This is a genomic window from Paenibacillus sp. J22P165 (genome assembly GCF_059692015.1).
In genome coordinates this window covers 403,701-459,996 of the sequence record NZ_JCAUAP010000002.1, presented here as the reverse complement: position 1 = coordinate 459,996, position 56,296 = coordinate 403,701, and the positions used below count along the sequence as shown (strand labels likewise).

Here is a 56,296-nt window from a genome sequence, read left to right as displayed (position 1 = left end):
TCGTTAACTGCTGAATCGCCTACGGATATCATTATCCAGGAGCAAGCCAACCGCTTAAATACGGAACCGGTCGAGCAATATTGGGATAAGCTGATGAAGGAGTATGGAGGCTATTTTCCTGAAAATAAGCCGCCAACCTTCATGGAGCTGCTCATGGGGACCAAGGGCATTAGCATGAAAAGTATCTTCAAAGGCCTTCTGAGTTATGTGTTCCATGAAATTATTATCAATGGCAAATTACTAGCTTCCATTGTCGTCTTGACCGTATTCAGCATGATTCTTGAAACACTGCAAAGCTCCTTTGAACGAAATACGGTTAGTAAATTAGGTTACACGATTACCTATATGGTACTGATTATCATTGCCATCAACAGCTTCAGTGTTGCTATCGGATATGCGAAGACAGCAATCTCATCCATGATTCAGTTCATGTTCGCGATAATGCCTTTGCTACTGACTTTATTAGCCTCCATGGGGAATGTAACTTCGGTAGCCATCCTACATCCGCTGATCGTGTTCATGATCCACTCGGTGGGAACAGCCATTTATGTCTTTGTTTTCCCACTCTTGTTTTTCTCAACTGTGCTGCACATTGTAAGTTCACTCAGCGATAAGTTTAAGGTTACACAGTTGGCTAATCTGCTGCGTACCGTCAGTTTAAGCATGCTAGGCGTATTCGTAACCGTCTTCCTTGGCGTCATTTCCATTCAAGGCACGGCAGGAGCTGTAAGAGATGGGGTTGCGATTCGAACGGCTAAATACATTACCGGGAATTTCGTGCCGGTCGTGGGGCGACTTTTCTCAGATGCTTCAGAAACAGTAATCGGAGCTTCTTTATTAGTCAAAAATGCGATAGGACTTGTAGGAGTTGTCATCCTCGTTCTCCTATGCGCCTTTCCAGCTATTAAAATCTTAACTCTCGCCTTCATCTACAACTTATCAGCGGCACTCATGCAGCCCTTAGGTGATAGTCCGATCATAGCTTGTCTACAGACAATTGGTAAAAGCTTAATTTACGTTTTTGCTGCGTTAGCGGCGGTAAGTTTAATGTTTTTTCTTGCCCTGACCATCATGATCACGATTAGCAATGTCTCCGTCATGATGAGATGAAAGGAGCCAGGCGATGGATTGGTTAGCAGGATGGCTGAAAACCGTCATTATGGTCATTATGCTCGCGACGTTTGTTGATCTTCTGCTCCCAAGCAATACGATGCAGCGGTACGTGAAGACGGTTTTGAGTCTTTTTATTCTATTGACGCTGCTCACCCCAGTGCTTCAGCTGTTCCAGAAGGAATGGAACATGGATCAGCTGTTAAGCCAAGCAGAGAAAGCTCAGAATGAGAAAACGATGTTGGCTGGAGGCCTTGGAAATCAGACACAAATGAAGTCACTAGATGCCATTACAAAGGATGCTGCCAAGATTCAAGATGCTGAGCAGAAGAAAACACAGCAAGTGGTTCAGACCCAATTAGCTGTATTGATCAAAGAAGACGTCCAGAAACAAACGGAATGGCCAATCGAGAATGTACAAGTGCAAGTGCAGGTAGACAATAACGGGAAGCCCAGCATTTTGAGTGTGAAGGTGACCCTTGATGATATAGAAGCGAAGAAACAACCGGTAACCGGAAGTAAAAGCATTGCTGCCATGGAGCCTGTTAAGCCCGTAGATCCAATCAAAATCGGATCCGCCGCGACTGGGCAAGATCGCATGGCAAGTACACAGGGCGATACACAGGCAAGCTCAGCAGTAACGCCAAGTGAGCAAGAAAAGGATCGACTCAAGCAAGGAATTTCACGCAATTGGCTAGTTGATCCTGCCAAAATCGAGATCGCAGCAGCACAAAGCAAAGGATGGATGGCGAGGTGAATCGATGGGAACATTGCTGCAATGGATGGAGCACAAATTCGGCGGCGGACCAGGTGGGCCAAAACGTAAAAATACGTTACTTTGGATCATCATGGTAGGGCTTTTAGGAGCTGCGCTAATGATCATCAACGCATTTATACAAGTTAAAGATCTGGATCCCATCAACACAGGCAGGGCGTCTCCACCAGCAGAGAGTAAAGAAACATTTGTGGGGAGCTCATCAAAGGAAAACGCAAGCTTTCATGATTACGAACAAGCTTATGGAGACCAACTGAAAAGCATCCTACAAAAGATTGTGGGTGTCGGTGAGGTGGAAGTACTCGTTACCATTGAATCTACGGAGGAAATGACCGTTGACAAAAATTATAACGATAATCAAACCATGACGACAGAACGCGACAATGGCGGGGCAACACGCAACATATCCCAGGTAACGCGAAGCGGTGAAGTCGTTATTTATCAAGTATCAGGTGACCAGAAGCCGCTTGTGCTCAAATACATTAAACCCAAAATTAGAGGTGTTATCGTTGTTGCAAAAGGGGCAGAAAATCTCACGGTGAAGAAGATGATTATGGAAGCCGTTGAGCGAGGAATGGACGTTCAAGCGGGTAAAATTTCGATTTTACCACGCAAAACAGGGGAATAAGATCAGGAAATCATTCAACTATTCTAAGATTATGCTTACGATGCCAGTTTTTCTGGCGAAAAACTTTGAGGAGGAATAAACAATGAATGCAAAAAGACAAACAATTTGGCTCGTATCTATGCTTAGCTTGATGGTGGTACTCTCCGCGTATTATCTGTTCACTGAAGATGTTAACAAACTAGATCTGGCATCAACGGAGACGGTTTCGAAGTCACAAGAAGTAAAAATTGATATGACGCAAGTGGATCCGGTCACAGGTGCTAAAACAGATGTAAAAGCAACAACTGGCACAACGACACAATCCGACACGAAAGCGACAACGCCGCAAACTTCAACAAAAACAGATACGAAAGCGACAACGACACAAGACAGCTCCAAAACTACGACAAAAGACGCGACTAAAACAACGACTACAACATCCAAAACAGACGATCAAGTGTTAAAGCAAGTGGAAGAGCAAGCCAAAACAACATCGGCTAATGACTATTTCACGAATGAACAAGTAAAACAAAATAACTACTTCAGCAAAGTTTCGACAGATTTAATGACCATCATTTTGGATTCCAAGAAAACGCCTGAAGCCGTAGCAAAAGCAACGAACGATTTGTCAGCTCTAACAGATCTGCAAGAGAAAATCGAAAATCTGCAAGACCTGCTTATTCAAGACTTCCCACAAGCGGTTATTAATCAAGATGGAAGCAAATGGAAAGTAACGGTTCAAGCTGATAAATTGGAGAAAAGTCAAGGTGTTTCCATCGTGGATATGGTTGTGAAAGAACTAGGAGCAACGCCAGAAAACATCAAGATCCAATACGTTCGTCCGTAGGGATTCTAGTGAAGTTTTCGCTTCTCAAATTGCCACTGGAAAGGGTCCGGATAAACTGGACTCTTTCCATTTCGTGCGTTTATGGGTATAATACATACGTTGCGGCTATGAAAACGCATTTTTAAAGGATTCACCAACGTCTAAAGGAGTGACTTGAATGTTTAAATTGAGTGAAATCAAAGAGTTAATTAAACTCGTCGATCAATCCTCTTTACAAGAACTTGAAATTGAAAATGAAGGTGCACGCCTTTCTATTCGTAAGCCGAATAAAGCGGAGCCTCTGTATGTATCCGCCCCAGTTCAACACACATATGCACCGATTGGTCAACCTAACTATGCTAACCCGGCACCGGCAGCTGCTGCTCTTGAAGCACCAGTTCATGCGAACGGACAAGCCAAACAAGAAGATTCATCTTTACATAAGATCGTATCTCCGATGGTAGGGACTTTCTATCAATCCGCTTCACCAGGATCCGCGCCATTCGTAAGTGTCGGCTCCAAAGTAACGGATAAAAGTGTTGTATGTATCGTGGAAGCTATGAAATTAATGAACGAAATAGAAGCTGAAGTGAAAGGCGAGATCGTTGAAATTCTCGTTGAGAACGGACAGCTAGTTGAGTATGGACAACCTTTATTTTTGGTTAGACCGGAGTAGTTGCGTTTGCAAGCTTATGCTGACAGCGCAAGCTTTTCGCACGAAGAGCTCTTAGGAGGGCAAATCATGAAATTTCATAAAATTCTTATAGCGAACCGTGGAGAAATCGCAGTTCGTATTATCCGAGCATGCCGTGAACTTGGCATCTATACGGTAGCTGTATACTCAGAAGCAGATCGCGATGCCCTGCATGTTCGATTGGCGGATGAAGCTTATTGTATTGGGCCTACCGCATCCAAAGACAGCTATTTGAACTTCACTAACTTGATGAGCGTAGCAACGTTGACGGAATGTGATGCCATTCATCCAGGATATGGCTTCCTAGCTGAAAATGCGGACTTCGCAGAAATTTGTGAAAGCTGCAATATCACGTTTATTGGTCCATCACCAGATGCGATTTCTCGCATGGGGGATAAAGCGGTTGCCAAGCAAACGATGAAGGAAGCGAGAGTTCCGATTATACCGGGTTCCGATGGCTTAGTTGAGGATATTGAGGATGCTGTTGTCATCGCACGCGATATCGGTTATCCCATTATTATTAAAGCAACAGCTGGCGGCGGCGGTAAAGGTATCCGTATTGCGGAGAACGAAGAAACGCTTGTACAGCAAATTACAGCCGCTCAACAAGAAGCACAGAACGCATTCGGAAATGCAGGTATCTACTTGGAGAAGTATTTAACTGGCATGAAGCATGTTGAAATTCAAATTCTAGCTGATAAACACGGCAATGTCGTCCACTTAGGCGAACGTGATTGCTCCGTACAACGTCGTAGACAAAAGCTTGTTGAAGAAGCGCCTTGTCCGATTCTAACGGAGGAAACACGTAAAGCGATGGGGCAAGCAGCGGTACGTGCGGCGAAAGCTGTGAATTATTCCGGAGCGGGAACGCTGGAATTCTTGTTGAGTCCAGATGGTAATTTCTACTTCATGGAAATGAACACGCGGATTCAAGTTGAACACCCAGTAACCGAGATGATTACGGGAATCGATATTATCCAAGAAATGATTCGTGTGGCTGAAGGCAATCCGTTGTCATTCGCACAAGAAGACGTTCGCATTAATGGCTGGGCAATCGAATGCCGTGTCAATGCAGAAGATCCGAATCGGAACTTCATGCCATCTCCTGGCCAAGTGAAATTTTATTTGCCGCCTGGTGGATTCGGTGTCCGCGTGGATAGCGCGGTGTACCCGGGGTATACGATTCCGCCGCATTATGATTCCATGATCGCGAAGTTGATCGTTTGGGGAAGCACACGTGAAGAAGCCATTAACCGTATGAAAAGAGCGCTCAATGAGTTCGCGGTTGATGGTGTGAATACGACGATTCCATTCCATTTGAAATTGCTTGAGCATAAGAAATTTATCAGTGGCGATCACGATATCAAGTTCTTAGAAGAGCACGATGTGAACGATCCAGAATCGTAAGACAATCATTTGTCATATTTTTACCAAAATGTTATACTAATAAATTAAGATGGCTTATCCCATTTATTTCAAAGCCAGCATGAGCTGGCCCAAACTTTTTAGCTTATATAAGTAAATTTGCTCCACAAATTTTTAGGAGGTGCCACAATGAGCACAATCGCTCCGGATTACGTCAAGACAGACATGGGCAGCATCCAGATTGCCCCCGAGGTTATCGAAATCATTGCCGGATTGGCAACGGTGGAAGTGCAAGGTGTAGCGGGGATGAGTGGCGGATTAGCTGGCGGCATTGCTGAATTACTTGGGCGCAAGAATTTGTCCAAAGGCGTAAAGGTAGAGGTCGGACAACGTGAAGCTGCCATTGACGTCTCCATCATTATCGAGTATGGAAATCGTATTCCTGAAGTTGCGAGTGATATTCAGAATAATGTGAAAATGGCCATTGAATCAATGACGGGTCTTAATGTTGTTGAGGTTAACGTTCATATTCATGATGTGCATTTTAAGCAGGCGGATAAACCGGTTGACGAAGAACCAGCGGCTACCCATCGTGTAAAATAGGCGGTAAAGCTGAGCCATATGGATCAATTGAAACCCCCTACAGGTTGCAGGGGGTTTCCTCTAACTTAGGAAGGGGACAAGCGTAGTGGGTAAAATTGTGGACAGGCTCTTACTACTTTTCTATAGCCTGATTATTTTCGTCGCATCGATCTTTGTATTGTTCACAGCATCTAGCTGGATCCCACTTGATCAAGCAAGCAGTACGCTTAGCCATTTTTATTACGAGAAGAGCTATGCTTATCCGGGCATTATCATTAGTTTGATTATGCTGCTGATTTCTGTTCGTTTCCTAATCGTAACGCTTCGCCGCGGACGCTCACAGGCGCCATCAATTGATCAACGCACTGATTTCGGTGATATTCGTATTTCCATCGAGACGGTTGAAAACCTTTCATTGAAAGCAGCAGGTCGTACGAAAGGTGCGAAGGATCTGCGTGCACGTGTGAGAGTGAATCAATCCGGGTTAGAAATTACGATTAGAACTATTGTAGATGGAGAAAGCTCGATTCCGGAACTGACTGAAGACATGCAAGGTACAGTGAAAAGTTACATAGAAGATATTACCGGTATTCCTGTAGCTTCCGTAACCGTATTTGTAGCGAACATCGTGCAATCTGCCCCAACGTTTAAAAGCCGGGTCGAATAGAGGTGAATCCACATATGTGGAATGAACTATGGGAGTTCCATAGGGGCAAAGTAATCGGAGTGACAGCGGGTATATTCTTCGGTTTTATTTATTTGTTCTTCGGTTTTTGGGATATGCTGATCTTTGGATTTATTGTTCTTATTGGTTTTTACGTTGGAAATAAGCTGGATCGCAAGGAAAGTTTCGTCATGCTGGAAGACATTTGGCGCTATCTCACACAAAAATGGAGAATGTTTCGCTAAAATCCCTGGTTCAACCATGGATTTTTTTGTTTGGATTGGCTCTATTTTGACGTATACTAGGATAAAGAGTTTTTAGGAGAAGGTCGTTTTGCACGAGCGAGACGCTTAGGAGGAAAAGAATGAAACGCAGAATTGCACGTGAAATTGCTATACAAAGCTTATACCAAATCCAAATGAATGAGGCTACTCCTCAGGAGGCTGTTCAAATCGCGATTCATGAAGCTGAACATGATAATGAATCGGAGTTGGATTTCTCCGGAGATAAGATAGATCCGGTCTATATTGTTGAGCTTGTTGAAGGAACTTACAAGAATAAAGTAAGTATCGATGAGTTGTTGGAGGAGTACCTCAAAGGATGGGCAATGGACAGGCTGTCTCGGATTGATCGAGAAGTGCTGCGCCTTGGTGCTTATGAAATGTTGTATCGTGATGATGTGCCGCCAAAGGTCGTTGTCAATGAAGCGATTGATTTGGCTAAGCATTACGGCACGGATGAATCAGGGAAATTCGTTAACGGTGTGCTCGGGAAGATGCTGAAAGAAATTGATGAACTGAAAGAAAAAGTTTTGCGCACGCAGTGAGTTAATCGAAGCAAGTAGCACTTTACTTTCATATAGGTATGGCTTAAATGGCTAAGGGGGAAATAACATGTCAGCACAAGTTATTAATGGGAAAGAACTCGTGAGCTCTATTCGTGAAGAAATCAGATCTGATGCAGCGCAGCTTACAGCGCAGGGAAACCAACCAGGTCTTGTCGTTGTTATTGTTGGTGAAGACGCAGCCTCACAAGTCTATGTTAGAAACAAAGCGAAAGCTTGCGATGATGTCGGCATCTATTCCGAAGTACACCGCCTGCCTGAACAGACGACACAAGAAGAATTAATTGCACTCATCCATGGTTTTAACAACAATCCTCGAATTAACGGCATTCTTGTTCAATCACCATTGCCAAAGCATATCAATGAAGAAGCGGTTGTTGATGAAATTGATCCAGCGAAGGATGTGGATTGCTTCCATCCGATGAATGTGGGTAACCTCATGATCGGAAAAGACGGCATGAAGCCTTGTACGCCGCATGGAGTCATTGAAATCCTCAAGCGGACTGGTGTTGAAATCGCTGGTAAGCATGCTGTTGTTGTGGGTAGAAGTAATATCGTAGGGAAGCCGATGGCAATGTTGTTGCTTCGTGAGCATGCAACGGTATCTGTCGTACATTCCCGCACGCCTAACATGGAAGAGATCACCAAACAAGCGGATATTCTCGTTGTAGCGGTAGGTAAAGCGCATTTGATTAAAGCACATCATGTGAAACCGGGTGCTGTCGTAATTGATGTTGGTATGAATCGCCCTGCTGATGGTAAGTTAACGGGTGATGTTGATTTTGAAGCTGTGAAAGAGATTGCTAGTGCCATTACACCTGTTCCAGGTTGTGTGGGGCCAATGACGATTACGATGCTGCTTCGCAATACAGTTGATGCGGCTAGCCGTGCAGCTCGTGCGAATGTGAGCGTATAGTCAACTTATGGCTAGAAATGAGACGAAGATTTTATCCGTTAAGGACTTAAACCGTTACATTAAGCTATTGCTAGAAGGCGATTCACGTCTCCAGGATGTGTGGGTGCGAGGTGAAATATCTAACTTCACGCATCATTCTAGTGGTCATATGTATTTTACATTGAAGGATGCGGATGGCCGGCTCAAAAGCATCATGTTTGCTTCGCATAATCAGAAGTTGGGATTTATCCCGAAAGAGGGCACGAAAGTAATTGCTCGGGGGAACATTTCTGTCTATGAGCGAGATGGTGCTTATCAATTTTATGTGACGGCGATGCAACCAGATGGCATCGGCAGCTTGTATTTGGCTTTTGAACAGCTGAAGAAGAAGCTCGAAGGCGAGGGGCTGTTCGCGCCAGAGCGCAAGAAACCGATTCCTCGGTTTCCGCGTGCGATTGGCGTGATCACGTCTCCGACGGGCGCGGCCATTCGTGATGTCATCATCACGCTGCAGCGGCGGTTTCCGTCGATCCCGATCTTGCTGTACCCTGTCCTCGTACAGGGTACGCAGGCGGCGCCTTCGATCGTTAAAGCGATCGAAGCTATGAACCGGCTCGGTGAAGCCGACGTGCTCATCGTGGGCCGCGGCGGCGGCTCACTGGAAGAGCTGTGGGCCTTCAACGAGGAGATCGTGGCGCGGGCTATCGCAGCCTCCGCGATCCCGATCATCTCGGCCGTCGGCCACGAGACGGACTTCACGATCGCCGACTTCGTCGCCGATCTGAGGGCGCCGACGCCTACGGCGGCGGCAGAGCTCGCGGTGCCGCACCACCTCGAGCTGAAGCAGCAGCTATCGCAGCAGGCACAGCGCCTGCATTACGGGCTGCTGCAGCAGCTGCGCCGCAAGCAGGAACGACTGGAGCGCGCGAAGCGCTCGCCGTTCCTGACGAACCCCCGCAGGCAGCTGCTCATGCAGCCTGCGGAGCGACTCGACCGGCTGGCGGAGCAGCTCGGTTACCGTATGCGTCAGCGCCTCACGGAGCTGGCGCAGCGTCGATTGAGGCTGGAGCGTCGCTTATCCAGCTTCAACCCAACCGAGCAGGCCGTGATGGCAAGGCAGCGTTTGGATGTATCCAAACGCCAGATGCTCACGGCCATGCAGACCCTCCTGCGTTCGAAGAAGCAGGAGTGGCAGTCCAGCGTCCGACATCTGGACGCTCTCAGCCCGCTGAAGGTCATGCAGCGGGGCTACAGCCTTGCATATGACGAACAAGAGAAGCAACTCGTGAGATCGATAACGCAAGTGAAGATTGGGGATCGGTTATCTATACGTCTTAAGGACGGTAAAATACAATGTCAAGTTTCGGGGATGGAGGCGAACATTGATGTCAACAAGTGAAGCGGAAGTAAGTTTTGAAGTGGCAATCGAGCAACTAGAACGTATAGTAAGTCAGCTGGAAAGCGGCGACGTACCTTTAGAGAAAGCAATTGAATTGTATCAAGAAGGCGTAAGACTCTCCCATTTATGCGGCGTTAAGCTGGAGCAAGTGGAGAAGAAAATTGAGATGCTGGTTGAAGGGGAAGCTGGGGTAACAAGGAAGCCTTTCCAGCCTGTCTTGGAAGATAAGGGGAATTAGTTTGAATAACACGACGTCTAGTATTCATACATATATCGCTTCCCATGCTGAATTGGTTGAAGCCGCATTACGTCAATCCTTGCCTACTGCGTGGGAGGTGCCAAGCTCGCTGCGTGAGTCTATGGATTACTCCCTGATGGCAGGCGGCAAGCGACTGCGTCCTATTATGGTTTTAGCTGCTTCTGAGGCGCTTGGAGGCTCTCTTGAGGCTGCCATGCCTGTTGCTATGGCTATCGAGTGCGTTCATACCTATTCGCTGGTCCATGATGATCTGCCAGCAATGGATAATGATGATTATCGGCGAGGCAAATTAACGAATCACAAAGTATACGGCGAGGCTATGGCTATTCTAGCAGGCGACGCACTGCTTACGCACGCCTTTTTCTGCATTGCGCAATCCCACAAACGATTTGGTGTTCCTGCAGAGCGTGTGCTAGCAATTACGGAAGAACTTGCTGTGCTGGCAGGTGCTCGTGGGATGGTTGGCGGGCAAGCTGCGGATATGCTGGGAGAACAAGGCTTAACGAAATTGGAAGAGCTTACTTATATTCATACACACAAGACGAGCGATTTGATCGTTTTCTCCTTACGTGCTGGCGGACATATTGCTGGCGCGACAGAAGCGCAATTAGAAGCGCTTAGTGAATTTGGTCATGCCTTAGGACTTGCTTTTCAGATTCAAGATGATATTTTGGATATTATCGGCGATGAAGCGAAGCTAGGTAAGCCTGTGAAGAGCGATGAGAAGCAGCAGAAGGTAACGTTCCCTTATTTTATCGGCATGGAAGCTTCTGAACAGAAGGTGAAAGAATTGACGAACCAAGCAAAAGAAGCCTTAATCCGTTCTAATATTCCGAACCCAGAGCGGTTACTTCAGATCGCAGATTACCTAATGAAACGGGACCATTAAGCATATGTTTTAAAGAGACCGTCCTCATCGACAGGTAGTTTTACACGAAATACCCAATTATATGATATAATGGTGAAATCTTAGTATTTTCACATTGAAAGTGAGGAAACAAGCGTGCTGCTCGAACAAATCAATCGGCCTGCAGATTTGAAGCGGTTATCCTTGACGGAGCTTGAAGAACTGGCGGCAGAAATCCGTCAATTTCTTATTGAGAAGCTTTCCGTTACAGGTGGACATCTGGCCCCGAATTTAGGCGTGGTTGAACTCACAATTGCATTACACACCATGTTTCACAGCCCGTATGATAAATTTATTTTTGATGTGGGTCACCAGGCGTACGTGCACAAAATTTTGACTGGACGCAAAGACAAGTTCGATACTTTACGCAAGTACAAAGGGCTCTGCGGATTTATTAAGCGGTCTGAGAGCGAACATGATGTCTGGGAAGCGGGACATAGCAGTACTTCCCTGTCCGCTGCCATGGGTATGGCGATGGCGCGTGATCTGAAAGGCGAACATAATAAAGTTGTTGCCATTATTGGTGATGGTGCGCTGACAGGCGGCATGGCGTTAGAAGCTATGAATCATATTGGTCACGAGAAGAAGAATATTACGGTCATTCTGAATGACAATGAAATGTCTATTGCGCCCAATGTTGGGGCTCTTCATAATTATTTAAGCAAAATTCGTTCGGATCGTCATTATTTGAAAGCTAAAGAAGAAGTTGAATACTTACTGAAGAAAATTCCTGCCATCGGCGGAACGCTGGCCAAAACAGCGGAGAAGCTGAAGGATAGTCTTAAATATTTTGTATTGAATGGTGTTTGGTTTGAAGAATTAGGCTTTACTTATATTGGTCCTGTAGATGGACATAACCTGCAAGTGCTGATGGATACATTGAAACAGGCTGAGAAGGTTCAAGGGCCAGTCCTTATTCATATCGTTACGACCAAAGGTAAAGGCTATAAGCCAGCAGAGAATGACTCTCATACGTGGCATGGCTTAGGACCCTATAAGATGGAGTCGGGGCAAGTACTTAAGTCTTCGGGACCGCCTATGTATACACAAGTTTTCGGAGATACATTAATTGAACTTGGCGAAAAAGACTCCCGTCTTATTGCCGTAACACCAGCTATGCCAGGTGGCTCTGGACTGTTGAAATTTGCAAAACAATTCCCGAATCGGATGATCGACGTTGGTATTGCGGAGCAACATGCGGCTACGTTATGTGCAGGACTCGCGAGTGAAGGCTTGAAGCCGGTATTCGCTGTGTATTCAACGTTCTTACAGCGTGCGTATGATCAAGTGGTTCATGATATTTGTCGGCCAAAATTAAATGTTACCTTTGCGATCGACCGTGCAGGCTTTGTTGGCCCAGATGGCGAGACGCACCAAGGGGTTTATGATATTTCATTTTTGCGTACAATTCCTAACATGGTTTTGATGATGCCGAAGGATGAGAAAGAACTGCGTGATATGATGCAGACGGCCCTTGAATATAACGACGGCCCGATTGCTTATCGTTATCCGCGTATTAATGGTACTGGTGCTAACATTGATGAGGCACCCAAAGCGATTCCTATTGGTACTTGGGAAACTGTGCGTGAGGGAGATTACGCAGCTATTCTTGCAGTTGGACCTATGGTTCAAGTTGCGGAAGAGGCAGCAGCGTTGCTATCACAAGAAGGCATCGAGCTTCGCGTCGTGAATGCGCGATTCATCAAGCCGTTAGATGAAGCTTATCTGCTTCAATTAGCGAAAGAATCCATGCCAGTGATTACGATGGAAGAAGGATCCATTCAAGGTGGCTTCGGAAGTGCTGTCCTAGAGTTTTATGCGGAGAAACGTGTAGTTGGTTTACAAGTAGAATTGATGGGGATTCAAGATTACTTCGTTGAGCATGGCAGCGTGCCAGAGCAACGCGATGAGGTTGGCCTAACGGCCCAAAACCTAATTACGGAAGTGAAGAAACTAGTGCCTCGTAAGGTCCTGAGGGCTAAGGTCTAGTAACCGATTGGAATAGGAGCAACACAACATATATGTCATCGGATAAAGAACGATTAGACTTATTGCTACTAGAGCAAGGCTATTTTGAAAGCAGAGAAAAGGCAAAGGCCGCCATTATGGCAGGCCTTGTTTTTGCGGATGAAGAGCCAGTTGATAAAGCTGGAATGAAAATTAGTCGTAAAGCTGTACTCAAAGTAAAAGGAGCGCTGCATCCTTACGTGAGTCGTGGTGGACTAAAGCTTGAAAAAGCGTTAAAGCAATTCGAAATTGATTTACAAGGCGCGGTTATGTTGGACATTGGTGCTTCTACAGGAGGGTTTACGGACTGTGCGCTCCAAAATGGCGCTGCTTCTGTCTACGCTGTCGATGTTGGCTACAACCAATTGGATTGGTCACTTCGTAATGATGAACGTGTTCATGTGATGGAAAGAACGAATTTCCGTTACACGAAATTGGAGGATTTGAACGGTCCGAGACCAACCTTTGCAAGCATCGATGTATCGTTTATTTCCTTACGGATCATTTTGCCGCCACTGAAGGAAATTTTAGGTGATCAAGGGCATGTCGTCGCGCTTATTAAGCCGCAATTCGAAGCAGGTAGAGAGAAAGTTGGCAAGTCAGGGGTTGTACGAGACACAGATGTACACATTGACGTTCTGACAACGGTACTGTCATTTGCAGAGGAGCTGGGCTTCCGGTTGAAAGGATTGACTTATTCACCAATTACGGGTGGAGAAGGGAACATTGAATTCCTTGCCTACTGGTCGAGTAACGAGAGCGATGCGTCGCTTGCAGCACCAGATTCAATGAAAGCTCTAATCGCAGAGACTGCGCGAGGGTCTCAGAAATTGCATGGCAAATAAACTCATCTTTGTGAACGCCTTTTGCGGCCCTGAGATGGGTTTTTTCACATAACAGAAAGGATTTTCCTGCCGGATTCGCGAATACTATGGCGAGGTGAAGGACATGGAACAAGGCGATGTAAGAGTCATTTTGTTAATCCTGATCGTTGTTGTTTGTATTGTCATTTGGCGATTCCAAAGGTGGCTATCTGGTTCGAGTCGAGGGAGAGTTCGCATTCCAAGGCAGGCCAATATTCCTCAGGATGATGTCGTCGATCTGCTGGAGGCTGCTGGATTTGATGTTCTGGCTGGCAAGACCAAAATCCCTATAACCATGACCATTGGTGATAGAGATCAGCTGGAAAGTCGCTTGTTTATCGATTATTTTGTGCAAAAGGAAGACCAAATGTATCTTGTGAAAGTGGCCAAAGATCGTAAACCACTTGAGATGACAGGGAGCGCTGTGCGTGACATGCTGCTGCCGTACACCCTCATTTATCCTGAGGCACAGGGTATCCTTTACGTTGATATGAGCATAAGCAAAATCAAAAAAATCATTTTTCACATAGAGGTGTAAGGATGAAGGGTCAAAGGCATGTAAAAATTAGAGAAATTATTACAAATCATGAGATTGAAACACAAGATGAACTGGTTGAAGCGCTGCGCGCGGCAGGATTCCATGTAACACAAGCGACTGTTTCAAGAGATATCAAAGAACTCCATCTGATCAAGGTTCCGCTAGATGATGGCAGATACAAATACTCCATGCCGGCAGATCAGCGGTTTAATCCTATGCAGCGGCTTCGTCGTGCGTTAAGTGACCATTTTGTCAGCATCGATTATACCGACAATTTAGTTGTGATGAAGTGTTTACCAGGGACTGCAAATACGATTTGTGCCTTGATTGATAATTTGGAATGGAACGGTGTGATGGGAACCATTTGTGGTGATGATACAATTCTTGTTATTTGCCGCGGCAAAGAGAACAGTGTAACTTTTGTAAATGAAGTCATGTCCTTATTATCATAATTTCAGGAGGCGTTCATGCTTACAGAGCTTTCAATTCGTAATTTAGCTGTTATTGAACATGTACATATTCGGTTTAAGGCAGGTTTTCACGTTTTGACAGGGGAAACGGGTGCTGGGAAATCGATCATCATAGATGCGTTAACACTCATTGTCGGCGGTAGAGGTTCAGCAGAATTGGTGCGGTATGGTGCAGATAAAGCGGAGATCGAAGCCATGTTCGATTTACCAGCCTCACATCCCGTTTGGCATACGCTTACAGAGCTTGGAATTGAGGCCGATGCTTCCGAGCATCTCATCATTCGTCGGGAGATTACGGCTACAGGTAAAAGCTCAAGTCGCATTAACGGACAGCTAGTAAATATGACGATGCTGCGCAAGACAGGTGAGTGGCTCGTTAATATTCACGGTCAGCATGAGCATCAGTCTCTACTTCATGTGGACGAGCATATTCACTCGCTTGACCTATTTGGAAGTGCAGAAATAGAATTAGCGAAAGCGACGTATCAATCGAGCTACGACCAGTACATGAAGCTGCAAAAAGAGCTGAATGATCTACAGGAAACGAGTAAGCAAGCTTTGCAAATGTTAGATCTGTATCGGTTTCAGATTGACGAAATATCCGCTACCAAACTCAAGATTGGTGAAGATGAGTCCTTAGCTGAAGAGAAGCGGAAGCTGGCGAATGCAGAGAAGTTGTATCAAAACTCCTCCGAGGCTTATGATTTTCTTTATGCAACGAACCGGGGATTAGATGCGGCAGGGAAAGCCGTCTCACGTTTGCAGGATATTGTTCAGTTAGATCCGACTAATCTAAGTCCTCTTTTAGAACAGGCGCAATCGGCCTTTTATCAATTAGAAGATGCCGCTTATCAGATCAGAGATTATCGTGACGGCATTGAATTCAATTCCTCCCGGCTTGATTTTATTGAACAAAGATTAGATACCATCACGTCTCTTCGGCGAAAATATGGAGAGAATATTAAAGAGATCTTAGCTTATCTCGAGAAGATCAAGAATGAAGTCGATACGATCGAAAATAAAGATGAAATCATTCGTAAATTAGAAGATAAGCTTGCACTTGCTGAGAAACAAGTTGGCCTGCATGCTTTGGACTTATCCAACCTTCGTAAGGGGATTGCGAGCGATCTTTCCGCTCAAATTGAACATGAATTACGTGATCTACAAATGGAACGCACACAGTTCCGTGTGCAGATTGCCCATATTATCGATGATCGCGGTGTAGAGGTGGACGGCAATAAGGTTCGCTTTTCCAGACAAGGGATTGATCAGGTTGAGTTCTTGATGGCACCTAACCCAGGAGAACCTTTGCGTGGACTTAGTAAGATTGCTTCAGGTGGTGAGCTCTCTCGTATTATGCTCGCCATGAAAGCCATTTTTGCACGTATTGATCAAATTCCAGTACTCGTATTCGATGAGGTTGATACAGGGGTAAGTGGACGCGCGGCGCAAGCCATTGCTGAGAAAATGTCCGTTCTTTCGCAGAGCTGCCAAGTATTCTCCATTACGCATCTGCCGCAGGTTGCAAGTTTTGCTGATGTTCATTTCTACATTCGAAAAGAAGTGGATCATGAGCGTACGTTCACGCGGGTTCAAGATATGCCAGATGCTGGCCGGATTGAGGAGTTGGCGAGGATGCTTGGCGGTGTAGAAGTAACAGAAACAACGCTGCATCATGCGGGAGAAATGCTTACCATGGCAAAAAATAAGAAAGCAAGGGTATGAAAGTATAGATAGTCATCATTTACAGTTATAAAAGAGAGGGACTGGGGTTAACTTATAGGTACGCATTTGACGAGTTGTTCGTCAGGGCTCAAGGAATCTTGAAGGAGCGTGTTGATAGTGCAATCCAACAAAAGAAAAAGATTGTTCGGACTCTTGCTCGTCTTCTTCGTTTGCTTGGTCAGTGTGTCCCCGCCTTTTCAGAGCTTTGCCTCCTTCCCACAGGAACTCCGTTTATTTAGTGGACAAGGAAAGCAGCTTCAGCTAACGATGCCGGTCAGTGCCCAGGTTACGGTCAAGGATACGGATATTGTGAAGGTAAATGGCAACGCCAAGCACTCATTTCAAGTTAATTTGAACGAACCCATTTCTCTGCAATCCGATCATTCCGGACAAACGGAAATGAAGCTCAAGCTATTTGGAGCCATTCCAATCAAAACTGTCAAAGTGAATGTCGTACCTGACTTAAAAGTAATCCCAGGGGGACAGACGATCGGTGTTAAAATTAAGTCCGCGGGTATTCTGGTCGTTGGTCACCATCTCGTGACGGTTGCCTCCGAACAGAAAGTTTCACCTGGGGAAGAAGCAAAAATTCAAGTCGGCGATTTAATTACCAAAATTAATGGCAAGGATTCTAAGGATGTAAGCAAGGTCGCAGAGCTAGTGGCCAAATCGGGCGAAAGTAAGAATCCGCTTGTTCTGCAAATTTTACGAAATAATCAAGAACTTGTTGTCAAGCTGCAGCCGGTGTATGACGTTGTAGATAAGTCTTATCGCTTAGGATTGTACATTCGTGATTCCGCGGCAGGTGTTGGAACATTGACCTTCTATGCACCCGATCAAGGCGTCTATGGGGCTCTTGGACATGTTATAACAGATATGGATACCCAGACACCCATTATTGTAGGCGATGGTGACATAGTCTATTCGAATGTTACTTCGATTTCCAAGAGTCATAACGGAGATCCGGGTGAAAAGCATGCTACACTTTACAAAGACAGTAAAGTGATTGGGAACATTGAACGAAATACGGCTTTCGGCATTTTCGGGAAAATGTATGGTGCCCCGGATCATAGCTTAGATAAAGAAGCGATTCCTGTAGCTTTTGCTGAAGAAGTGAAGGAAGGGCCGGCGCAAATCTATACGGTGCTCGAAGGACAGAAGGTTGAGAAGTTTGATATCCAAGTGGTTCACGTATCCAAACAAGACGTACCAGGTACGAAAGGTATGGTTATTAAAATCACGGATCCTCGTCTCTTAGATAAAACAGGTGGTATTGTACAGGGGATGAGCGGAAGCCCAATTATCCAGAATGGCAAATTGATCGGGGCGGTCACACATGTGTTCGTGAATGATCCAACGAGCGGCTATGGATGCTTCATCGAATGGATGCTGCAGGACTCGGGCATTATCCTTCGTCCAACATCTGGAGAGATTAACAAAGAACTAAAGGTGAGCTAGTGGCCTTTAGTTCTTTATTTCTTTTTTACCAGATGCGACAGTGAAATAGCGAGTTTAGTGACTTCGTGTCGAAAAATGTTGGAATCAGAAGATAAATATTATATTATATAAGAAAGTCAAACAAAAGAAAAGAAAAATAATATTCGACAGAAGGATTTTAAAATGAGCTGTCGAATAGCTTACTTAAGAGAGAAAATACCAACTTGTTTAGTAGCTAAAGGAGGAAATTCAGTTGCAAAAAATTCAGGTGTTACTTGCAGACGATAACCGAGAATTCACCCATTTATTATCAGAGTTCATTGGTGAGCAAGAGGATATGGAAATTATGGGCGTTGCGTATAACGGTAACGAGGTCCTTCGGTTTCTGGAGCAACAGCGTGAGCTACCCGATGTTCTCATTTTAGATATTATTATGCCTCATCTAGATGGACTTGGTGTTCTGGAAAAAATGCGAGAAATGAATCTTCCTTCACAGCCCAAAATCATCATGCTAACAGCTTTTGGTCAAGAAAATATTACACAAAAAGCTGTGCAGCTGGGAGCTTCCTATTACATATTGAAACCATTTGATATGGAAACACTCACGAATCGTATTCGTCAGCTTGCAGGAAATTCAGCAACAACAACAACGACAAGCTCAACGCCGCGTGCGAATGTTGTGCATATGCCAAAAGGTAAAAATTTGGATGCCAATATTACAAGTATCATTCATGAAATTGGTGTACCTGCACATATTAAAGGTTACCAATATTTACGTGAAGCGATTACGATGGTTTACAACAATATTGAAATCCTAGGTGCAATCACGAAAACGCTCTATCCGGCTATTGCCGAAAAATATAAAACAACACCTAGCCGCGTTGAACGTGCGATCCGTCACGCGATTGAAGTCGCTTGGACGCGCGGCAACATCGACAGCATCTCCTTTATTTTTGGGTACACGATTAATATCTCGAAATCTAAGCCTACAAATAGCGAATTTATCGCGATGGTGGCAGATAAGCTCAGAATCGAGCATAAGGTGTCTTGAGACAGTTAGAATCAATGAAATATGTGTAACATATATGTGAGAAGGGACGCTCAACGCTGAGCGTTCTTTTTTCATTTGTTCATCAGCTGCGGGGGGCGCAGAGGGAAGCAGAAAGACTACCTAGAAGGTCTAGGTAGTCCTCCTGTATTGTTTTAGATTACCAAACAAACGCGCTAGTGATAATAACCAACAAGATGAAAAGTACCAACACAGCAGCTGCAGACGTTCCATAACCTACGCCAGTTCCACAACTCATTCGAATCAACCTCCAATAGATATTTGGTTTGTGTTTCGAGATAGCTTATGACTATTTCGGCGGAATGTTTGGGCGAAACGACTGATTGTGCTAATGTCCCTGTCCGCTGAAATAATTTTGGAGCCCATGAAGCGCATCCTGAAAAATTGGAACCAAGGGATAAGTTGTTACGTTATTACATCGTAGCTTATTCTTTCTTGGATGAGAATGTGTAAGCAGAACAGAGATTACATGGAGGCAACGAGGATGTTACTAACGGTAGGAATTATTGTGGCTTTGGTTGGTGTCTATTACTTATTTATGAATGTGTATCCGATTTTCGGTCGAAAGCCTTCAAGGGATGAGATGAAGAAGTTTGCGAAATCACCTCAGTTTGGGCTAGATAAGTTTGAAAATCCAGTCCCGGCGATGATGAATATGAGCTTTTCAACGACACTAGGGATTTTGCGCGATATGATCAAAGGAAGCCCGAATCGACGTCCAGCGTCCTCCTTGCCGATGGATAAGCCCCATTTCAAAGGGAATGGGGATACAAGCGTTACTTGGTTTGGTCACTCGGCTAGTTTACTGACAATTGACGGCAAAGCTTTGCTGCTCGATCCGATGTTCGGGCGAACACCGTCACCCTTTCCTTGGTTGGGGAAAAATAGGTACAGCAATGGTATTCCTTTTGAAATTGCGGAACTCCCTCACATCGATGCTGTAATTCTATCCCATGATCACTATGATCATTTGGATTACGGATCTATTATGAAAATAAAAGATAAAGTGAATCGCTTTATTGTGCCGCTGGGTGTTGGCGGTCATCTCATCCGTTGGGGCGTACCAGCGGCCAAGATTGAGGAGCATGATTGGTGGGAGGAGTTCACTTACGAAGGTTTAGAGCTAGCCTGCACGCCTGCTAACCATTTCTCGGGACGTAGTGTGAATGACCGCGGTGCAACCTTGTGGTGTTCGTGGGTAATCAAAGGAAAACAGTCCAACATCTATTTCAGCGGTGATAGTGGGTATACGACCCATTTTAAACACATTGGGGATAAATATGGCCCTTTTGACCTCACCCTAATGGAATGTGGTCAGTATGATGAGCGTTGGGCGGATATTCACTTGATGCCAGAGGAAACCGTTCAAGCGCATCTTGACGTGAGAGGGAAGGTTATGTTGCCCATTCATTGGGGTGCCTTCACATTGGCTATTCACGATTGGAATGATCCTGTTACTCGTGCAGTAAGAGCTGCTCAGGAGAAAGGGGTCAAGATTGTGACTCCACTTATTGGGCAAACCATCACCTTGCGGGGATCCGATATAAGCAATTACACAAAAGGGGATTGGTGGGTGCAGGCTTAGTTCGATCTGAACTGGCTAGTAGGGTTTCCACATGGTATTATGGATGAGGTTACTAGATAGAAGTGAGCAGGAGAGAAGAAGAGTCTATGTCGGAACAAAAAAGTGTGCGGAAATTTCATTTCCTAGCCGTGTTGCTGGGAATAGCTATCGATAATATCGGAACGATGTTGTCGTCAGGATTGATTGGGAGTTTGTATTTTGCAAACCGTCCTACGTCGGATCAAGATGTAAATGCCATATATGCTAATGCAGGTCTATTACTCTTATTTCTTGTCGTTGGCTTGTTTTGGACGTTCTTAGGTAGTTATTTCACTGCAAAAGTAGCCAAACGCGCCGAACTTTTCAATGCAGCAATCATAGGGGTCATTGGAGCCGGGATTGGATTTGATTCCATATTAACGCAGGATATGATCCCGCTTTGGTATGAGTTGATCGGCTTAATAGCCATCGTTCCCGCGTCACTCTTAGGTGGATATCTGGCGTTGAAGAGAAAGAAAACATCGCAGTCTTAAGTACGTGCTAGTAAAGATAAATGCCTTTCAGTTGAGACGACGAGGGTGAATGGTAGTTAGGAGGTGACAGTATGCCGAAGTTCGCAAATGAGAGTGAAGAAGCTACGGCTTTTCTGCGGAAACAAACAGGCAGCAGTCAGTTAGTATGCTATACGTATATCGATGCTGATGATAGTTCGGACAGCTTTTTCATTGTTAAAACGACCAACAAGGTCATTCATGTCTCCTTTGCTGAGATTACGTATGACCCAAGGAATTACCAGAGTTTACTAGAAGGACTCTATCGAGTTATCTACGAGTAAACAGCATGTACAACAAGGAAACCCCCTTAGCCATCAGCTAAGGGGGTTTCCTTGTGTTGTTAATTACTTAATGAACGTTAAAGCTTGGTCGGCAATCGAATACTTGTAACGGTCAAGACAGTTGCACAGGTAATCTTTGCGGCAAATTGGGCATGGCTCTTTCATCAATCGGTTCAAGTCGGTTACTCGGCCGATACCTGTTTCTGCGTCTCTTTCAAAGAATAGACGGCATTTGTTGCGGTCTTTCAAAGACACAACGACTTCGAAGAGACCATTCTTTTTATTATCACTCACTATTGTTGCATCAACTACTTGCGGATCGTAGGCCATATGTATTTCCTCCTAAGAGTTTGCTCAGTATCTGATATAACTACTTCGCAAATTCATAAATTAGCATGCTTACACTTTGTTAGCTCGGTTGCATTAGTATATTATATAAATAAAAAAGATTTTATTCAATAGGAGGTCATTTAGACATGATCATGGACTATTGTGAACAGGAAATATCTGAGGGGAAGACGTACTTACACATCGGCCTGCAGTTTGAAGATGAACCTGATTCGTTATATGTTGCGGAGTTAGAAGTAGATGAGCACGGGGTTGTCAGGAGTTGGCAGTTATTTTTCAACGGGTTTGACTGTAAATATACGTTCCGACCATCGGAAAGGGAAGAAATGATCCATTTTGCTGCTCAGCAGGGGATCACGATTCAAGAGGATTTAGAAAAATAAAAGGAATCATCGCCATGTGAATGGTTCAAATTCCTAGATTTGTGTTTATTATGTTGTTTGGCTTGCAGTTCTATACGTGTAGGTGTTGTCTTAGTTACTGGATTCGTTCCGAACCAGTGTAAGCGATTCATCGTAGGATCTAATTTTCCTTCCCGTAAACTGCGTTGGCGAAGCTTTTGTGCTTGAGATCGAGACATGATAATTCCTCATTTCTATTTGAATGTTGTGATACTTCTATTTTAACAGGTGATAGGTAAGAGGCAATGGAAAGTTTAGTTGATAACGAAAAAAGGGGAACAGCATGCGCATTCAAATCCAATTAGCGATAGATGGCGAAACGAAGAAAACGGACGTACTTGAGATTGCTGAGCACAAGCTGGGTGAAATGACAGATGACGAAATTGAACAAGCGATTGAAGTGAAAATTCGAACGTGGGTAGATCGCATGGTTCAGGTGGAGTGGGAAGTGATCGAAGAGGAGTAAGCATAAAAACGGCTCCGCAAGGATGAACCTTACGGAGCATTATGCAAGACCTATGTATGTTTAGTGAACAATGGTGCTAACTCCAGTCTTCTGTAATGCATGTTCCCAACTTGGGTAGTAATACAGGGCGTTTTTCATAAGATCAGGATGCAGCTTCTTCACATTTTTTTTAGCTAGCGATTCCCCTGTGCTGTGAAGCTGCACAATTTGGCCTAACACTTCATCTGCGCTCATGTTTAGCTCCATAGATGTTCCTCCTTTCTTTTAAGATTATAAACAATGCTTGCCATTCACAGCTCAAAATATACATAGAAGTTTGTGGGATCGGGCAAATTAGGTAGGCCATGAGACGACGTTAGGAAAGCAAGGTGTCTAACCATGAACTGGTCATCCTTATCATTATTTGCCGCGAAGCCGAATCTGATCTGCAAAGGGAAAATGGCAAAAATTTCGGGCACATTTGAAACTTATCAACAGGTGCCGAGTGGCCGAATTGTTGTACTTACACAAGGTGACATTGATGAAGAACATGCCCAAGAACTGATAGATCGAAGAGTGAAGGCTATCGTTCAATGTGGACATGTTATGAGCGGTGTGATCCCGACGCAAGGTCCACTTATGCTCCTACATGAGCATATTCCCATTATGGAAGTGGATGAGGTGTATACGGAGCTCTTTCTGCACGAAGCAGAAATCATTATTTATCAAGATACGATTCATGTGAGTGGTCAAGATGTACCTTGTCGTCCATTTACACGGGAGGATTGGCTTAGCACTCAACGGACTGCCAATGAGAGGGTTGTGGAGCGCTGGGAGCCCTTTGTGGAACATACCTTAGCTTATGCGATGCGCGAAAGGCAATCTGTCAAAGCTCCTTTGCCCAACTTGCCACTGCGCACACAGTTCTCAGGCAGATATGTCTTTGTGGTTTCCGCTGGAAAAGGATATAAGAAGGATTTGCAAGCAGCTTGCGGGTTTATAACGGATTTTAAACCGATATTGCTGGGGGTAGGAGCAGGGGCAGATGTACTTATCGCGAACGGTTATCTCCCTGATGTTGTCGTAGGGGATGCGAATCAGATATCGAATCGCGCTTGGCATTGCGGTGCTGAAATCATTGTCCATACGTACCCAAACGAACAGTGTAGTGTTGATGTGAATGTGGAACACATCTTACCGTACACTGGAAACAGTGAAGATGCTGCTTTGTTGTTAGCATACGAAAAGGGTGGAGAATGGCTTGTTACGGTCGGTGTACAGGCGCATATGAGTGATTTTCTGGCTAGCGGTAATGAAAATATGGGGAGTGCCCTTCTTACTCGAATGAAAGTAGGGGCTCGCCTCGTGGATATAAAAACCTTGCAAGCATTTACTTCACGCCAGCCAGTAAATTGGCGGAAAGAAGTGATTTCAACCCTTGTTCTGTCCGGTGCTTTTATTGGTTTAAGTTTGTTTCAACTGCAGTGGATCCTGAAGCGTGCAAGTCATGTCGTGTGGAAGCTTGTAGGGGCAGATTGAGCGCGATTAAAAAATAAAAGGACCGGACACATTGTCCGGTCTATTTATTGCGTTTGGGTTTGAAACGTGGGGCTAGATAGTTCCGTTTGCGATCTCTGAAGAAGGTCCATCCGCCAATAAAAGCAACGCCGATCAGAAATAATACAAGACCTAAGAAAAATTTCCCCCATAACATGCCGCTATTGGTAGCCGTATCAAATTGTGCGAAAATGGCATCTTTCATTGCGAGAAAGCCATAAGTAGCGGTTATTCCTGGAATAACGAGAAGTAGAATAGCAACAAAACGATAAAAGGGTGCTTTCATATTAACTCCTTACTTGAGATGAAACATGTTTTTTCTAACATCATACTCTGAAACGGCTAGCGTGTCTAATTCCCCACATATGAATTAATAAGTTTCCGGTACTTAGAAAAACAAATTCTGATTGGCGATAAAAACAACATTTAAAACACGGTCGCCCATCCTCGAATTGCTTCGTTTGAAGTTTTTCTCACAAATAAGACTATGACTTCGATCCCAAAAAAGGGTAATATAATAGAGACACACATATACATATAACAAGTAATTGTTTCATAGGAGGCTAACATTCATGAGTGAACATAGATATGATGTTGTGGTATTAGGCGGCGGAATCGGAGGCTACACAGCTGCAATTAGGGCTGCACAGTTAGGTAAAACGGTAGCCATCGTCGAACGTGACAAAATGGGCGGTACCTGCTTGCATCAAGGCTGCATTCCGAGTAAAGCATTATTGCGCAGCGCTGAAGTATTTGCTTCGATGAAGCATAGCGAAGATTATGGGATTTCTGCACAATCGGTGTCATTGAATTTTGACCAAGTTCTAGGACGTAAGCAACGGATTGTCGATCAACTACATCAAGGACTTCAGTTCCTGATGAAAAAGAACAAAATTACGATTCATAATGGGAATGGTCGTATTATTGGTCCCTCCATTTTCTCTCCGCGCAGCGGGGCTGTTTCCGTTGAGAAGGAAGATGGTGATATTGAGACGCTTCTTTCGAGCAATCTTATCATTGCAACGGGCTCTAGACCACGCAGCTTGCCGGGATTAGAGATAGATGGCACTTCGATTATCACAAGTGAAGATGCGCTGCGGATGGAGAGTCTGCCGAAGTCTATTATTATTGTTGGCGGTGGCGTAATTGGTGTGGAGTGGGCTTCCATGCTGCATGATTTTGGCGTTGAGGTAACGATTGTAGAAGTCGATAAACGTCTAGTCAATCTGGAAGATGAGGATGTTTCCAAAGAGTTGGAACGTTTGTTCAAGAAACGTGGCATTAAGCTGGAGACAGGTACGAAGTTACTGCCAGAGTCGGTAAAGGTGACGGATGGCATGGTTACGATGCAAGTGGACAAGCAAGGTGAGGTGCACGAGCTATCCGCGGAGCGTGTTCTTGTTTCCGTAGGTCGTGTAGCGAATGTTGAAGCGATGGGGCTTGAAAATACCGATGTCAAAATCGATAAAGGTGTCATTCGTGTCAACCGCTTCATGCAGACAACAGAATCCCATATCTATGCGGTTGGGGATGTTATTGGCGGGTTAATGCTTGCGCATATGGCAGGGCATGAAGGCATTGTGGCGGCAGAGCATATCGCTGGACATCAGCCAGACGAGTTGCAAACGCACCTTGTATCCAAATGCACCTATACAAGACCTGAGATTGCGAGTGTTGGTTGGACCCAGCAGCAGGCAATAGATCAAGGCCGCCAAGTGAAAGTTGGTAAATTTAGTTTCAAAGGAATAGGGAAAGCTCTAGTTTATGGAGATTCCGATGGATTTGTGAAGGTGATTGCCGATAAAGACACGAATGATATTCTTGGGGTTCACATGATTGGCCCTCAAGTTACGAACAGTATCACAGAGGCTGCGCTAGCCCAGGTGCTGAATGCAACACCGTGGGAAGTAGGACAGACGATTCACCCGCATCCGACACTTTCAGAGGCTTTGGGTGAAGCGATGCTTGCTGTGGATGGTATTGCTATTAGCGGATAAAAATTGTAATCATAAACGTTTCCGTTTATAATATGCTTATAGAGTCAAGTACTAGGACCAGGTAATAAGTTTTAGTAGCCATTTAATCTCACTAAGGAGGCAAACTCCATGTCCATTGGTCAGCTATATAAGCACAGAAGTTTAGGATTATCCGATGATGAGGCCTTGCGTATGTATACGGTCATGAGCCTTGCAACGAAATTTGATGAGAGAGCCTTCATGCTCCAACGTGCTGGTAAAATTCCTTTTCACGTTTCAGGAATGGGACAATATGCCGGACAAGTTGGTATGGCATTCGCGATGCAGAATCAGAAGGACTATTTCTTACCTTATTACCGTGATTATGCATTTGTTTTATCGGTTGGTATGACGGTGAAGGATCTAATGCTTGCTATTTTCTGTAAAGCGGAAGATGTGAATAGCGGCGGCAGACAAATGGCCGGTCATTTCGGGGATCGTAAAAATCATATCGTAACAGCATCTTCTCCGGTTACAACACAAGTTCCTCATGCAGCGGGTATTGCTCTGGCAGCGAAAATGAAGAAACAAGATTTTGTTACATTTGTTTCGTTCGGGGAAGGCTCCAGCAATCAAGGGGATTTCCATGAAGGTTGTAATTTCGCAGGTGTACATAAGCTGCCGGTTATTTTTGTTTGTGAAAATAATCAGTATGCCATTTCCGTACCACTTCATAAACAGGTAGCAGGTAAAATTGCTGACCGTGCCATTGGATACGGCTTTCCGGGGATTCAAGTCGACGGTACGGATGTCTTAGAGATGTACCGAGTTACCAAAGAAGCGAGAGAACGAGCTGTTCGCGGAGAAGGTCCAACCTTAATCGAGATGGTGTGCTATCGCATTATGCCGCATTCCACTTCTGATGATGACATGCTATATCGTACGAAAGAAGAAGTAGAAGAAAACCGCAAGAAGGACGGCATTTTGAAATTCAAGGAATATCTCATCGCTTGTGAGCTTTGGAGTGAAGAACAAGACCAAGCACTTCAAGAGCGTCAAAAGCAAGAAGTGAATGAAGCGACGAAGTATGCTGATCTTGCCCCTTATCCGAAGCCGGAAGATACGCTTCTTCATGTTTATGCGGAAGGAGATGGCAACTAAGATGGCAACGATTACGTATTTGGAAGCAATTCGTTCTGCGATGCAAGAGGAAATGCAGAAGGATGACAATGTTTTCGTCCTCGGAGAGGACGTAGGCAAAGGCGGTGTGCTCAACACGACGAAGGGACTTCGCGATATATTCGGCGAAGAACGTGTGTTGGATACGCCACTGGCAGAATCAGCGATCGTTGGTGTAGCCATCGGCGCGGCGATGTACGGCATGAAGCCAATTGCTGAAATCCAATTTGCCGATTTTATATTCCCCGCAACGAATCAAATTCTCAGCGAAGCTGCGAAAATTCGCTACCGCTCAAACAATGACTGGAGCTGCCCGATCGTCATTCGTGCCCCTTACGGCGCAACTGGCGCGGGTGCGTTATACCATTCCCAGTGTCCGGAATCGGTTTTCTTCGGCACACCAGGACTCAAAATCGTCGCACCATCGAATCCGTACGATGCGAAGGGATTATTAAAGGCGGCAATTCGTGATGGCGACCCTGTCCTTTATTTTGAACATAAAAAATGTTATCTTGCGTTATCAGCAGATGTACCAGATGAGGACTATATCGTTCCGATTGGTAAAGCAGATGTGAAGCGTCAAGGGACAGATATTACCGTCATTGCCTATGGCATGGTGGTTAATTATGCACTTCAAGCCGCAGAGGAATTGGCGAAGGAAGGTATTTCAGCGCACGTGCTTGATTTGCGTACCTTGCAGCCGCTTGATCGCGAAGCGATACTAGAAGCCGCTAGAAAAACAGGCAAAGTACTTATCACGCATGAGGACAACAAAACAGGTGGAGTAGGTGCAGAAGTATCTGCTATCATCGCGGAAGAGATGCTATTTGAGCTAGATGCGCCCATCGCGAGACTTTGTGGTCCAGATGTTCCGGCAGTAGGCAGCAATCCGCCAATGGAGAAGTTTTTCTTGCTGAATGCGGATAAGCTGAAGGAAGCCATGCGTCAGCTAGCGTTATTCTAGTTCGTGTTCTTATCCGTTGATCTTTCCCGAAATTAGGAGGTACTTCTATGAACCAAACTGGCCGCCTCACCGAGGTGACTGTTCCGCATTTGGCGGAAAGTCTCGTTTCGGCTACTATCGGCAAATGGCTGAAAAAGCCAGGCGATTATATTGAGCAATATGACGTTCTATGTGAGCTATTCACAGAGAAAGTAAATACAGAAATGCCGAGTCCCATTGAAGGCAAGCTGATCAAAATCATTGTCGGTGACGGTGAAACCGCTGCGGTAGGTGAAGCGATTTGTATCATTGAAGAGCCAGCTGACTCTTCGGCAGGCACTTCCGCTGCACCAGCAGCTGTCTCTGCATCTGCAGTCGTCTCCGAAGACGACGCGGATCAAAGCATGCGTGGCCGCTTCTCTCCAGCGGTCCATAGACTTGCCCAAGATAATCGCGTGGATTTGTCACGCGTACCGGGTACTGGCCTTGGCGGGCGGATTACCCGTAAGGATGTTGAGACCTTCATCGCATCTGGCGGAGCCAATGCGGTGGCACCGGCAGCGGTTCAAGCTGCGGCGCCAACAGCTCCTGCAGCACCAGTTGCTGCGGAAGAGCCAGTGAACCAGCCCGTTCGCAGCTCAGGCATCCATTTGTCAGCGAGTCCTCAGACCCCGCTGAGCGAAGCAGAAGGCCACAATCTCGATGTACGGAATGAACATTTCATTGATGTAACGCCAATGCGTAATGCGATTGCTACGAAAATGCGACAAAGCGTCACGGAAATTCCACATGCGTGGACAATGATCGAAGTCGATGTGACGAATCTCGTGGTTTTACGGAACAAGGTGAAGGATGAGTTCATGCGTCGTGAGGGAATCAACTTGACTTACCTAGCGTTCATGCTGAAAGCGGTCGTCAATGCGATTAAAGATTACCCAATTATTAACTCCGTATGGGCTGTAGATAAAATTATCGTGAAACGCGATATTAATATTTCCTTGTCCGTTGGGACGGAAGATTCCGTTATGACCCCAGTCATTAAGAAAGCGGATCAAAAGAATATCGCAGGTCTAGCTAGGGAAATTGATGAGTTGACGAAGAAAACTCGTGCGGGGAAATTATCGCTGAATGATATGGTTGGCGGTACGTTTACTGTAAATAATACAGGCTCCTTCGGTTCGATTCTCTCGTACCCAATCATTAACTACCCACAAGCAGCGATTGTGACGTTTGAATCGATTGTGAAGAAGCCTGTCGTGATTCAAGATATGATAGCGGTTCGTTCCATGGTTAACCTTTGCTTATCGCTCGATCACCGTATTCTTGATGGTGTGATCTGTGGAAGGTTCCTGCAGAGAGTGAAAGAAAATTTAGAAAGCTACAACGCGGATACTAAAATTTACTAATGGTTTAAGATGTGAAAAACAGACCGGCTGTAAACAATATACTGGATAACAGCATAACGAAGAGCATAATGTAAATAACAACTTTAAACCATTTCTTATTTTGTAGCACGGGATTCACTCCTTTATCATCCAAGCTTGTACCGTTTTATTGTAACTCAAAGTGTGTATCGGAGGAAAGTACATGATTCAACAAGATCGTTTAATTAAAGAGTTCATATCCTTAGTTCAGGTGGATAGTGAAACGCGATTTGAGCAAAACATTTGTGTCGTTCTCAAAGAAAAATTCAGTCAGCTAGGCTTGCAGGTTGTTGAGGATGACTCGATGTCCAAAAGCGGTCACGGCGCTGGCAATTTGATTTGCACATTGGAAGCAACAGACAGTAACGCAGCGATTCCAACCATTTTCTTTACGTCACACATGGATACAGTCGCGCCTGGCAATGGCATCAAACCGCAAATTGGGGAAGATGGTTACATTCGCTCAGACGGCACGACGATTCTTGGAAGCGATGATAAAGCAGGAATTGCGGCAATGATCGAAGGGATTTTAGTTCTCAAAGAACAAAATATCCTGCATGGTCGTATTCAGTTCATCATTACAGCTGGGGAAGAGAGCGGCTTGAAAGGCGCTCGTGCGATGGAACGCAGCAGCATGGAAGCTGAGTTTGGATTCGCGCTAGATTCCAATGGCAACCTTGGCGCTATTGCAACTGCAGCACCTGGACGTGCGGAAATTGAGATCATTTTCCATGGCAAATCCGCTCATGCGGGAGTGAATCCGGAAGATGGGATCTCAGCCATCCAAGTGGCTAGCAAAGCCGTTTCACGCATGTCTCTAGGCAGAATTGATAATGAAACGACTGCGAACATTGGCAGCTTTTCTGGCGTAGGACCACTGAACGTGGTATGCGACAAAGTGAAAATGGAAGCTGAAGCGCGCAGTATCGTTCAGCATAAGCTGGAAGCGCAGATTGAAGCAATGAAACAAGCATGTGAATCTGCCGCTGCGGAAGCGGGAACGACATGTGAGTTCCATGCGGATATCGTGTATGCATCCTATATGCATGACGATTCAGCACCGATTGTGCAATTGACGTCTCGTGCAATGAGTACGATAGGTCTTACGGCGCAAACATTCCACTCAGGTGGTGGAAGTGACGCGAATATTTTCAATGGCATGGGTATCCCTACTGTGAATTTGGCCGTTGGTTATTTAGAGATTCATACGGTCAAAGAGCGTATCGCGATAAGTGATCTCGTCAAAACTGCAGAACTCGTCGTTGCCTTAGTGAAAGAAGCGGCCAAGGTTTAGTACTTGGTACAATAAAAAACCGATTCGTCCGCCAATTGGCGCGGCTAATCGGTTTTCGTTTTATTATTTTAGTTATATGCGAATTAGTTGGCAGCCAAGGGGAATGGGAGTATGCGAGCGGAATGCCCCTGTACCTTCGTATTAGAACGAGTAGGTAATCCAGCTAGATAATCAACAACGGTTACTTTGGGATCGCCTTGCAGAAGCATTTGCCCAAGCTGATGTTTGACTTCCCAGGCTTTACCCACAAGTCGAATTTGTTTATCACTCACATAGCTCTTCATAGGGAGACCCTCTTTTCAGGAAAATATTTGACCACAATAGAAAATATAAGTTTTCGGTTCCCGAAAACGTCTTTCTATTTGGCGATAAAACTTACCTCTAGACGCGGTCGCTCATCATTGAATGGCCTCGATAGAAGTTTTCTCATATAATGAACGATATGCAAAAAGTGGACAAGTTATGCCAACTTTATATGGATGAGGTGCTCAAATGACAGAACATAAAAAGTTTGAAGAAGTGACAATGAGTAGTGAAATGATTTTTAAAGGTAAAATCATTTCCTTGCAAGTAGATCAGGTCAGATTGCCGAATGGAGGAACAGCTTCCCGTGAGATTGTGAAGCATCCAGGTGCTGTCGCGGTCATTCCACTCTTAGGTGATAAGATGATTGTTGTTGAGCAGTACCGTAAGCCACTAGAGAAGAGTCAGGTAGAGATCCCTGCAGGTAAGCTTGATAGTGGAGAGGAGCCCTTGAAAGCGGCTTTGCGTGAGCTTGAGGAAGAGACAGGGTTTCGAACAGATAACATTCGCTTGGTTAGTTCGTTCTACACATCACCAGGTTTTGCAGACGAAATCATTCACTTATACATTGCAGAGGATCTAGTGAAGGGAACGGCGAATCCGGATGACGATGAATTCTTGGATTGTGAGGCTATAACCTTGGAGCAAGCACAGCAGTATATGCGTGAAGGCCGTATCAGCGATGCTAAGACAATCATGGCTGTTTACGCGTGGCAACTGTATAAGCTGACTGGTCAGATCTAGATGTTGAAGGATTACTACGTAGATCTTCATATTCACATTGGTCGAACGGAGAAGGGGCAAGCTGTCAAAATTAGTGCAGCCAATAATCTCACTTTTTTCAACATTGCTCATGAAGCTGCGAACCGAAAAGGGATGGAAATGATCTCCATCATTGATACCCATTCTCCTTCCGTCCAAGAGGAGATTATGATGTATTTGGATAAGGGGGAGATGATGGAGCTTGAAGGCGGAGGTATTCGCTATCGGGAGACATCGATCATCCTAGGAAGCGAAATTGAAGTAAGGGACCCTGGGATGGGTCCTGCTCACGTTTTGGCCTATATGCCCACCCTGCAGGTGATGCAGGAATTTACAACATGGATGAGCCGGTACATGAAAAATGTGGAGCTTAGCTCTCAGCGTATTTATGTGCCTGCTCGTGTGCTTCAGGAAGAGGTAATAGGTCGAGGTGGTATTCTGATCCCTGCGCACATCTTTACGCCGCACAAGAGCGTGTATGGCAGCGCTGTAAGCTCGATGAATGAGTTGCTTGATGTAAATCAAGTTCCTGCGGTTGAACTTGGTTTAAGCGCGGATTCCGACATGGCAGGATTGATCTCGGAACTCGATGATTTTACCTACCTGACGAACTCTGACGCGCATTCTCTTGCCAAAATAGGTCGTGAATACAATCAAATGCGGCTTGCTGCTCCGACCTTCGTCGAATTAGTCAAAGCCCTAGAGCGCCAGGAAGGTCGAGGCGTCACGGCGAACTACGGGTTGAATTCACGATTAGGCAAGTATCATCGAACGTATTGCAGCCTCTGTGAGGCTGTTCTGGATGAAGGAGCTGCATCAGTCGAGCGTTGTATGAATTGCGGTAGTCCTAAGATTGTTCGTGGCGTGATGGATCGGATTATGGCGATCGCAGATCGTGAGAAGTCCTATCAACCTGACCATCGTCCTCCGTACCATTTTCAAGTTCCCTTAGAGTATCTGCCAGGGTTAGGGCCTAAGAAGCTTGAGCAGCTGCTAAGCAGGTTCGGAACGGAAATGCATGTCTTACATCATGCGAAGCCTGAAGAACTAGTAGATGTCGTTGGGGAAGAAATTACTTCATATATCGTACAAGCTCGGGAAGGAACCTTAACGCTTGAAGTCGGTGGCGGAGGAAAATACGGCAAAGTGAGAAAAACTTCAATCGAAGCAATTCAAGGGTGAGCGACCGCGTTTTGTATGTAGTTTTTATCGCCAATAAGAATTTGATATTCCGTATATCGGAAACTTGTAAATTATTATGTGGAGAAAAATCATTCATAGTTTTGACTTCTCGCTCATAAGCTTGTCTTTGTAGAGGTTGTACAAGGAAGGAGTGGCGAGTGTGAATAGGAACTTAACGATGAAACAATATATGAAGGATAATTTGCCGTTATTTATATTCGTCTCTGTGCTCTTTGTTATTGGCGTAGTGTTCGGTGCTGTCATGGTGAATGCTCTTTCATTGGAACAAAGGACCGAGATGACACGCCACTTAGGCAGTTTCTTCCATGAGATCAATGAAGGTATCGAAATTGATAGCCAGCAATCGTTTAGCCAAGCATTTGGCATGCATATGAAGTGGATTTTATTGATCTGGTTATTTGGTCTATCCATTATTGGTTTACCGTTGATCTTAGTACTAGATTTTCTAAAAGGTGTATTGATCGGCTTCACGGTAGGCTACTTGGTGGGGCAGATGTCGTGGAAAGGAATGCTCTTCGCGCTTGTGGCCGTCGTTCCACAGAATTTAATTGTGATTCCGGCTATTTTATTCTGCAGCGTGGCCGCGATGTCATTCTCTCTCTATATGATTAAACATCGAATCATGAGTCGGAGTGGTAACATTTACCAACCTTTCATGAGATATACAACAATCACTTTAATGATGGGTGGCTGCCTCTTAGCAGCCGCATTATTAGAAGGATACTTCTCCCAATACATGATGAAATGGGTAACCCCAATGCTGGTAGGGGTTTATGGGGAATGAAATGAATTGTGATTCTGTTTGACTTTGTAAGTAAGCTCCCCCTATAATGAAAAGAGTGGCTAAAACTGGGCTAGGATGCCCACCTTTCTGAGGGGGAGGCATATGGAAACAAGGATCGAGAAAATTAAGCAACAACTGCAATCTCAGGGGTACAAGCTTACGCCTCAACGGGAAGCGACTGTTCGCGTTTTATTGGAAAATGAACAAGATCATCTTAGTGCAGAAGATGTGTTTATGCTTGTGAAGGATAAGGCGCCAGAGATCGGTCTAGCAACTGTCTACCGTACTTTGGAGTTACTGAGTGAGCTGCATGTCTTGGAGAAAATGAATTTTGGCGACGGTGTGGCCCGTTACGATTTGCGTGACGATAATTCACGCCATCATCACCATCACTTGATTTGCGTGCAATGCGGAGCCGTAGATGAAATTATGGAAGATTGGCTCGGACCTTTCGAAGAACGGTTAGAGACTGAATTTCATTTTCAAGTCCTAGATCATCGACTTGATTTTCAAGGTATTTGCTACCGCTGTACCGAACGAGGGAAACCGGACTCATTGGAGAAATCCCACTAACAGTCTCTGTAAGGAAACTGTTCAAATTATGAAAATGCCTGTATGCTGTCACTTGCATACAGGCATTTTTGTATTTTTCTCATATGATAAATAGGAGTAAGGTAATCACGTTCCGTCACATAATTGGCAGGGGAGTAGGGGTACATTATAGACGAATGAACAGAAGGAAGAAGGTGGCGAGTGTGTCAAAACCATGCCTAGTCGTTGGAGTTCCTAAAGAAATTAAGAACAATGAAAATCGTGTCGCCTTAACGCCAGGCGGTGCAGGTATGCTGCAAATGTCTGGTCATCGTGTATTGGTCGAAGCGGGAGCAGGCATTGGTAGTGGCTTTGCTGACGAGGATTATAAACAAGAAGGTGCGACAATTATCGCCAATGCGTCAGATGTTTGGGCACAGAGCGATATGATCATGAAAGTGAAAGAGCCGCTGCCAGCCGAATATGGCTATTTTAAAGAAGGGCAGATTCTATTTACGTATCTGCATTTAGCTGCAGCTGGCGATTTGGCTACTCAGTTATTAGAGAAGCAAGTAACGGGCATAGCTTACGAGACGATTCAGATGCCGAATGGGTCGCTGCCATTGCTGACGCCAATGAGTGAAGTGGCGGGCCGGATGTCTGTGCAGATTGGCGCTCATTATCTGGAGAAGTTTTATGGTGGCCGCGGTATTTTACTAGGCGGTGTCCCCGGTGTTCCACCAGCGGATGTCATTATTCTAGGCGGCGGAATTGTTGGCACGAACGCAGCCAAAATGGCGCTAGGTCTTGGTGCTAATGTCGTAATCATTGAGCGCAGTGCAGACCGCATGCGAGCGCTGGATGATATTTTTGGAGGACATCTCCGCACGTTGATGTCCAATCCGTATAATATCGCGAGCGCCGTTCAGAAGGCGGATCTGCTGATAGGTGCAGTTTTGATTCCTGGGGCGAGAGCACCGCGATTAGTGACGTCCGCGATGGTGCAGAGCATGAAACCGGGGGCGGTCATCGTGGATGTAGCCGTCGATCAAGGCGGATCCATCGAAACGATCGATCGGGTGACAACTCATAGTGATCCCACGTATGAGAAATACGGTGTGCTTCATTATGCGGTAGCCAATATGCCAGGGGCTGTACCAAGAACTTCGACGCTTGCATTGACGAATGTGACGTTGCCTTATGCCTTGGAGTTAGCTAATAAAGGCTTCACGAAGGCCTTGGCGGAGAATTACACGCTACAGCTAGGTGTGAATACCTACAAAGGCAGTGTTACTCATCCGGCGGTTGCAGAGGCGCTTGGTATGCCGTACACCAAATTGATTGACTTGTCATAATCATAGGCCGAGCCTCATATTCTGTTCCTAAGACATGGAATAGACATGGGGGCAGGGCTATGATATTTTCTTATCGAAAATTAATTGTTCGATTACAGTATATTTTGGTTTTTGTCGCGTTGACGGTCGTTTTATATCAAGTATTGCTCGCCATTTCCGGTTGGATTCAGCCTGTGAACAAGTATAAAGCGCCGACGGGTAAATCCGTCAAAGTATTCGGACAAAGTGAACATGTCTCTTTTGATTCGAGTTCGATGAGTGAGCGTTTACGTTTGTTCTACTGGTATGGTGAGTAAAGCGAAAAATAAAGGGATTTCATCTAGCCTTGTGGAATGCTATACGTTGATAGTTATAGGCAAGTATAGCAGGTAAACGAGGGAGAGACTGACATTATGACGAGTGAGGTGCAAACCTTCATCCGATTTTTGACGACTGAACGAGGTCTTTCACGGAATACACTCGAATCCTACGAAAGAGATCTCCTTCAATTTGTTACGTATCTTGAGGTGCAAGGTATTACAAGCTGGCGAGAGACCGGGAAAATGCAAATTGCAAGCTATTTAGCACAGTTAAAAACGCTCGGACGAGCTTCAGCAACCCTCTCACGTATTCGCGTTTCCTTACGCTCTTTTTTTCAATATATGGTGAAAGAACGAATCATTGATTCGGATCCTTCCGTATTCATCGAGGTGCCTAAGCTTGAAAAAAGGCTTCCGAAAATACTGAGCATTCATGAAGTTGAGAAACTGCTTGAAGCACCTCAGTCTGAGCAAGTAAATGGTGCACGAGATAAAGCGATGCTAGAATTACTCTACGCAACAGGGATTCGTGTATCTGAACTCGTCTCATTGAATATCGCAGATGTGAATCTGGAGATGGGCTTCATACGATGTGTTGGCAAAGCGGAGAAGGAAAGAATGATCCCTCTAAGCGGTATTGCCATACGAATGTTGGATACGTATATGAAGCAATATCGCATGAAACTCCTGAAAAGATCGACTGAAGAAGATGCCCTATTCATAGGACATTTGGGCACGCGGATGACGAGACAGGGCTTCTGGAAGATTATGAAGCGGTATGCAGTAGAAACCGAAATCACGAATGAAATTACGCCACATACGCTTAGACATTCTTTTGCTGCTCATTTAATCGAAAATGGTGCTGATCTGCGATCCGTGCAGGAAATGCTAGGGCATTCTGATATTTCATCGACACAGTTATATGTTCAAGTGACGAAGCTTAAAATGAAGGATGTTTATAATCGAGCTCACCCTAGAGCTCATTTATAGCTCGCGTGGCATTATGGCGGCAATTCCATTAGGAATTGCTGCTGTTTTGCATTCACGGGTTGGAAGTGGGATAATGAAGGGTGGATATCATTACAATTAGGGATTGATTTGGAGGGACATCGGTGCGCTTTGAACGAATTAGTTTAATCGTATTGGATAGCGTAGGCATCGGAGAGTTACCGGATGCTGAACAGTTTGGCGACCTTGGAGCACATACTCTTGGTCATATAGCAGAGAAAGTCAGAGGCTTTGCACTGCCCCATTTGCAGCAAATGGGATTAGGCAAAATTGCGGATATTCAGGGGATTCCCCCTGTTTCGTCACCAGAAGGTTATTATGGCAAAATGGCAGAGGTATCTGTTGGCAAGGATACGATGACAGGGCATTGGGAGTTGATGGGACTTCGTATTTCTACTCCATTTAATGTATTTCCTAACGGTTTCCCTGAAGCTTTGATCTCGCAATTCGAGCAAGAGACAGGTCGCAAGGTAATTGGCAATAAACCTGCTTCGGGCACAGAGATTTTAGATGAGCTTGGCGAGGAACAAATGAAGACGGGAGCATGGATTGTCTACACGTCTGCCGATAGTGTGTTTCAATTGGCTGCACATGAAGAGATCATCCCGTTAGATGAGTTATATCGCGCATGCGAAGTAGCTAGACGATTAACGATGCAAGATGAATTTGCAGTAGGACGCGTCATAGCTAGACCTTATCTGGGTACCCCAGGGGCATTCAAACGTACACCGAATCGCCATGATTATGCGGTTAAGCCACCCGCGCCTACCGTGATGAATCAATTGAAGGACGCAGGATGGGATGTCATCGCTATTGGCAAAATTAATGATATCTTTGACGGCGAAGGCGTAACCAAAGCAACTTCCACGAAAAGTAATTTGGATGGCATTCAGCAGACGATCGACGTATTGGGAACATCGTTCAAAGGACTTGCTTTCACAAACCTCGTAGATTTCGATTCCTTATATGGTCACCGACGTGATCCAGAAGGGTATGGACGAGCTCTAGAGGAGTTTGATGCCTATGTGCCGCAGCTGAAGGCGGGGCTTGGTCCCAAGGATCTGCTCATATTAACAGCGGACCACGGGAATGACCCTGTGCATGCAGGGACGGATCACACACGCGAGTATGTGCCGATTTTACTGTATAGCCCAAGCTTCCAATCGCCTGTTTCCTTAGGAATACGGGGGACATTCGCTGATTTGGGAGCAACGATCGCTGAGAACTTTGGCGTACAACCAACCGAGCATGGTGAGAGCTTCCTGCACCTTTTGAAATAAGAAGCAGTTTAAATTTGTTGAGGAGGCATGATGACATGTCAAATACGTCGATGATTCAAGAAATTCAAGAAGCAGCAGCATTTATTAAAAAGGAAACGAATATTACACCGCAAATTGGTCTTATTCTCGGTTCAGGTTTAGGTGTTCTCGCGGATTTGATTGAGCAGCCTATCGTCATTGATTACTCCCGGATTCCGCATTTCCCGGTCTCTACTGTTGAAGGACACGCGGGGGAGCTAGTTGTTGGATCCATTAAGGGTAAACAAGTGCTTATGATGAAAGGACGCTTTCATGCCTATGAAGGTTATGGAGCGGAAACGGTCTCATTCCCTGTACGTGTCATGAAAGAGCTTGGCGTGGAGACACTAATCGTTACCAATGCTGCAGGCGGGATTAATGAAACTTACCAAGTTGGCGATCTTATGGTCATCAGCGATCATTTGAATATGACGTTCCGCAATCCGTTGATTGGACCGAATGATTCAGCCCTAGGTGTTCGCTTCCCGGATATGTCCGAAGCGTACAGCAAGCGTCTGCGCAAGTTAGCGCATGATGTAGCGGCTACACAGGATTTTAAACTGCAAGAAGGGGTCTATGTGGGGCTGCTTGGTCCTAACTATGAAACACCTGCTGAAATTCGCATGTTCCGTACTTTGGGTGGTGACTCCGTAGGGATGTCAACCGTTCCTGAGGTAATTGTCGCTCGTCACGCGGGCATTGAAGTGCTTGGCTTCTCTTGTATTTCCAATATGGCCTCGGGAATTCTGGATCAACCGTTATCCCATGCTGAAGTTATGGAGACGACTGAGAAGGTTAAACCGAAGTTCTTAAAGCTAGTCCTAGGCATTATCGAGGCGCTCTAAGCAGAAAAGGAGATTATCATGACATTGTCTTACATACAAAAAATTAACGAGGCTGCAAGCTTCATACAATCGCGTCTAGGCAGCGTATCACCTTCCATTGGACTAGTTCTAGGTTCTGGCCTTGGTGATATGGCGAATCAAGTTGAGCAGCCAATTGCAATTGATTATAGTGAGGTTCCACATTTCCCTGTATCGACTGTTGAGGGGCATGAAGGTCGATTTGTTGTTGGTACCCTAGAAGGTAAACAAGTTATCGTGATGCAAGGTCGTTTTCATTATTATGAAGGCTACGATATGAAAAAAGTTGTGTTCCCCGTGTACGTAATGAAAGCTATTGGGGTACAAACCGTGGTAATGACGAACGCGTGCGGCGGGATGAATCGTTCTTTCCATGCGGGTGATTTGATGTTGATTAGTGATCATATTAACATGACAGGTGACAATCCACTGATTGGGCCGAACCATGCAGAGCTAGGCGTTCGTTTCCCGGATATGTCCGAAGCGTACAATCGTGAATACCGCAGTCTTGCTCGTAAGCTAGCAGCTTCTGTAGTAGGAGAGGACGGTACTCCGCTGCAACTGCAAGAGGGTGTTTATGCTGGAATTACGGGTCCTACCTATTGCACACCTGCAGAATTGACGATGCTGGCACGTATTGGCGGCGACGCGATCGGTATGTCTACGGTAGGTGAAGTGATTGCAGCACGTCATGCAGGACTTAAGGTACTTGGCATTTCCTGCATTACAGATATGGCAATTGGTGAAGAACTTGAGCCTTTGACGCATGAACAGGTTGTGGCTGTTGCCAATCGGACGAAGCCTAAATTTATTGCATTGGTAAAAGCATTCGTTCGCGAAGTGCAATTGGGATAAATTGGATTAGATGAATCATGGTTTTTTGTGGAAAAGAGCATCTTAAGACCTATCCTTTTGTGCCGGGCACATGGTAGAATGTAGTTAATTAGAACTATATTCGATGGTGGACTATCTGAGATAGATTACCTATTCCATAGAAGGATGTGTTGGAGCATGGCAGTTCCTCAACAACTCATGGTGGCCAATTGCCCGCGCTGCGGGAGAGTGTTTCAGAGAAATATACGCAACCAATGCATGGATTGCAGCACGAGCATGAACGATCAATTGAAGGATTGTGTGGATTATCTCCGTAGAAATTACCGTTCATCCAATGAGCAGGTTTGTGCTGCTACAGGTGTTTCCAATATGCAATTACAAGTTTGGATGAAAGAAGGCAAGTTACATCTTGCTGATTATCCGAATTTGAGTTATCAATGTGCTTCCTGTGCGGAAGCAATTCGTGAACATAAGCTGTGTGTAAGTTGCAGTACCCGTATTACTCGTGAGATTAGGAAGCTTTCAGAGAGTGGAACCATACAGCAGCGTATGAAGCAACCTGAATCGAAACCGCTGGGTAACACAGGTGGCTTCAAAATTAGTGATCGCTGGAATCGTGTGTAATTTACACGTGAATGGGCAATAGTAAGATGGAGTTCAGTTCACAAATTCGTCACGAAATAGTCAAAGTTTTGCCACGTAGTAGATATGGGATTATTCTCTGATGTTAGGTAGAATAGATGAAGTGAACACACGATGAGGGGGATATGCATGCAAAAGTGGATTTTCTTTGTATTATTTATACTTGCGGGCGCATTGGGGCTGGGAGTCCTCTTTCAAGATATTTCTGATCGCCAAGAGGCACAGGAAGCCGAGGCTGCCGCTGGTAAAATGCAACAGCTGAAATTGGTTGCTTCAAACTGGCAGTTTGATACGCCAGAGTACACAATCAAAAAAGGTGAGCCTACAAAAGTATCTTTATCTTTAAAAGAAGGCGTACATGCGGTTGAAATTGTTGGGTTAGATATCAAACTCGATAAAGAAAACCCTTCGAAGGAAATTACGTTTGACAAACCAGGTACATATGAAATTGATTGTGTTCTTCCTTGCGGCGAAGGACATGCCAAAATGAAATCCAAACTAATTGTACAATAATCTTTATAGATGACAGATAAGAGGGGGCTTATTAGCTCCCTTTTTTCCATTTTCCTAAATGTGAGGTAAGATGGTATTTAAAGGAGGTATTCTTCATGAGAATGGTTGATTTAATACATAAAAAACGCGTTGGTGAAGCGTTAACTGAACAAGAAATTACGTTTATCATTACGGACTACACGGCTGGGCAGATCCCGGATTATCAGATGTCTGCTTTCCTAATGGCGACGTTCTTGAATGGTATGACGGATGAAGAAACATCCTTTCTTACATTGGCTATGGCGGGATCAGGTGAAATGATTGATCTGTCAGAGATTGCTGGTGTGAAGGTCGATAAACACTCTACAGGTGGTGTGGGTGATAAAGTAAGCCTTATCGTAGGGCCAGTTGTCGCTTCGTTGGGTATTCCTGTGGCCAAAATGTCAGGAAGAGGCTTAGGACATACTGGGGGGACTTTAGATAAACTGGAGTCTATCCCAGGCTTTCAGATCGAATTATCGAAGGAAGCTTTTATCGAAGCGGTGAACACGAACAAAATTGCGATTGTTGGTCAGAGCGGTAATTTAGCACCCGCAGATAAGAAAATCTATGCTTTGCGCGATGTGACTGCAACGGTCGATAGTATTCCTTTGATCGCCAGCTCCATCATGAGTAAGAAAATTGCCTCTGGCGCAGAAGCGATTGTTTTGGATGTGAAAATAGGCTCGGGCGCTTTCATGAAAACGGTGGAGGATGCGCGCGTTCTTGCACGTACGATGGTGGATATCGGAACTCGCTTGAATCGGAAAACCATCGCGATGATTACGGATATGGATCAGCCGCTTGGCCGAGAAATCGGTAATGCGAATGAAATTCGAGAGTCTATCGATGTGCTTCGCGGAACAGGTGATGCGGAGCTAACGGAAGTTGCAATTTCCGTAGCAGCTTACATGACAGTCCTAGGCAAGGTGTTTACCTCCTTCGAGGAAGCACAGGAAGCTGTTCGTGACATCATCACGAAGGGTAAGGCATTAGATACGTTCAAGCGATTTATCGCCAGCCAAGGCGGTGACGCACGCGTTGTTGATCAGCCAGAGTTATTGCCAACGGCCGCTTATCATATTGAGGTTAACGCACAGCAAGCTGGCTTCATCAACGAAATTCAAGCTGAGAATATCGGAATTGCGGCTATGCTGTTAGGCGCGGGTCGGGCAAAGAAGGAAGATTTGATCGATTATGCGGTTGGGCTCACGTTGAATAAGAAAATTGGTGATGCCGTTCAGGTGGGAGAATCCATTTGTACCATTCATGCGAACCGATTAGATGTGACTGAGGTTGAAGCTATGATTCTTAATGCATATCAGATTACCTCAACACAGCCAGCACAGAAGCAATTGATTTATGATGTCATTGAATAGTTAGCGTTGCGAGAGAGCACTTTCCTACGGGAAGGTGCTTTTTGTCATTATGGCTTATTTTCACCCTCATGGAATAATTTAGAGGGAATTCGTCAACACTGATTAGCAGTCATTCATGCTGCAAAATGCCAAACTTTCACTTCATACATCTCAGGAGGGGTACAATTGCTATGCGAAAAAAAGGGCTAATCAGTTTTATTTGTTTACAACTAGGTGTGATGCTGGTCCTGCCGGCGATTTATGCGGCGGAAACCAAGGTACAGCCAGTGGATCTAACGCCAAATGCGTTATCTGCTGTTCTGATGGATGCGGATACCGGTACGGTCATTGCCGAGAAAAATAAGGACGCGAAGCTTCCTCCGGCGAGTATTACAAAAATTATGACGATGCTGCTGATTATGGAAGCGATCGACAAAGGCACCATCAAAATGGATGAAAAAGTCAGTGTTAGTGAATATGCAGCTTCCATGGGCGGCTCACAAATTTTCTTAGAACCTGGTGAACAAATGTCTGTTCAGGAAATGCTGAAGGGTATCGCTATGGCATCTGGTAATGATGCTTCAGTAGCCATGGCTGAGAAGATTGCTGGCTCAGAAGAAAATTTTGTGGCCATGATGAATGAGCGTGCAGGGCAGCTTGGTATGAAGAATACGCATTTCTCGAACTGTAATGGACTGCCGGTTGCGAATCACTATACGACGGCTAATGATATTGCCGTTATGTCGAGAGAGCTGCTGAAGCACGAAGGGATTACGAATTTTACTGGTGCTTACCAAGATTATTTACGCAAAGATTCACCTAAGCCATTTTGGCTAGTGAATACCAATAAACTTGTGCGCTTCTATAGTGGTGCTGATGGCTTGAAAACGGGTTACACCAGCGAAGCTAAATTCTGTTTGTCTGCAACAGCGAAAAGAGACAATTTAAGGGTCGTGGCTGTCGTGTTAGGTGAACCTAATACCAAAACGCGGAACGCCGAAGTGACGAAATTGTTTGATTATGCCTTTGCCCAATATACGAATTACCCTTTATTCAGAACTGGCGATAGCTTGGGGCAGTTTACGATAAATAAAGGGCAAGTATCCACAGTTCCTTTAGTTGCGAAGCAAAACTACAGTATCTTAATGAAAAAAGGGACGGATACGGCGAATATCCGACATGAATTGCAATTAGACCCTAGCTTGAGAGCTCCTGTAAGCGAAGGTCAGCCGATTGGTAAAATTATGGTGTACAACGGAGATACTGTCTTGGCAGAGTACCCGTTAGAGTCTCCTCAAGCCGTAGATAAAGCCTCTTGGTGGAAGCTATTCAAGCGGACAACCTCGAATCTTTTTCACACTGATTAGCTATTAGACGATTATTTTGCCTACTTTTAGCGGTTTTCTTCTAGTTTTGTCGGAGGGCAGGAAATACAAGAAGCCTTGTAGAAACTAGTGTTCATGACCTGAAGGGAGTGAACATATTGGGCCTGCAAATCGAGTTTGAGCAAGGTAGAAGAGCGCTGATTGTAAGATTGAAAGGCGAGTTAGATCATCATGCAGCAGATAGTGTGAAGGCGAGGATGGAGGATGCGATTGCCAAGGAGCAGACGCACCACTTAATTCTTAGTTTGAAAGATCTCTCCTTCATGGATAGCTCAGGGCTTGGCGTCATTCTTGGTCGTTACAAGCAAATCACGAGCAAAGGCGGCAAAATGGTCGTCTGTGACGTTTCACCGGCCGTTTATCGTTTGTTCGAGCTTTCGGGTATGTTTAAGATCGTATCGATTCAAGATAACGAGCGTAACGCAATGTCCAGTTTGGAGGTTGCTTTATGAGTGAACGTAACTTTATGACGTTGCAGTTTGCCAGTCGTTCAGAGAATGAAGCCTTCGCGCGAGTAGCTGTTGCTGCATTCGTTTCACAATTAGATCCAACTTTAGATGAACTGACGGATATCAAAACGGTTGTGTCAGAAGCCGTAACGAATTCGATTATACATGGTTATAACAATAAAACGGATGGTGTCATTACCATTTCAGCTGAAATTGATGATGACATCATTCGGTTAACGATTGAAGACAAGGGTGAAGGTATTGCTGATCTTGAGCAAGCGAAGGAGCCCCTGTACACGTCGAAACCAGAACTCGAACGTTCTGGAATGGGGTTTACCATTATGGAAAATTTCATGGACGAAGTGGAAGTTGTGACGGCCGTAGGAATCGGAACGAAAATAAACATGTTGAAGCGAATTGAATCTAAAAAAGCTTTATACAATTAGGGGTAGGATCTATGGATGTTGATCTGAAGCATGCTTCTCATAGTTATTTAGACGATTCGGAAGTCAAACGGTTAATCGCCCTCAGCCAATCCGGAGATGGACTCGCTAGAGAAACACTTGTCAGCTGCAATATCCGCTTGGTGTGGTCCGTGGTTCAGCGCTTTTTGAACCGTGGGTACGAAGCCGAAGACTTGTTCCAGATCGGGTGCATTGGACTTCTTAAGTCCGTGGACAAATTCGATCTATCGTATGATGTCAAATTCTCAACTTATGCCGTACCGATGATTATCGGGGAGATCCAGCGTTTCTTGCGGGATGATGGCACATTAAAGGTAAGCCGCTCTCTCAAGGAGCTAGCGAACAAAATTCGTAAGACAAAAGATGAGCTTTCGAAACGTTTAGGCAGGTTGCCGACCATTAAAGAGGTTGCTGAGGAGCTTATGATAACGCCGGAGGAGGTTGTTTTCGCGCAAGAAGCGAATAAACCGCTTTCGTCAATTCATGAGACTGTGTTTGAGAATGATGGTGATCCCATTACGCTCATGGACCAAATATCGGATGAATCCGGGGAGAAATGGTTTGAGAAGTTAGCCTTGAACGAGGCGATCGGGACGCTTTCTGAGCGAGAACGACTCATTGTCTATCTCCGATATTTCCGTGATCAGACGCAATCTGAGGTCGCTAGCAGGCTTGGCATATCGCAAGTGCAGGTATCGCGTTTGGAGAAAAAGATTTTGCAATCGATTAAAGATCAGATTGCGCAATAACCTCCCCTACAAGGGAATGAATAAACCGTGCTCCTTAGGGAGGACGGTTTTTACGTGTATAGACAGTTAGCCGCTAATTTCCCAAGAGTTTCTCATGGGCGAAGAGCGGCTTGTACCCTGTACACCGAATTCTAATCTACCGAGCCGAATAACGGTCAACGGTATAAAATCTTACGCAGTAAATCCCGCATAAGCCTACGAGGGAATAGACGATACGACTTAACCCTGAAGATTCACGATGTGAATCCCCTCCCAGTAAGGCAGAAACTAAATCCCATTCGAAAAGCCCAACTAGAAGCCAATTCAGCGCACCAATGATGACGAGTGTTAGCGCGAATTTTGCCATGTTATCACCTTCTTTATATGGAATAAGTAATCGTATTCCCTATTTAACATGCGTTGCCAAATCGGACTTTATGCATGGAGAATTTACCAGATCTCGAATTGATTACGCGAAGGAAAGATTTTGCATACTATTTCTATACATGGACGACTGCAGCCAGAATTGTCATTGTTAAGCTCTGAGAGGGGTGAACCATGGTCCAGGCAGTTAACAAATATTTGTACATTCGACTTCGCCGCAAAGCGCGTGTACGTAAAGGTCATATCGTGAGACTGCACCATATTGCACAGCTATTTGTGGAACCTGAATATGAACAAGCCCTGAACGAATTGGTCATTCATCAACCCCAGCAAGAGGACGGGAATCGGGTGCTTATCGATATGCTTTTGATCATTCGTAAAGTGAAGAAACGTTTTCCAGAGCTGCAGGTTGAACATTTTGGTGAACCACATGTGCTGTTAGAAATATACACCGATAATAAGAAAGCAAATCCGCTTCTTATCGGAATCGTATGGTTGCTTTTATTTATTGGTTCAGGACTGGCTATTATGAATTTCCATGCAGATGTTTCGATGCTAGACGTTCATCAGCGTATTTATGAGTTGATGACGGGTAAAAAGGTGGAACATCCGCTTATTTTGCAAATCCCCTATTCGATTGGTATCGGAGTAGGGATGGTTCTCTTCTTTAATCACTTGTTTAAGAAGAAATTTAATGAAGAGCCGAGTCCACTCGAAGTTGAAATGTTTATGTATCAAGAAAACATTAATCATTATGTGATAACAGAAGAATATTCAAAAATCCATGATGAAGGTGAATCGAAGTGATTAGGCTGCTTGGGGAGGCTTTCCTTGCTGCTTTTATCGGGTTAGCTGGAGGAATTACGGTTGGCAGTGGAATGGTTGCCTTCTTAGTTGTGCTGGATATCATTCCTAGATTGGCACAAATCACTCGGTCCTTTAACAAAATCCGCGCTTATGAAGCAGCAGTTGTTCTTGGTTCATTAGGGTTTACTTGGGTGGATTTCAGTGACTTGCATATGCACTTATTTCCTATGGGAGCTGCGCTGTTTGGCTTATTTGCAGGCTGTTTCGTAGGCTTACTTGCCGCAGCACTGACTGAAATCGTCAATGTTCTGCCGATATTGGCCAAACGAGTAGGGATGGATTCCTACCGAATCATGTTACTAATGGCTATGATTCTCGGTAAAGTAGTTGGCTCCTTATTTGAATGGATATTTTATTAACGGGCGGAGGAAGGTGGCACACCAATGAAATTTATTGTCAAAAATGGTCCATCTAGTGAAGAAGGAAACGCAGAAGAATCTCAGGAAGAAATGAAGCGGGATCATCATGATGAACCACTCGCCGTTGATGCCGAAGGGAATCTATCTGCTTATAATCCGATTACGAATATGACGCCAGAAGAAAAACAATTGAAGATTGAAGAAGATATTCCGAAGAATCTTCATGATGTGCAGCGTGTCTTGGAAGAGCGGGTCGGATTGAATCGAAGCTTTGATCTTGTGATGAGAGAGATGGTATTTGGCTCTAAACGCGTTGGCATCTTTTACTGCAACGGATTCGCCAAAGATACGGTATTGACGGACATTATCACTCGTCTGACCTATGCAGATAGTGAGGCAGTGGCCCATCATACCTTGGAAACTTTCATCGAAAAACTGATTCCACATATTCAAGTAAAGCATTATACGAAAATGTCTGAGATCGTGGGACAAGTGTTAATGGGTGGGACCGCCTTCTTTATCGAGGGAGTAACGACGGCCATCGCCGTTGATGCCAAAACCTTTCCTATCCGATCTATTGCTGAACCTGATTTAGAACGTGTTGTCAGAGGTTCGCGTGATGGTTTTGTAGAAACCCTTTTAACAAATGTAACCTTGGTTAGACGCCGCATTCGCGATGAGCGTTTTAAATTAGAAATTATGCAAATCGGAAAGCGAACCAAGACAGATGTCTGCATTGGATATATAAATGATATTGCGGATGCGAACCTCGTCCAAACGATTAAAGATAAAATGAAACAAGTAGAGATTGATGGACTACCATTAGGTGAGAAACAATTAGAGGAAATGATCGTAAATAAGGGCTGGAATCCATATCCCATGGTGCGCTATTCAGAGCGGCCAGACGTAGTTTCTGCGCATCTATTAGAAGGTCATGTCTGTGTGTTTGTGGATACTTCACCCAGCGTCATGATCTTACCGACGACCTTTTTCCATCATGTCCAGCATGCAGAGGAATATCGAAATACGCCTTTTATTGGTACCTACTTAAGGTGGGTTCGGTTTGCTGGGATTATGATGTCCATCTTCTTGCTCCCACTTTGGTATCTGATGGTGATGGAGCCTTCCTTAAAGCCAGCGGGCTTAGAATTCCTTGGACCACAGAAGGAAGGGACCTTACCGCTCCTCCTGCAATTTTTGATTGCGGATATTGGGATTGACCTCATGCGAATGGCCGCGGTACACACCCCGTCACCGCTTGCAACCGCGATGGGCTTGGTGGCGGCAATCCTTGTTGGAGACATTGCGGTAAAGACAGGACTCTTCATCAATGAAGTCATCCTCTATCTAGCTCTCGCTTCCATCGGGATGTTTGCTACCCCAAGCTATGAATTAGGGTTAGCCAATCGAATCGTGAGGCTAGGCTTATTAATAACGGTGTCTATTTTTGGAGTTCCCGGCTTTGTGATTGGCTCCACCTTATGGCTCATCCTATTGGCTGCGAAGAAGTCTTATGACGCTCCTTATATGTGGCCATTTATCCCATTTAATGCCAAGAGCTTTTTCTCAATCTTACTGCGTCGTCCCGTACTCGCTAGCAAGACAAGACTTAGCATTACCAAGCCAATTGATGGTACCCGTCAACCAAAATCATAGCGCGTAGAAAGGGCTGGAATGTTCCAGCCCTTTTTTGTTTGTTCTAGGCACATGTATTGTCAAATACGCGTGCACTATGGTACTTTTATTAGTATGTATGCGACCTCTTTAGCGGAATTTGGCATAGGGAAGGTTCAAGTAGAGAGGGGAAAATATAGCTATGTATTTACATGGTACCAGTAAAATAAATGACCAAGGCCACCTCGAAATTGGCGGTGTCGATACGACGAAGTTGGTTGCCGAATATGGCACGCCTCTCTATGTATTTGATGAGTCACTTGTACGTCAGCGCTGTCGTGAGTTCGTTGAAGCTTTCAGTGCTTCTGGACTGAAGTTTCAAGTAGCCTATGCGAGTAAAGCGTTTTGCGTAATGGCTATGTGCCGTATCGTAGAAGAAGAAGGAATGTCGTTGGACGTTGTATCCGATGGCGAGCTATATACAGCGCTTCAAGCGGGGTTCCCTGCTGAACGTATTCACTTCCACGGTAATAACAAAACAATTTCGGAAATGGAAATGGCGATTGATGCCAAAATTGGCTGTTTCGTTGTGGATAACTTTATCGAGCTGCAAATGTTAAATGCGATCGCAGCAGAGAAACGCCAAAAAGTGAAAATTTTATTGCGGATTACGCCAGGTGTCGAGGCGCATACGCATGAATATATTTCAACGGGTCAAACAGATTCCAAATTCGGTTTCGATTTGGGGAACGGCTCCGCATTCCGCGCAATTGAAGAGGTTGCACAGCTTTCAAATCTAGACCTATTGGGTATTCATTCGCATATTGGTTCGCAAATTTTCGAAGTCGAAGGTTTCCGTATTGCGGCTGAGAAGATGGCTGAATTCGCCATTCATGTGCGCGCAGAATTAGACGTCACGTTCAAGGTAATTAACCTTGGCGGTGGCTTTGGTATTCGTTATGTTAGCGAAGATACACCGCTTCCAGTGGCTGTATACGTCAAAGCGATTACAGATGCTATCAAAACGAACTTCGGCAGCAACGGTTACCCGCTTCCTGAGATTTGGGTTGAGCCGGGCCGCAGCATCGTTGGTGATGCAGGTACGACGCTTTACACGGTCGGTACAACAAAGGATATCCCTGGGGTACGCAAGTATGTCGCCGTGGATGGCGGAATGACTGACAATCCGCGTCCTGCGCTTTACGATGCTGTTTATGAAGCGGGACTTGCTAATCGTGCGACTGAGCAGCCAGTTGAGGTTGTTTCAATTGCCGGCAAATGCTGTGAAAGTGGCGACATGTTGATCTGGGATGTGAATCTGCCGAAGGTTGCGGCTGGTGATATTCTAGCGGTGTCAAGTACAGGAGCTTACAATTACTCAATGGCTAGTAATTATAATCGTATTCGCAGACCAGGTGTTGTTTTCGTCAAAGACGGCCAAAGTGACCTTGTCGTGAAACGTGAATCCTTTGATCAAATCGTGGGCAATGACGTGATTCCAGCGAGAATGAAACAAGTAAGCAAAACGATCTAATTGCATTATACGACGAGTAGGAGGCCCCTTCGTTAAGAAGGGTTCCTTCTGCTGTTTGTGTAATGCTCTCATTCATAGTAGAATAAGATATTATTTCCTAAAGGAGTGAACCACACAATGGCAAAACAAGCAAAGATCCAACTAGCAGGTGGCGGAGAGGTTATCATCGATCTTTTTGAGAAAGATGCACCGAACACTGTCGCTAACTTTGAAAAACTAGCAAACTCTGGTTTCTACAACGGACTTGTCTTTCACCGCGTTATTCCAGGATTCGTAGCACAAGGTGGTTGCCCAACTGGAACAGGTACTGGTGGCCCTGGTTACCAAATCAACTGTGAAATCAACCCAAACAAACATGAGCGTGGCTCCCTAGCTATGGCACATGCGGGTCGCAACACAGGCGGAAGCCAATTCTACATCGCTTACCAACCGCAACCACATTTGGATGGCGGACACACAGTGTTCGGTAAAGTATCCAAAGGTATGGAGCTTGTTGATGCTTTCAAAGGCAAAGACAAAATGGAAAAAGTAGAAGTAGTAGAAGTATAATAACAAGCAAACAAAACTGCTCGGACTTCGGTCTGGGCAGTTTTTTGTATTGGGACTATAGGCAAATAGATGGGGTTCTGCAGAGAGAGGGCTATGGTTGATAGATGGATTTTCTGTAGAGAGAGCCTTACGTGAATAGATGGATTTTCTGTAGTTAATTCATTGGGTTTTACGATAAAAGGCCAAATTAATGGATTTCATGCTGTTATTTTTAGCTATTTTTACAGAAAAGAGCGTTTTGAGAAGAAATAACTGTACTTTTTCCGTTTAAATGGAATATTGATAGAATTCATCAGGAATAGCTGTATATTTTACAGTTAAGTGGTATCCCTGAACCCTGAACCCCAAAAACTTAGCTACTCTGTAAACCAACACATCAGGAGAGCGTAAACGCCTCAACAACGCAGCACCACAGCCACTCAACTACGCGATTGCCTAGCAGTTCAACTCCTAGCGCACTTTCAACTAATCAACTCAATACATCACTAGCTCAACTCCCCCCGTCATCAGGCACGCCAGTAACAAGGACCCTATCCCAGTAATTTTCCAACGCATATACACCTAGTCCAACTCCTCTGATTTCGAAATACCGACTCAACCAGAACCTACTCCCTTATGGATACGTCAAACTTAAAAAGGGAATACGTATGAAAGGTGATGTCGATTTGAACCATTATTGGCTAAGGTATGTAGGAGCAGGTATAGGGATCGTTATGCTCTGTTTATTATCTTGGACAGGAAGAGAGCGGACAACGTTCACTGTTCAAAGCCCGCAACATATGTCTATACTCACCGAGGTAGACGAAACTAAAGAATCCTCAGTAACGGTGAGGCGACCTATGATTGAGCAGCTTCGATTAGAGCTTAGTCAAACACATGAACCTATTCGTGATATGAAGGAATGGCTTGAAACTCGAGTATCATCCTACGATTCCAAGAAAGAGCCGTTAGAAGTCATCCAAAAGGATTTAGATCAAGATGACCTTTCGAATGAATGGGTTACTGTGCTGGTGGAGGAAATAACAAATGAGCAAACAGGTGCGATCCAGGAAAGAAAAGCATACGGGGTTGTTATTGATTTTAAGGAAAATCAGTTCACCCTCCAAAGTTTGAATTTTTCATCTGAGAATAATGGCAGAGCGAAGGTCATGACTATTGAGGACCTTACAGGTGATAGCAAACCTGAGGTAGTTTGGTTGTCAATACATAGCGGAGCGCACACCACTTTTTCCGAATATATGGTGTCTTCGTGGGTAGCCGGAAAACTTGAAACTTACGAGGGAACAGCACTGATAGCTAGTGTATCCAAGGCGGAAGTTCGAGATAGGAGAATTCAGCTATCGGGTGGGCTAATTGCTTCAGTTGGAGCGGGACCCTGGCAGCAGGAATTCACGGAGTCGTATGCCATTGTTGAAGATAAGCTCAAACGGACTGAGCGTGTCTATGCGCAATCACCTTCACCGTATCACCGATTGATAAGTGGCATGTGGGCTGAGTCCCACGGATACCAAGAGCAAGCGATACGTGATTATTCGGAAGCCGCCGAGATGAAAGCTATGTCGTATCAAGATTATGCTTTTATTTTTGAAGGTGAATGGGTACAAGGTGGGAAAAATACCGTGAAGGAAGCCGAGTTCGATCGTACGATCAAACGCTTCGCACTGCTACGGAAAGATTTTTTAACGGAAGTGTCCAGAGGTGTTGCCCCTCAAAATGCTTGTTTAGCGGCCAAAAATAAAACTGGCTTCGACATGACCTGGTTGACGTACCTGAATGCACCCGCAGGCTATGCGAATCCTCATTGGGAAGATGGAACAATTTGCTCAGATATTGCCTTGTTAGAACCGTGAATTCATTGTTAAATCAACAATAATGAATTCCAAATCCATGAATTCCGACAAGTTTTATCAGAAAAAATGAAAAAAGGCCTTGCAATTTTCATGCGTGAGTGATAAATTTTTGTTTAATAAAGAAAATAAGTAGCTAAGGTTAGTTACTACTTCTTTTATAGTATGCAAAACCTTCGGGGCGTGGTGAAATTCCACACCGGCGGTGATTCGCACACATGTAGATGGTTGCGATCAGTCCGTGACCCGTTGTGAAGCTAGCGGTATCTGACAACAGCTTCGCTACGGTTGACCTGGTGTAACTCCGGGACCGACAGTATAGTCTGGATGGGAGAAGGAAAATGCGAATGCCAATTCGCTAGCATGCTTGTTCATTTTTTCACATTAACAAAAATTCGGCAGGTCTGTCTGAAAAGACTTCCTCGTCGGTATTGTTTGATTTGATCAAAAATGCAACAGGCGTATTAGCTGGTGTTTATTCGTGTTATCTAAACAATCTCTGGCCCCCATCCGAAAGCGGAAGGGGCTTTTTTGCATTAGATTCAAATGGCGTAAGAAGGCGGTGAACATCCATGCAGCTATTGAACGACGAAGCCTATATGAGACTTGCGTTACAGATGGCAGAGAGCGCACTCGGTCAAACCGGGATTAATCCTGTTGTAGGCTGTGTGCTTGTTAAAGAGGGCCGCATTGTTGGCATGGGTGCACATCTCCAACGTGGACATGGCCATGCCGAGGTGCTGGCGTTGCGAATGGCAGGTGAGGAAGCTAAAGGCAGCACAGCTTATGTGACACTTGAGCCATGCAGTCATTACGGTAAAACACCGCCATGCAGTGACCGCCTCATCGAGGCTGGCGTATCTCGGGTCGTTGTCGCGGTCACAGATCCGAATCCATTAGTTGCCGGCACAGGCATAGCCAAACTGCGTGGACATGGTTTGGAAGTCAGCGTAGGCTTGCTTGGTGAAGATTCCGCGAAGTTGAACGAAGTGTTCAACAAATTCATTGTCACACGCATGCCATTCGTGACGATGAAGACGGCGAGCACACTGGACGGCCGCATCGCGTCCAAGACCGGCGACAGCAAGTGGATTACATCCGAAGCGTCGCGTGCTTTCGTTCATACCCTGCGCCACCGGCATCAGGGTATCCTCGTCGGCGTCCAGACGATCATCGCCGACGACCCGCAGCTGAGCACGCGAGGCGACGTACCGGCTGTGCAGCCGGTACGCATCATCGCGGACTCGCAGCTGCGAGTCCCGCTCGGCGCCCGCGTGCTCACCGAGCAGGATCGTCAGCCGACGATCCTGCTCGCAAGCGCACAGGCGCCCGCGGAGCGGCGTGCCGCGCTTGAAGCGCGCGGCATCACGATCCTCACCTGCGGGGACGGCCCGCAGGTGGATCTGACGCTCGCCATGCAGCAGCTGGGCGAGCGCGAGATCGGCTCCATCCTCCTCGAGGGTGGAGGCCGATTGAATGGCGCCATGCTGGAGCGGCGCCTGATTGATAAGCTGGTACTGATGTTTGCGCCGAAAATTATCGGCGGTGGCGGGGCAGCACCTGTAAACATCCACTTCGACGGCTACGCGAAGATGGATGACGCTATTACGCTCGACCGACTGCGAGTCGAGCAATTCGGACCGGACATTTGCATGACCGGTTATCCGATGTATAAGAGCTAGAGAATGGAGGAGTGGCATGTTTACCGGCATTGTTGAAGAAATCGGCCACATGCGCCGCATTCATAGTGGTGGGCAAGCGATGGTACTAACCATTGGCGCCAAAAAAATATTAGAAGATGTTCATCTAGGAGACAGTATTGCGGTTAATGGCGTGTGTCTTACAGTTATCTCCTATGATAGTGATTCTTTTTCCGTTGATGTCATGCCTGAGACATATCGGAAGACGAATCTTCGCAAGCTACAATCGGGCGCGCGTGTGAATTTGGAGCGAGCGATGGCTGCGAATGGTCGATTTGGCGGACACATCGTACAGGGGCATGTAGATGCAACAGCAACCATTGTTTCTCGAACTCCGGAAGAGAATGCTGTCGTGTATCGATTCGAGCCGGAGAATCCACATATTTTCCGGTATATGATTCCGGGTGGTTCGATCACGATTGATGGCATTAGTTTAACGATTGTAGATGTCACAGAACATGATGTATCTGTTTCGATTATCCCGCACACCCTTGCGCAAACCGTTCTACATGACAAAAAAGCTGGAGACACAGTCAACATTGAATGTGATGTACTCGGCAAATATATGGAACGACTGCTTAAATTTGGTCCTGCGGAATCTTCTGTTCGCGGGGAGTCTAAGAAAAGCACACTGACTGCAAGCTTTCTAGCAGATAATGGCTTTATGTAAGGAGAGGTGTATATGACACAACCTATTAGGTTTAACACGATTGAAGAAGCCCTTACAGATTTGAAATTAGGGAAAGTAGTTATTGTTGTGGATGATGAGGATCGGGAAAACGAAGGCGATTTTATTGCCCTCGCAGATAAAACGACCCCAGAAGTGATCAACTTCATGATCAAAGAAGGACGTGGACTTGTCTGCACACCGATTACTGAAGATAGAGCTAGGGAGCTTGATTTGCCGCCGATGGTAGCGCGTAACACGGATTATCATGGTACAGCTTTTACGGTCTCGGTTGATCATACAGATACAAGCACGGGAATTTCGGCCCATGAGCGTTCTAGAACGATTCAAGGTTTGATTGATCCAACGACGAAACCGCAGGATTTCCGTCGACCAGGTCACATTTTTCCTTTGATCGCCAAAAAAGGCGGTGTTCTCCGTAGAGCGGGTCACACAGAGGCAGCGATTGATCTTGCGATTCTTTGTGATTCCTACCCAGCGGGTGTGATTTGTGAAGTCATTAAAGAAGATGGCACGATGGCTCGCGTTCCTGATCTCATGGAAATTGCCGCGAAGCATGAATTGAGTATCATTACGATTCAAGACTTGATTCAATATCGGAATCACCAGGAAAATTTAGTGAAACGTGAAGTCGAAGTAGATTTGCCTACCGATTTTGGTACATTTAAAGCGATCGCTTATACGAATCAATTGGATGACAAAGAACATGTAGCTCTTGTTAAAGGGACGATTGACCCGACCAAGCCTACTTTGGTACGTGTCCATTCCGAATGTTTGACAGGCGATGTGTTCCACTCTCACCGTTGTGATTGCGGTCCACAGCTAGAAGCTGCGTTAAAACAGATTGATGAAGAGGGCAATGGTGTATTATTATATATGCGTCAGGAAGGTCGCGGCATCGGTTTAATCAATAAATTAAAAGCCTATGTCCTTCAAGAGCAGGGATTAGACACGGTAGAAGCGAATATTAAGCTTG

Annotated in this window: 66 protein-coding genes and 1 riboswitch (2 of these 67 only partly in view); of the genes, 58 read left to right on the top strand and 8 right to left on the bottom strand. The window is 45.2% G+C overall.

What is annotated here, in order from left to right:
• From spoIIIAE to spo0A, 21 genes are all read left to right on the top strand, one after another.
• Positions 1-1,110, top strand: partial view of a stage III sporulation protein AE gene (gene spoIIIAE, locus AC58QM_RS06295; protein WP_497282291.1) — the 3' portion only. The gene continues 90 nt to the left of window position 1, outside the view; the window shows 1,110 of its 1,200 coding nt (coding positions 91-1,200); its start codon lies beyond the left edge, outside the window; its stop codon occupies positions 1,108-1,110.
• 13 nt (positions 1,111-1,123) lie between these two features.
• Complete coding sequence (spoIIIAF, locus tag AC58QM_RS06290) at positions 1,124-1,867, top strand: stage III sporulation protein AF (protein ID WP_497282289.1); 744 nt, start codon at positions 1,124-1,126, stop codon at positions 1,865-1,867.
• Between the two features lie 4 nt (positions 1,868-1,871).
• Positions 1,872-2,513: a stage III sporulation protein AG gene (gene spoIIIAG / locus AC58QM_RS06285; RefSeq protein ID WP_497282287.1), complete on the top strand. Its 642-nt coding sequence runs from the start codon at positions 1,872-1,874 to the stop codon at positions 2,511-2,513.
• A gap of 82 nt (positions 2,514-2,595) precedes the next feature.
• Positions 2,596-3,339, top strand: coding sequence for a SpoIIIAH-like family protein (locus AC58QM_RS06280; protein ID WP_497282285.1), 744 nt, complete (start codon positions 2,596-2,598; stop codon positions 3,337-3,339).
• Between the two features lie 157 nt (positions 3,340-3,496).
• Complete coding sequence (gene accB, locus AC58QM_RS06275; protein WP_497282283.1) at positions 3,497-3,994, top strand: acetyl-CoA carboxylase biotin carboxyl carrier protein; 498 nt, start codon at positions 3,497-3,499, stop codon at positions 3,992-3,994.
• Positions 3,995-4,060: 66 nt separating this feature from the next.
• Positions 4,061-5,419, top strand: a complete 1,359-nt coding sequence (gene accC, locus AC58QM_RS06270) for an acetyl-CoA carboxylase biotin carboxylase subunit (protein WP_497282281.1) — start codon at positions 4,061-4,063, stop codon at positions 5,417-5,419.
• A 147-nt stretch (positions 5,420-5,566) separates the two neighbouring features.
• Positions 5,567-5,980 carry an Asp23/Gls24 family envelope stress response protein gene (locus AC58QM_RS06265; RefSeq protein WP_310223273.1) on the top strand — a complete coding sequence of 138 codons (414 nt, stop codon included), beginning with the start codon at positions 5,567-5,569 and terminating at the stop codon, positions 5,978-5,980.
• 85 nt (positions 5,981-6,065) lie between these two features.
• Entirely contained in the window at positions 6,066-6,626 is a 561-nt protein-coding gene (gene amaP / locus AC58QM_RS06260; protein ID WP_497282280.1) for an alkaline shock response membrane anchor protein AmaP, read from the top strand.
• Between the two features lie 14 nt (positions 6,627-6,640).
• Complete coding sequence (locus AC58QM_RS06255; RefSeq protein WP_310223276.1) at positions 6,641-6,868, top strand: DUF2273 domain-containing protein; 228 nt, start codon at positions 6,641-6,643, stop codon at positions 6,866-6,868.
• Between the two features lie 119 nt (positions 6,869-6,987).
• Positions 6,988-7,449, top strand: coding sequence for a transcription antitermination factor NusB (nusB, locus tag AC58QM_RS06250; protein WP_497282278.1), 462 nt, complete (start codon positions 6,988-6,990; stop codon positions 7,447-7,449).
• Positions 7,450-7,516: 67 nt separating this feature from the next.
• Positions 7,517-8,383 carry a bifunctional methylenetetrahydrofolate dehydrogenase/methenyltetrahydrofolate cyclohydrolase FolD gene (folD, locus tag AC58QM_RS06245; RefSeq protein WP_497282276.1) on the top strand — a complete coding sequence of 289 codons (867 nt, stop codon included), beginning with the start codon at positions 7,517-7,519 and terminating at the stop codon, positions 8,381-8,383.
• A gap of 7 nt (positions 8,384-8,390) precedes the next feature.
• Positions 8,391-9,761: an exodeoxyribonuclease VII large subunit gene (gene xseA, locus AC58QM_RS06240; RefSeq protein WP_497282274.1), complete on the top strand. Its 1,371-nt coding sequence runs from the start codon at positions 8,391-8,393 to the stop codon at positions 9,759-9,761.
• Complete coding sequence (xseB, locus tag AC58QM_RS06235; RefSeq protein WP_310223283.1) at positions 9,748-9,999, top strand: exodeoxyribonuclease VII small subunit; 252 nt, start codon at positions 9,748-9,750, stop codon at positions 9,997-9,999. The genes xseA and xseB overlap by 14 nt, the downstream gene beginning before the upstream one ends.
• A complete protein-coding gene (locus tag AC58QM_RS06230; protein ID WP_497282774.1) occupies positions 9,995-10,909 on the top strand; it encodes a polyprenyl synthetase family protein in 915 nt (304 codons plus the stop codon). Before xseB ends, AC58QM_RS06230 begins: the two co-directional genes overlap by 5 nt.
• A 114-nt stretch (positions 10,910-11,023) precedes the next feature.
• Positions 11,024-12,916, top strand: a complete 1,893-nt coding sequence (dxs, locus tag AC58QM_RS06225) for a 1-deoxy-D-xylulose-5-phosphate synthase (protein ID WP_497282272.1) — start codon at positions 11,024-11,026, stop codon at positions 12,914-12,916.
• 32 nt (positions 12,917-12,948) lie between these two features.
• Positions 12,949-13,779 carry a TlyA family RNA methyltransferase gene (locus AC58QM_RS06220; RefSeq protein WP_497282270.1) on the top strand — a complete coding sequence of 277 codons (831 nt, stop codon included), beginning with the start codon at positions 12,949-12,951 and terminating at the stop codon, positions 13,777-13,779.
• 103 nt (positions 13,780-13,882) lie between these two features.
• Entirely contained in the window at positions 13,883-14,335 is a 453-nt protein-coding gene (locus AC58QM_RS06215) for a hypothetical protein (protein ID WP_497282269.1), read from the top strand.
• A 2-nt stretch (positions 14,336-14,337) separates the two neighbouring features.
• On the top strand, positions 14,338-14,787 hold the full coding sequence (ahrC, locus tag AC58QM_RS06210; RefSeq protein ID WP_056614653.1) for a transcriptional regulator AhrC/ArgR: 450 nt from the start codon (positions 14,338-14,340) through the stop codon (positions 14,785-14,787).
• 15 nt (positions 14,788-14,802) lie between these two features.
• Positions 14,803-16,530, top strand: a complete 1,728-nt coding sequence (gene recN / locus AC58QM_RS06205) for a DNA repair protein RecN (RefSeq protein WP_497282267.1) — start codon at positions 14,803-14,805, stop codon at positions 16,528-16,530.
• A gap of 117 nt (positions 16,531-16,647) precedes the next feature.
• On the top strand, positions 16,648-17,988 hold the full coding sequence (gene spoIVB / locus AC58QM_RS06200) for a SpoIVB peptidase (RefSeq protein ID WP_497282265.1): 1,341 nt from the start codon (positions 16,648-16,650) through the stop codon (positions 17,986-17,988).
• 232 nt (positions 17,989-18,220) lie between these two features.
• A complete protein-coding gene (gene spo0A / locus AC58QM_RS06195; RefSeq protein WP_497282263.1) occupies positions 18,221-19,018 on the top strand; it encodes a sporulation transcription factor Spo0A in 798 nt (265 codons plus the stop codon).
• 157 nt (positions 19,019-19,175) lie between these two features.
• Here the strand turns inward: spo0A and AC58QM_RS06190 are convergent, their stop codons facing one another.
• The gene (locus AC58QM_RS06190) at positions 19,176-19,274 is read right to left on the bottom strand and encodes a YjcZ family sporulation protein (RefSeq protein ID WP_155993479.1); all 99 of its coding nucleotides are present in this window, start codon (positions 19,272-19,274) and stop codon (positions 19,176-19,178) included.
• A 246-nt stretch (positions 19,275-19,520) separates the two neighbouring features.
• Here AC58QM_RS06190 and AC58QM_RS06185 point away from each other — a divergent pair, with 246 nt between their 5' ends.
• The 3 genes from AC58QM_RS06185 (at position 19,521) to AC58QM_RS06175 (ending at position 21,435) form a co-directional block, all read left to right on the top strand.
• Entirely contained in the window at positions 19,521-20,621 is a 1,101-nt protein-coding gene (locus AC58QM_RS06185) for an MBL fold metallo-hydrolase (RefSeq protein WP_497282261.1), read from the top strand.
• Positions 20,622-20,707: 86 nt separating this feature from the next.
• On the top strand, positions 20,708-21,133 hold the full coding sequence (locus tag AC58QM_RS06180) for a hypothetical protein (RefSeq protein ID WP_497282260.1): 426 nt from the start codon (positions 20,708-20,710) through the stop codon (positions 21,131-21,133).
• A 71-nt stretch (positions 21,134-21,204) separates the two neighbouring features.
• The gene (locus AC58QM_RS06175) at positions 21,205-21,435 is read left to right on the top strand and encodes a hypothetical protein (RefSeq protein ID WP_497282259.1); all 231 of its coding nucleotides are present in this window, start codon (positions 21,205-21,207) and stop codon (positions 21,433-21,435) included.
• A gap of 63 nt (positions 21,436-21,498) precedes the next feature.
• On the opposite strand, the gene AC58QM_RS06170 is transcribed toward AC58QM_RS06175, so the two are convergent.
• Positions 21,499-21,765: a hypothetical protein gene (locus tag AC58QM_RS06170; protein ID WP_068661976.1), complete on the bottom strand. Its 267-nt coding sequence runs from the start codon at positions 21,763-21,765 to the stop codon at positions 21,499-21,501.
• A gap of 146 nt (positions 21,766-21,911) precedes the next feature.
• On the opposite strand from AC58QM_RS06170, the gene AC58QM_RS06165 reads away from it, so the two are divergent.
• Complete coding sequence (locus tag AC58QM_RS06165; protein ID WP_497282257.1) at positions 21,912-22,166, top strand: hypothetical protein; 255 nt, start codon at positions 21,912-21,914, stop codon at positions 22,164-22,166.
• On the opposite strand, the gene brfA is transcribed toward AC58QM_RS06165, so the two are convergent.
• Entirely contained in the window at positions 22,145-22,363 is a 219-nt protein-coding gene (gene brfA, locus AC58QM_RS06160; protein ID WP_497282255.1) for a ribosome rescue factor BrfA, read from the bottom strand. The genes AC58QM_RS06165 and brfA overlap by 22 nt on opposite strands.
• 104 nt (positions 22,364-22,467) lie before the next feature.
• On the opposite strand from brfA, the gene AC58QM_RS06155 reads away from it, so the two are divergent.
• Positions 22,468-22,650, top strand: a complete 183-nt coding sequence (locus AC58QM_RS06155; protein WP_497282254.1) for a hypothetical protein — start codon at positions 22,468-22,470, stop codon at positions 22,648-22,650.
• 60 nt (positions 22,651-22,710) lie between these two features.
• Here AC58QM_RS06155 and AC58QM_RS06150 read toward each other — a convergent pair whose 3' ends face one another.
• Positions 22,711-22,896, bottom strand: coding sequence for a hypothetical protein (locus AC58QM_RS06150; RefSeq protein WP_310223313.1), 186 nt, complete (start codon positions 22,894-22,896; stop codon positions 22,711-22,713).
• 132 nt (positions 22,897-23,028) lie between these two features.
• Here AC58QM_RS06150 and steA point away from each other — a divergent pair, with 132 nt between their 5' ends.
• A complete protein-coding gene (gene steA / locus AC58QM_RS06145; protein ID WP_497282252.1) occupies positions 23,029-24,168 on the top strand; it encodes a putative cytokinetic ring protein SteA in 1,140 nt (379 codons plus the stop codon).
• 40 nt (positions 24,169-24,208) lie between these two features.
• Here steA and AC58QM_RS06140 read toward each other — a convergent pair whose 3' ends face one another.
• Complete coding sequence (locus AC58QM_RS06140) at positions 24,209-24,472, bottom strand: DUF2627 domain-containing protein (RefSeq protein WP_497282250.1); 264 nt, start codon at positions 24,470-24,472, stop codon at positions 24,209-24,211.
• A gap of 286 nt (positions 24,473-24,758) precedes the next feature.
• Between AC58QM_RS06140 and lpdA the strand changes: the two genes are divergently transcribed.
• The 4 genes from lpdA to AC58QM_RS06120 all read left to right on the top strand — a co-directional run bounded on the left by lpdA (position 24,759) and on the right by AC58QM_RS06120 (position 29,669).
• Positions 24,759-26,183, top strand: a complete 1,425-nt coding sequence (gene lpdA / locus AC58QM_RS06135; protein WP_497282248.1) for a dihydrolipoyl dehydrogenase — start codon at positions 24,759-24,761, stop codon at positions 26,181-26,183.
• Between the two features lie 108 nt (positions 26,184-26,291).
• Positions 26,292-27,302 carry a thiamine pyrophosphate-dependent dehydrogenase E1 component subunit alpha gene (locus AC58QM_RS06130; RefSeq protein ID WP_497282246.1) on the top strand — a complete coding sequence of 337 codons (1,011 nt, stop codon included), beginning with the start codon at positions 26,292-26,294 and terminating at the stop codon, positions 27,300-27,302.
• A 1-nt stretch (position 27,303) separates the two neighbouring features.
• The gene (locus tag AC58QM_RS06125; RefSeq protein ID WP_310225170.1) at positions 27,304-28,284 is read left to right on the top strand and encodes an alpha-ketoacid dehydrogenase subunit beta; all 981 of its coding nucleotides are present in this window, start codon (positions 27,304-27,306) and stop codon (positions 28,282-28,284) included.
• A gap of 47 nt (positions 28,285-28,331) precedes the next feature.
• Complete coding sequence (locus AC58QM_RS06120) at positions 28,332-29,669, top strand: dihydrolipoamide acetyltransferase family protein (protein ID WP_497282244.1); 1,338 nt, start codon at positions 28,332-28,334, stop codon at positions 29,667-29,669.
• Positions 29,670-29,673: 4 nt separating this feature from the next.
• Here AC58QM_RS06120 and prli42 read toward each other — a convergent pair whose 3' ends face one another.
• Positions 29,674-29,778, bottom strand: a complete 105-nt coding sequence (gene prli42 / locus AC58QM_RS06115) for a stressosome-associated protein Prli42 (RefSeq protein ID WP_497282243.1) — start codon at positions 29,776-29,778, stop codon at positions 29,674-29,676.
• Between the two features lie 72 nt (positions 29,779-29,850).
• Here prli42 and AC58QM_RS06110 point away from each other — a divergent pair, with 72 nt between their 5' ends.
• Positions 29,851-30,981, top strand: coding sequence for a M20/M25/M40 family metallo-hydrolase (locus AC58QM_RS06110; RefSeq protein ID WP_497282242.1), 1,131 nt, complete (start codon positions 29,851-29,853; stop codon positions 30,979-30,981).
• Between the two features lie 83 nt (positions 30,982-31,064).
• Here the strand turns inward: AC58QM_RS06110 and mciZ are convergent, their stop codons facing one another.
• Positions 31,065-31,265, bottom strand: a complete 201-nt coding sequence (mciZ, locus tag AC58QM_RS06105; protein ID WP_497282240.1) for a Z-ring formation inhibitor MciZ — start codon at positions 31,263-31,265, stop codon at positions 31,065-31,067.
• 208 nt (positions 31,266-31,473) lie between these two features.
• On the opposite strand from mciZ, the gene AC58QM_RS06100 reads away from it, so the two are divergent.
• The 17 genes from AC58QM_RS06100 to sigF all read left to right on the top strand — a co-directional run bounded on the left by AC58QM_RS06100 (position 31,474) and on the right by sigF (position 45,799).
• A complete protein-coding gene (locus AC58QM_RS06100) occupies positions 31,474-32,028 on the top strand; it encodes an NUDIX hydrolase (RefSeq protein WP_497282239.1) in 555 nt (184 codons plus the stop codon).
• On the top strand, positions 32,029-33,228 hold the full coding sequence (locus tag AC58QM_RS06095) for an endonuclease Q family protein (RefSeq protein WP_497282237.1): 1,200 nt from the start codon (positions 32,029-32,031) through the stop codon (positions 33,226-33,228). It begins immediately after the preceding gene.
• Between the two features lie 160 nt (positions 33,229-33,388).
• Positions 33,389-34,033 carry a stage II sporulation protein M gene (spoIIM, locus tag AC58QM_RS06090; RefSeq protein WP_497282235.1) on the top strand — a complete coding sequence of 215 codons (645 nt, stop codon included), beginning with the start codon at positions 33,389-33,391 and terminating at the stop codon, positions 34,031-34,033.
• Positions 34,034-34,135: 102 nt separating this feature from the next.
• Positions 34,136-34,606 carry a ferric iron uptake transcriptional regulator gene (gene fur, locus AC58QM_RS06085; protein WP_497282234.1) on the top strand — a complete coding sequence of 157 codons (471 nt, stop codon included), beginning with the start codon at positions 34,136-34,138 and terminating at the stop codon, positions 34,604-34,606.
• 182 nt (positions 34,607-34,788) lie between these two features.
• Positions 34,789-35,919: an alanine dehydrogenase gene (gene ald, locus AC58QM_RS06080; protein WP_497282232.1), complete on the top strand. Its 1,131-nt coding sequence runs from the start codon at positions 34,789-34,791 to the stop codon at positions 35,917-35,919.
• A 59-nt stretch (positions 35,920-35,978) separates the two neighbouring features.
• Positions 35,979-36,215: a DUF4227 family protein gene (locus AC58QM_RS06075; protein WP_497282230.1), complete on the top strand. Its 237-nt coding sequence runs from the start codon at positions 35,979-35,981 to the stop codon at positions 36,213-36,215.
• A 96-nt stretch (positions 36,216-36,311) separates the two neighbouring features.
• On the top strand, positions 36,312-37,208 hold the full coding sequence (xerD, locus tag AC58QM_RS06070) for a site-specific tyrosine recombinase XerD (RefSeq protein WP_497282228.1): 897 nt from the start codon (positions 36,312-36,314) through the stop codon (positions 37,206-37,208).
• Positions 37,209-37,330: 122 nt separating this feature from the next.
• Positions 37,331-38,506, top strand: a complete 1,176-nt coding sequence (gene deoB, locus AC58QM_RS06065) for a phosphopentomutase (protein ID WP_497282226.1) — start codon at positions 37,331-37,333, stop codon at positions 38,504-38,506.
• 35 nt (positions 38,507-38,541) lie between these two features.
• Positions 38,542-39,369 carry a purine-nucleoside phosphorylase gene (locus tag AC58QM_RS06060; protein WP_497282224.1) on the top strand — a complete coding sequence of 276 codons (828 nt, stop codon included), beginning with the start codon at positions 38,542-38,544 and terminating at the stop codon, positions 39,367-39,369.
• A gap of 18 nt (positions 39,370-39,387) precedes the next feature.
• Positions 39,388-40,242, top strand: a complete 855-nt coding sequence (locus tag AC58QM_RS06055; RefSeq protein ID WP_497282222.1) for a purine-nucleoside phosphorylase — start codon at positions 39,388-39,390, stop codon at positions 40,240-40,242.
• A 156-nt stretch (positions 40,243-40,398) separates the two neighbouring features.
• A complete protein-coding gene (locus AC58QM_RS06050; RefSeq protein WP_497282220.1) occupies positions 40,399-40,845 on the top strand; it encodes a flagellar protein in 447 nt (148 codons plus the stop codon).
• Positions 40,846-40,992: 147 nt separating this feature from the next.
• The gene (locus AC58QM_RS06045; RefSeq protein ID WP_056614567.1) at positions 40,993-41,376 is read left to right on the top strand and encodes a cupredoxin domain-containing protein; all 384 of its coding nucleotides are present in this window, start codon (positions 40,993-40,995) and stop codon (positions 41,374-41,376) included.
• Between the two features lie 95 nt (positions 41,377-41,471).
• The gene (locus AC58QM_RS06040) at positions 41,472-42,773 is read left to right on the top strand and encodes a pyrimidine-nucleoside phosphorylase (RefSeq protein WP_497282218.1); all 1,302 of its coding nucleotides are present in this window, start codon (positions 41,472-41,474) and stop codon (positions 42,771-42,773) included.
• Positions 42,774-42,943: 170 nt separating this feature from the next.
• Positions 42,944-44,119: a D-alanyl-D-alanine carboxypeptidase family protein gene (locus tag AC58QM_RS06035; protein WP_497282216.1), complete on the top strand. Its 1,176-nt coding sequence runs from the start codon at positions 42,944-42,946 to the stop codon at positions 44,117-44,119.
• A 116-nt stretch (positions 44,120-44,235) separates the two neighbouring features.
• Positions 44,236-44,589, top strand: a complete 354-nt coding sequence (spoIIAA, locus tag AC58QM_RS06030) for an anti-sigma F factor antagonist (RefSeq protein WP_310223353.1) — start codon at positions 44,236-44,238, stop codon at positions 44,587-44,589.
• Positions 44,586-45,032, top strand: a complete 447-nt coding sequence (gene spoIIAB, locus AC58QM_RS06025; protein ID WP_497282214.1) for an anti-sigma F factor — start codon at positions 44,586-44,588, stop codon at positions 45,030-45,032. The genes spoIIAA and spoIIAB overlap by 4 nt, the downstream gene beginning before the upstream one ends.
• A gap of 11 nt (positions 45,033-45,043) precedes the next feature.
• Entirely contained in the window at positions 45,044-45,799 is a 756-nt protein-coding gene (gene sigF, locus AC58QM_RS06020) for an RNA polymerase sporulation sigma factor SigF (RefSeq protein WP_028554229.1), read from the top strand.
• Positions 45,800-45,935: 136 nt separating this feature from the next.
• On the opposite strand, the gene AC58QM_RS06015 is transcribed toward sigF, so the two are convergent.
• On the bottom strand, positions 45,936-46,145 hold the full coding sequence (locus tag AC58QM_RS06015) for a DUF378 domain-containing protein (protein WP_310223357.1): 210 nt from the start codon (positions 46,143-46,145) through the stop codon (positions 45,936-45,938).
• A 191-nt stretch (positions 46,146-46,336) separates the two neighbouring features.
• Between AC58QM_RS06015 and AC58QM_RS06010 the strand changes: the two genes are divergently transcribed.
• The 9 genes from AC58QM_RS06010 to AC58QM_RS05970 all read left to right on the top strand — a co-directional run.
• Complete coding sequence (locus tag AC58QM_RS06010) at positions 46,337-46,969, top strand: stage V sporulation protein AA (RefSeq protein WP_310223360.1); 633 nt, start codon at positions 46,337-46,339, stop codon at positions 46,967-46,969.
• Between the two features lie 5 nt (positions 46,970-46,974).
• Positions 46,975-47,388, top strand: coding sequence for a stage V sporulation protein AB (locus AC58QM_RS06005; RefSeq protein ID WP_497282772.1), 414 nt, complete (start codon positions 46,975-46,977; stop codon positions 47,386-47,388).
• Positions 47,389-47,412: 24 nt separating this feature from the next.
• Positions 47,413-49,044, top strand: coding sequence for a spore germination protein (locus AC58QM_RS06000; protein WP_497282211.1), 1,632 nt, complete (start codon positions 47,413-47,415; stop codon positions 49,042-49,044).
• Between the two features lie 160 nt (positions 49,045-49,204).
• The gene (gene lysA, locus AC58QM_RS05995; protein WP_497282209.1) at positions 49,205-50,536 is read left to right on the top strand and encodes a diaminopimelate decarboxylase; all 1,332 of its coding nucleotides are present in this window, start codon (positions 49,205-49,207) and stop codon (positions 50,534-50,536) included.
• 117 nt (positions 50,537-50,653) lie between these two features.
• The gene (locus tag AC58QM_RS05990; RefSeq protein WP_310223365.1) at positions 50,654-51,085 is read left to right on the top strand and encodes a peptidylprolyl isomerase; all 432 of its coding nucleotides are present in this window, start codon (positions 50,654-50,656) and stop codon (positions 51,083-51,085) included.
• Between the two features lie 647 nt (positions 51,086-51,732).
• Positions 51,733-52,935 carry a hypothetical protein gene (locus tag AC58QM_RS05985; RefSeq protein WP_497282208.1) on the top strand — a complete coding sequence of 401 codons (1,203 nt, stop codon included), beginning with the start codon at positions 51,733-51,735 and terminating at the stop codon, positions 52,933-52,935.
• 165 nt (positions 52,936-53,100) lie between these two features.
• Positions 53,101-53,275: riboswitch (FMN riboswitch) on the top strand.
• A gap of 229 nt (positions 53,276-53,504) precedes the next feature.
• On the top strand, positions 53,505-54,614 hold the full coding sequence (gene ribD / locus AC58QM_RS05980; protein WP_497282206.1) for a bifunctional diaminohydroxyphosphoribosylaminopyrimidine deaminase/5-amino-6-(5-phosphoribosylamino)uracil reductase RibD: 1,110 nt from the start codon (positions 53,505-53,507) through the stop codon (positions 54,612-54,614).
• A gap of 16 nt (positions 54,615-54,630) precedes the next feature.
• Complete coding sequence (gene ribE / locus AC58QM_RS05975; RefSeq protein WP_497282205.1) at positions 54,631-55,302, top strand: riboflavin synthase; 672 nt, start codon at positions 54,631-54,633, stop codon at positions 55,300-55,302.
• 12 nt (positions 55,303-55,314) lie between these two features.
• Positions 55,315-56,296, top strand: partial view of a bifunctional 3,4-dihydroxy-2-butanone-4-phosphate synthase/GTP cyclohydrolase II gene (locus AC58QM_RS05970; RefSeq protein WP_497282203.1) — the 5' portion only. The gene runs 248 nt beyond the window's last position; 982 of the gene's 1,230 nt are visible here — the first part of the coding sequence; its start codon is at positions 55,315-55,317; its stop codon lies off the right edge, out of view.

Coding starts and splice junctions, on each gene's coding strand:
- AC58QM_RS06255 (WP_310223276.1), top strand. CDS start 6,641: ATGTGGAATGAACTATGGGAGTTCCATAGGGGCAAAGTAATCGGAGTG.
- AC58QM_RS06010 (WP_310223360.1), top strand. CDS start 46,337: ATGGTCCAGGCAGTTAACAAATATTTGTACATTCGACTTCGCCGCAAA.
- AC58QM_RS06060 (WP_497282224.1), top strand. CDS start 38,542: ATGTCAAATACGTCGATGATTCAAGAAATTCAAGAAGCAGCAGCATTT.
- AC58QM_RS06125 (WP_310225170.1), top strand. CDS start 27,304: ATGGCAACGATTACGTATTTGGAAGCAATTCGTTCTGCGATGCAAGAG.
- AC58QM_RS06000 (WP_497282211.1), top strand. CDS start 47,413: ATGAAATTTATTGTCAAAAATGGTCCATCTAGTGAAGAAGGAAACGCA.
- lysA (WP_497282209.1), top strand. CDS start 49,205: ATGTATTTACATGGTACCAGTAAAATAAATGACCAAGGCCACCTCGAA.
- AC58QM_RS06140 (WP_497282250.1), bottom strand. CDS start 24,472: ATGAAAGCACCCTTTTATCGTTTTGTTGCTATTCTACTTCTCGTTATT.
- nusB (WP_497282278.1), top strand. CDS start 6,988: ATGAAACGCAGAATTGCACGTGAAATTGCTATACAAAGCTTATACCAA.
- spoIIIAG (WP_497282287.1), top strand. CDS start 1,872: ATGGGAACATTGCTGCAATGGATGGAGCACAAATTCGGCGGCGGACCA.
- ahrC (WP_056614653.1), top strand. CDS start 14,338: ATGAAGGGTCAAAGGCATGTAAAAATTAGAGAAATTATTACAAATCAT.
- AC58QM_RS06050 (WP_497282220.1), top strand. CDS start 40,399: ATGGCAGTTCCTCAACAACTCATGGTGGCCAATTGCCCGCGCTGCGGG.
- AC58QM_RS06280 (WP_497282285.1), top strand. CDS start 2,596: ATGAATGCAAAAAGACAAACAATTTGGCTCGTATCTATGCTTAGCTTG.
- AC58QM_RS06130 (WP_497282246.1), top strand. CDS start 26,292: ATGTCCATTGGTCAGCTATATAAGCACAGAAGTTTAGGATTATCCGAT.
- fur (WP_497282234.1), top strand. CDS start 34,136: ATGGAAACAAGGATCGAGAAAATTAAGCAACAACTGCAATCTCAGGGG.
- AC58QM_RS06170 (WP_068661976.1), bottom strand. CDS start 21,765: ATGGCCTACGATCCGCAAGTAGTTGATGCAACAATAGTGAGTGATAAT.
- AC58QM_RS06220 (WP_497282270.1), top strand. CDS start 12,949: ATGTCATCGGATAAAGAACGATTAGACTTATTGCTACTAGAGCAAGGC.
- AC58QM_RS05985 (WP_497282208.1), top strand. CDS start 51,733: ATGAAAGGTGATGTCGATTTGAACCATTATTGGCTAAGGTATGTAGGA.
- AC58QM_RS06045 (WP_056614567.1), top strand. CDS start 40,993: ATGCAAAAGTGGATTTTCTTTGTATTATTTATACTTGCGGGCGCATTG.
- spoIIAB (WP_497282214.1), top strand. CDS start 44,586: ATGAGTGAACGTAACTTTATGACGTTGCAGTTTGCCAGTCGTTCAGAG.
- AC58QM_RS06150 (WP_310223313.1), bottom strand. CDS start 22,896: ATGGAGCTAAACATGAGCGCAGATGAAGTGTTAGGCCAAATTGTGCAG.
- AC58QM_RS06215 (WP_497282269.1), top strand. CDS start 13,883: ATGGAACAAGGCGATGTAAGAGTCATTTTGTTAATCCTGATCGTTGTT.
- mciZ (WP_497282240.1), bottom strand. CDS start 31,265: ATGAAGAGCTATGTGAGTGATAAACAAATTCGACTTGTGGGTAAAGCC.
- AC58QM_RS06015 (WP_310223357.1), bottom strand. CDS start 46,145: ATGGCAAAATTCGCGCTAACACTCGTCATCATTGGTGCGCTGAATTGG.
- AC58QM_RS05990 (WP_310223365.1), top strand. CDS start 50,654: ATGGCAAAACAAGCAAAGATCCAACTAGCAGGTGGCGGAGAGGTTATC.
- AC58QM_RS06155 (WP_497282254.1), top strand. CDS start 22,468: ATGCGCATTCAAATCCAATTAGCGATAGATGGCGAAACGAAGAAAACG.
- sigF (WP_028554229.1), top strand. CDS start 45,044: ATGGATGTTGATCTGAAGCATGCTTCTCATAGTTATTTAGACGATTCG.
- AC58QM_RS06035 (WP_497282216.1), top strand. CDS start 42,944: ATGCGAAAAAAAGGGCTAATCAGTTTTATTTGTTTACAACTAGGTGTG.
- AC58QM_RS06055 (WP_497282222.1), top strand. CDS start 39,388: ATGACATTGTCTTACATACAAAAAATTAACGAGGCTGCAAGCTTCATA.
- AC58QM_RS06110 (WP_497282242.1), top strand. CDS start 29,851: ATGATTCAACAAGATCGTTTAATTAAAGAGTTCATATCCTTAGTTCAG.
- steA (WP_497282252.1), top strand. CDS start 23,029: ATGAACTGGTCATCCTTATCATTATTTGCCGCGAAGCCGAATCTGATC.
- AC58QM_RS06185 (WP_497282261.1), top strand. CDS start 19,521: ATGTTACTAACGGTAGGAATTATTGTGGCTTTGGTTGGTGTCTATTAC.
- ribD (WP_497282206.1), top strand. CDS start 53,505: ATGCAGCTATTGAACGACGAAGCCTATATGAGACTTGCGTTACAGATG.
- xseA (WP_497282274.1), top strand. CDS start 8,391: ATGGCTAGAAATGAGACGAAGATTTTATCCGTTAAGGACTTAAACCGT.
- xerD (WP_497282228.1), top strand. CDS start 36,312: ATGACGAGTGAGGTGCAAACCTTCATCCGATTTTTGACGACTGAACGA.
- accC (WP_497282281.1), top strand. CDS start 4,061: ATGAAATTTCATAAAATTCTTATAGCGAACCGTGGAGAAATCGCAGTT.
- AC58QM_RS06075 (WP_497282230.1), top strand. CDS start 35,979: ATGATATTTTCTTATCGAAAATTAATTGTTCGATTACAGTATATTTTG.
- accB (WP_497282283.1), top strand. CDS start 3,497: ATGTTTAAATTGAGTGAAATCAAAGAGTTAATTAAACTCGTCGATCAA.
- brfA (WP_497282255.1), bottom strand. CDS start 22,363: ATGTCTCGATCTCAAGCACAAAAGCTTCGCCAACGCAGTTTACGGGAA.
- AC58QM_RS06120 (WP_497282244.1), top strand. CDS start 28,332: ATGAACCAAACTGGCCGCCTCACCGAGGTGACTGTTCCGCATTTGGCG.
- lpdA (WP_497282248.1), top strand. CDS start 24,759: ATGAGTGAACATAGATATGATGTTGTGGTATTAGGCGGCGGAATCGGA.
- ribE (WP_497282205.1), top strand. CDS start 54,631: ATGTTTACCGGCATTGTTGAAGAAATCGGCCACATGCGCCGCATTCAT.
- recN (WP_497282267.1), top strand. CDS start 14,803: ATGCTTACAGAGCTTTCAATTCGTAATTTAGCTGTTATTGAACATGTA.
- AC58QM_RS06165 (WP_497282257.1), top strand. CDS start 21,912: ATGATCATGGACTATTGTGAACAGGAAATATCTGAGGGGAAGACGTAC.
- AC58QM_RS06180 (WP_497282260.1), top strand. CDS start 20,708: ATGTCGGAACAAAAAAGTGTGCGGAAATTTCATTTCCTAGCCGTGTTG.
- AC58QM_RS06040 (WP_497282218.1), top strand. CDS start 41,472: ATGAGAATGGTTGATTTAATACATAAAAAACGCGTTGGTGAAGCGTTA.
- AC58QM_RS06190 (WP_155993479.1), bottom strand. CDS start 19,274: ATGAGTTGTGGAACTGGCGTAGGTTATGGAACGTCTGCAGCTGCTGTG.
- xseB (WP_310223283.1), top strand. CDS start 9,748: ATGTCAACAAGTGAAGCGGAAGTAAGTTTTGAAGTGGCAATCGAGCAA.
- AC58QM_RS06175 (WP_497282259.1), top strand. CDS start 21,205: ATGCCGAAGTTCGCAAATGAGAGTGAAGAAGCTACGGCTTTTCTGCGG.
- folD (WP_497282276.1), top strand. CDS start 7,517: ATGTCAGCACAAGTTATTAATGGGAAAGAACTCGTGAGCTCTATTCGT.
- AC58QM_RS06095 (WP_497282237.1), top strand. CDS start 32,029: ATGTTGAAGGATTACTACGTAGATCTTCATATTCACATTGGTCGAACG.
- spoIIIAF (WP_497282289.1), top strand. CDS start 1,124: ATGGATTGGTTAGCAGGATGGCTGAAAACCGTCATTATGGTCATTATG.
- AC58QM_RS06100 (WP_497282239.1), top strand. CDS start 31,474: ATGACAGAACATAAAAAGTTTGAAGAAGTGACAATGAGTAGTGAAATG.
- AC58QM_RS06265 (WP_310223273.1), top strand. CDS start 5,567: ATGAGCACAATCGCTCCGGATTACGTCAAGACAGACATGGGCAGCATC.